Raw genomic sequence first — 44556 nt, 5'->3', positions numbered from 1 at the left:
TGGAGGTAGGAGTTGATCTGCTCCTGGAAGGTGTTGTGGTCCTTCGTGTTCACGTCGACCGTGACGCCGGACTGCTTCTTGAACGCGGCGTAGATCTCGGCGAAGGCCTTCTTCGGCACCGCGTCCGAGGCGTTGGAGCCGAGAGTGACCGTCTTGGGGTCGGCCGCGCTGCCGCTGTCACCGCAGGCGCTGAGCAGGGGTATGCCCGCGCCGAGCGCTGCCGCGCCGCCGATTCCTCGAAGCAGCGTACGGCGGCTGGGAGTCGGGGCGGACGGACCCGGGAGATGAAGGTGCATGACGGCTCCTGTGGGCAGGGTTCGGTCAGGGCGGACGACCGGCCCGGAGGCCGGAAAATCGATCAAAAACCAACTCGACCGAACAACGTGGGCGTAATGACAGCCGGATGTCACCATCGTCGTCAAGACCCCGCACCTCACGTGCCCGAAACGTGACCGACATACCGCGACGTCAACCACTGGAACGGTCAAGGAAGTTGTCGACCTCCCCAACGAAGGTGACCATAAGTCAACAGCGGCAAACGGGAATTGGACACAGCCGGGCGCCGGGCCGGACACGCCGGTGGCTACCCGGCGGTCACCCGCGCCGAGCCACCGACCCGCCCCCACGGCCGTCGGCGACCGGTCACCGACGGCCTCACGCTCACCAGCACAGACAGAAACACCCCGATCGGTCACAAACCACGCATATTCACGCGAGGGCGGAGGTCCGTGACCCCCGAGGGGGCCTCGTCCCCGGATCATGGCGCGAGGTGACCATACTGGGAAGGCACACCACACCCCACCAGCAAAGTGACTCATGCCGAAGTCCTCCCCAGACCGCCCCATCGCGCCGGACACCGTCTGGCTGGCCGCCGGGCGCCACACCGGCCCCGCCCCGCAGAACGCTGTCCGCGAGCAGCTGCGGCAACTGAAGAACAGCGAGCGGATCCAGGACTTCCTGGAGACGGAGAGCGCCTCGACACCGGGCGGTCACGTCTTCGAGGCCCGCTGGTTCGTCGCCGACGGCGTCACGGTGCGGGCACGTCTCGTCACCGACGGGCGCGAGGAGGTGGACGGCGACCGGCACTGGACGCTGGCGGCCGAGGCGGAACAGCCCTGGGACCTGGCGTGGGCCTCCCCCGCCGACGTGTTCTGGCCCGCCGGGAGCGACATCGCCTGGGACCGGGACGCCGCGGCCGGACTCCGTCTGCTGGACATCAACCCGCTGCCGAAGGACGACGCGGCGTTGCGCCGGCTGGTCAAGGACAGCGGGCGGCACAGCTGGAGCATCAACGTCGTCGTGCACGAGGCCATGACGCCCGACCGCGACGGACTGCTCCCCCTGGTCCGCCGGCTGCCGCCGGGGCTGCGGCACCGTGTGGTGGAGCACCGCGCCACGCCGGAGCAGTACCACGCGGTCAACTGGGCCCTCGGTGACCTCGACACGTCCGTGCCGCGCGGCGGAGCCGTCATCCTGTCGGGCACACCGGCCCGGCTCGGCTACGACCAGGAGGAATTCAGCGTACGGAGCGTCTTCCTCGACGGCTCCGAACCGACGGAGCTGCTGGACAAGGTGCTGCGCTTCGCCGCGCTGCCCTGGCCGCTGCCGGACGACGCGGCGGCCGCCCTCACCGAGCTCCGTGAGGACTGGCGCCTGCTGACGCTGGAGGAGGAGCTGGCCAAGGCGCGCGCACAGGCGGCCTCCTACGCCGAGGCCCTCGACGCCATGACCAGATCACGCGACCTGTACCGCGAGGCGACCGAACTGGCCCACGCGGCGCTCGGCGAGATGGAGGAGTTCCGTGACGCGGCGTCCGCCGTCCGCGCGGCCGCCGAGGGGCAGGAGAAGAACCCCCTGACGAAGACCCTGCAGCGGGTCTCCGACACGCTGCGCGCCCGGCGTGCGCCCAGGGTCGAGGCGCACCTGCAGGAAGCGCGAGAGAGCGTACGGCGGGCCCGCGAGTCCGGCTGACCGGCCCGACCCTCCCCGGGGGCGGGCCCGGCGCGCACGGACCCCTCAGCCTCGCCGGAGCCCCTCAGCCGCGCCAGATGTTGGCGAACGCCGCCTTCTCGATGGACCGGCGCTGACGGACGGCCTCCAGTTCCATCACCGCGTCGTGCACGGCGACCAGCACGGTCGTGACGCCCTCGTCGACCACGGCCGGGGTGTCCTCGGTCTGCTCGACGGGAATCCCGACGACCTCCGCGAGGGCGAGGAGCACGGGTTCGTCGGCGGCCCAACGGTGCAGGGCACGGGTGCGGGCCGGCGAGTCCACCAGCTCCATGCGCTCCCCCTTGAGCGACAGCCGGCCCCGCTTCTGCCGGACGAGCTGACCCGACTGTTCGAGGTCGCTCTGATAGGCCGCCGCCAGATCCCGGCCGCGGCGCCACAGCCAGTCCTCGACCCGCTCGTACGGCGCGTCACGGCCGAGCTTCGCCGCCGCCTCGTCCAGCAGACGGTCGTCCGTCGCCGAACCCGGCCTCGGCACCATCAGGTCGCCCTCCAGCACGAGAGCCCCGGCGCCGACGAGATCGATCACCTCGGCCCCGGCGAGGGCGAGCGACAGGTCACCCTGCCCCACCGGACGGTCCGACTCCCTGTCCATCGTGATGACGAACAAGTCCCTGGCCGTGGTCACGAACGGCTCCCCTCGGAGTTCTGCGCCCGGCGCGACCCTCACGCATCGGTTCCAGCCACCGGCGCGCCACCGTCCGCCGGCGATCCGGTCGCCGCGGGGGAAAGGCACGTCACAGTCGTGATCGTAACGCCAGGGAGGTCCGGGATCGGTGAGCCGCGGGCCGGACGGGCAGGTCGGCGATGTGCGGTGCCGGACCGTCTTCGTGGTCGCGGCACCGGAGAGAGTGCCGGACTCGGAGCCCCGGCCGCCGATGACGGTGTTCGCCAGGGCTGACGGCCACAGAGGGGCCGCACACGCGGCCGGCCCGGCCCACGCGGATGCGTGAGCCGGGCCGGATGTGCCTCCCCCGACGCCCGTCAGCCCTGGCGGGCCTTGAGGCGCGGGTTCTTCTTGTTCACGACGAAGACCACGCCGCGCCTGCGCACCACCTGGGCGCCGGGCTTGGACTTCAGTGAGCGAAGCGAATTGCGTACCTTCATGGTCGGACTCTCCTCCTGCCGAACGCGACGGACTCCTGGACTCAGGTCCGGTTCGCCGCGGCGCGGCCGTAGCGGCGCTCGAAGCGCTCCACCCGGCCGGCGGTGTCCAGGACCCGTGAGGTCCCGGTGTAGAACGGGTGGCTCGCCGACGAGATCTCGACGTCGACGACGGGGTAGACCGCGCCGTCCTCCCACTCGATCGTCCTGGCCGACTCCGCGGTCGAGCGCGTCAGGAACGCGACGTCCGCGGCACGGTCCCGGAAGACGACGGGACGGGATGCGGGATGAATGTCGGGCCTCATGGGGTTCCCTCCTCGGTTGCGGCAGGTACGTCGGCGGGGACGTCGGCCACCCCTGCCGGGCGTGGCCGGCGTACGGTCAGCGCTCCTCGCGGAACGCGACGTGCTTGCCCGCCTGCGGGTCGTACTTGCGCAGGACGAGCCGGTCGGGGTCGTTCCCGCGGTTCTTGCGCGTCACGTACGTGGCGCCGGTGCCGGCCGTCGACTTCAACGTGACGACGGGGCGTGCGGTGCTGCGTGCCATGAGGTCCTCCTTCGCCCACCATGCACAAGCCTTGACTCGCGCATGCCAATCAGTTACATGAGCTGTAACAGCGCACCCCCCGTCCGCATTCCCGGTGCGCGTCGATGCTCCCGGTACGGGCGGGACGGGTGCCCCGGGCGCACGCGATCGCCCGGCACCGCCCGCTCAGGCGTCGCGCAGGACCCCGCCTACGACCGAGTTCACCATCCGGCGGACGGCCGCCGGGTCGGGCGTCGCGTCGTCCCGGCCCGCGAAGAGGAGGTGGCCGGTCCCGATCAGCGTGAGCGCGAGCGTGTCGGTGTCCGCGTGGGGCGCGACACGGCCCAGGTCGCGCTCGGCGCGCAGGTAGGAGGCGATCATGGCCCCGGCCTCCGTCAGGACGGGCAGCCCCACGGGGGTGGTGAGCCGCAGCCGGGCGCGCAGCGCGTCCCGGGCGACGACGAGGCCGAGCATGCCGAGAGCGAGGGGACCGAACACCTCGGCCAGCGCGGCGGTGAGGCGGTCGGGGACGGTGCCGGTTCCGGCGGTGGCGCGCAGGGCGCCGCCCTGTTCACCGATGAGGGCGATCCGGTCCCGTACGAGCTCGGCGAGGAAGTCGTCGAAGTCGGCGAAGTGCCGGTGCAGGACGCCCTTGGCACAGCCCGCCTCGGCGGTCACGGCCCGGCTGGTCAGCGCGTTCGGCCCGTCGCGCAGCAGGATCCGCTCGGCGGCGGCGAAGAGCTGCTCGCGGGCATCACGCAGGGCCACTCCGGTCGGCATGAACGGTTCCACCTTCCTGCCGGGCGCGTACGCCCGCTCCACCTCGACACCGGCACCGTCGCCCGCGCGGTCGGCGTCCGGGGAGGACCGGCACCCCCTCCGCACACCGGGCGCGTCCACCCGGCGCCCCAACTCGACCGTTGACGAGTGGGCACGCGCCCACTCATAGTGGGCACATGCCCACTGTACCGGCGGAAGGGCCGCTCCCCTCACCGCGAGAACCTCATGAGCACCGGCGGACGGCGGAGTCCTTCGGGGCCGACGCCGAGCGTTACGACCGGGCCCGGCCCGGCTATCCCGAGGACCTGGTGCGGCGGATCGTCGCGGGCAGCCCCGGTCCCGACGTGCTCGACGTGGGATGCGGCACCGGGATCGCCGCCCGGCAGTTCCGTGCCGCGGGATGCGCCGTCCTCGGGGTCGAGCCGGACGGGCGGATGGCCGAGGTGGCCCGTCGGCTCGGCACGGAGGTCGAGGTGTCGACGTTCGAGGCGTGGGAGCCCGCCGGGCGGGAGTTCGACGCCGTCGTCGCCGCGCAGTCCTGGCACTGGGTCGATCCGGTCGCCGGAGCGGCCGGGACGGCGCGGGTGCTGCGGCCCGGGGGCCGGTTCGCCGCGTTCTGGCATGTGTTCGGTCCGCCGGCCGAGGTGGCGGAGGCGACCGCGGCGGCCTGCCGGAGGGCGATGCCGGACGCGCCCTTCGACTTCGCGGCGATGGCCCGGCCGTCCTCGGACCCCTACCGCTCCGTGCTCGACAGGACCCGGGAAGGGCTCCACGAGGTGGGCGGGTTCGGTGAACCGGAGGAGTGGAGCTTCGCCTGGGAGCGGTCGTACACGCGGGACGCGTGGCTGGACGTCCTCCCGACGCAGGGCGCGCTGACCCGGCTCGCGGCGGACGCGTTGGCGGGCGTCCTGGCCGAGGTGGGCACCGCGATCGACGCGATGGGAGGCCACTTCACCCTCGCGTACACGACGGTGGCCATATCGGCGGTACGGGCGGACAGCTCGGTGAGCTGACCGCCGTCCCGGGCCGCGGCGGGGCTGGGCGGCCGGCGCGCGGCCAGGCTATAAAGGACCGTTGCGCGGTGCGACCATCGGGGGCGGGATGGAGCAGCTCAAGGCGTTGGAACCACAGCTCATCGGGACGGTCTTCCGTCCGTACCGTCCCGCCGATCTCGAAGCGGCACTCGACCGGCTGCACAGCCCGCCCTGGCGTCCCGTCCGGCGGCAACTCGGTCCGCTGGTGCGGCTGTGGTTCCGGGTCCTGCGGACGGTCACGGCGAAGACACGGATCCTGCTGATCAGCCTGGCGTCCGCCGTCACCCTGCTCGGTCTCGCCGAGGCGGGCGGGGTCCTGGGCTCTCCCGACTCCTCCGAGCGACGCTGGGCCCTCGACTACCTGATCTCGGGCGACACCGAGTTGAGCGGCGTGAGCCTGTCCCTGCTCCAGGACCTGGCCGGCCTCGTCGTGCTCGCCGTCGTCTTCGTCACCCCCGTCTTCTGCTGCCAGCAGGTGCAGGCCATCGGGGACTTCGTCCAGATGAACGTGCGCAACGGCGGCGGCGAGGACCTGTCCGAGGGGGAGGTCGGCCAACTCAACGCGTTGACCGAACGCATCAACGGGTGGTTCCGGCTGGTCGGCCGCTGGTACGTCTCCCTCGCCATCGCCGCGGTCATGGCGGTGAGTACGGTCCTGCTCTACGCGTTCGTCAACACCCATGGCCTGATGGGAACCTGGAACCCCACCGACCTCCCCGACGCGGTCTGGCGCTCCGAGGTCTACGAGGGCTGGTGGGCGAACCAGCACACCCATCCCGAGCTCGCCACGGCACTGTGCGTGGCGGGCACCTACGCCTTCTACTTCCTGGCCAAGCAGTTGGTGATGGGCGTCGTCTTCACGGCGTACCTCTACCAGTCGGACAAGCTCCACTTCGGGGTCACTCCGAACATGACGTTCGACAGTGACGGTTTCCAAGGGCTGCGGTCACTGCGGCAGTTCATGCTCTGGACGTACGGGTCCGCACTGGCACATCTGATCGGGCTGCTGGTGCTGTTCACGGTGTGGCTGCCCGCGGCGGCCTGGATGGTGTTCATCGTCTTCTTCGTGATGCTGGTGGACATGCTCGTGATCGTCTACCCCTCGTCGATCGGCTACCACTCCGCCCTCGCCGTCAAGAAGAAGCACGTGAAAGCCCTCCGCGAGCGTCTCGGCGACGAATCCGGCACGGCGATCGCGCAGGTGTGGGCCGAGCCGGTGCTGCCGGTCACCACCCGCAAGGCCATGACCGGCATCGTCCTGTACCTCCTCGCACCGGCGGTACCCGCCTTGATCCCGGTCCTGTTCCAACGCTTCTGAAACGCGAGGACCGCACACCGCCGCCGCCCGGACGTGCGGCGGCGAGGGCATGTGTGGGCGTGTGCGGTCAGGAGGGCTTGGCGGCCGTGACGGCGGTGGCGGTCACCGTGTCGTCGCATTCGGCCACCACGCCGTCGTCCAGGGCCACTTGGTGCGCGCCGGCTCCGGGAAGGCCCACCACGAGGGTCGGATAGGTGGCGGGGTCGGCCCCGGAGGCGCAGTATCCGTCGCCCTCGCCCTGGACCTGTGTGAACGTCAGCTTGACCCAGGCCTTCCCGCCGGGCGCGAGGACCACCCGGGCCGCCGAACCGGTCGGGGTCACCCTGAGCGGACGGCCCTTGTCCGGGGAGCCGTTGGCCGCGCCCGCCACGGTCGGATGCCCCTGGAGGGCGCACGACGCGCCGGACGTGTTGGTGAACTCGACGACCGCCGCGCCCGTTCCGGTCCCGTCCGGCCGGACATCGGCCTGACGCATGGACGTCCCCAGCGCCTCCGCGGCGCAGGGGGAGGTCGCGGGGGCCGAGGACGTGCCGCCCGAACCCGGCTTCCCCGAGGGGGGCTTCGTCGACGGACCGCCCGACGATCCCGTACCGCCCGTGGGCGCCGAGGAAGCCGCCGACGGCGCGGAGCCCGTCCCGTCGTCGCCCGGCTGGCAGGCCGTCATGAGAAGTGCGGCGGCCGACACGCCCGCCGTCGCCAGAGCGGCCCTGCGGGCAGCCGACCCGTACCGCGACCCGTACCGCGTCCCGTTGCGCATGGAGTCCCCCGATGAGTTGGTCGAGCGCCGGTCACTCACCGGCGCTCGTCGTTACAGAGCGCACAGAGGCCGCCGGAGGTTCGCGTCCGGACGGGGCTGTGACGTGACGGTGACGAGGCGGGCACGGGTGCGGGTACAGGTGCGGGTGCGGGCATCGGTCGGACGAGGGCGCCCGAGCGGTCGCGCACCCGCACGCCGGTGCACCCCTGCCCCGAGCACGCGCCCACCCGGCACGGCGCCCCCGGCATCCACGCCGACCGCCTCACGAGGCCGTTCCGTCGAACTGGAGGCGGAACGCGATCAGGCCGTCGGTGCTGCCGCCCTCCGCCGTGAGCGACGCGGAGGAGCGGTCGAGTCGCCCTGTGAACGTCGCACCCGAGGCCAGCGCGTGCGGGTGGCCACCGGGCAACTCGCCGAGGTCGGAGCGGCAGGCGACCACCGGGCTGGGCCAGTTGAGGAGGTTGAGGGCGATCGCCTGCCGGGTGTGCGGATCGGTGAGCCGGGCGTCGAGTTCGCCGTTGGTCCAGTCGATGTCCCAGTAGGTGAGCAGAAGATGCGGGTCCCGTGGGTTGCCGGCGAGGTCCTGGGAGGACGTCGCGCTGACGGCCGAGGACCAGAAGGACACCGCGCCCGCCCGGGACGGATCGCCCGCCGCGAACAACATCGAGAACGGGTTGGCCTCGGTCTCGTCCCCACCGATCCGCGGACCGCTCAGGTTCAGCGTGCTGTCCATGGAGTACCTCCTGCTGCCGGCGAGCCTCCGGGCGCCGCCGGTGCCGCAGTAGTCGTAGACGTCGACGGAGATGTCGGCGGTGCCGCTGTACGCCGCGCCCCACAGCGCCGACGCGTCGGACGCGTCGGCCGCCACGGTCTCGTCCTCCGAGGACTCCGTGACCGGCTCCTCCGTCGGCGTCGGCGTGTCCGTCGGCTCATCGGCCGAGGGCGGCGGATCGGCCGTCGCGGCGGCGGCGGACGTCGGCGGACCGGACGTTGAGCCGCTCACGGAGACCGTCGAGGCGGCGGCCGCCGGATCGTCGTCGCTCCCGCACCCGGACAGCGTCGCGCACAGGATCCCCAGACACAGCGCCGAGATCTGTCGCGCCCTGAATCTCCGGCGCGTTCCCGGTTCATGCGCCATGGCAGCCATGACCTTCCCTCCCCCACACACCGGGACACTCCCCCACGAACGCCCCGGACGGCGGACATTACGCCGCGCGATCGGTCGCTTACGCCGGAGACAGGTCGTTCGTTACCGATGCGTGCCTGGCGTCCGCGATCGGCCCCCACCCTCGCACCGGGGCGCACCGGAGCACCGCCCGGCGTCGGCCGGCGGACATCTCCGCGACACCGCGTCGACGGGCACCTGGCGCGGCACGGTGACCGCGCTCGCGACGGTGGCGGCGGGGCCCTGGGGAGTGGGCCGGCGCGACGGCTGGTGCACCATGGTCGGCGACCGGGCCGGACGGCGGCCGGTCGGCGGGCCGGGAGGGTGGCGATGGGGCGAGATCGGGGCCGGGTCCTCGTCGTCGACGACGACGCGGCGATACGGCGTTCACTGGAACGCGGTCTGCGACTGGGCGGGTTCACCGTGGACCTCGCCGACGGCGGCAGGCCCGCGCTGGAGGTGGCCCGGCGGACTCCGCCGGACGCGATCGTGCTGGACATCTCGATGCCGGACCTCGGCGGCATCGACGTCTGCCGGACGCTGCGCGGTGAGGACAACGACGTACCGGTCCTGATGCTCTCCGCGCTCGACGAGACCGCCGACCGGATCGCGGGGCTGCAGGCGGGCGGCGACGACTACCTGGTGAAACCGTTCGCCCTCCAGGAACTGGTGCTGCGCCTGGAGGCGCTCCTGCGGCGCAGACCACCGAGGGACACCGAGACCGTACGGGTCGGCGGTCTGTCACTGGATCCCGCGGCCCGGGAGGTGAGCCTCGACGGACGTCGACTCGACCTGACCCGGCGGGAGTTCGAGCTGCTGCACGTCCTCGCGATCAACACCGGCATCGTGTTGGGCCGGGACCAGCTGCTCGAACGGGTCTGGGGCTACGACTTCGACGTGCGCACCGACGCGGTGGACACGTTCGTGAGCTATCTGCGCCGCAAACTGGAGGCGGCGGGCCGCGCCCGCATCATCCACACCGTACGAGGCGTGGGGTTCGTGCTGCGCGACGACGGACCGGAGGCCGGACGATGAGACTGTCCACCCGCATCGCGCTGGCCGTCGGCGTGACCGTGCCGCTCCTGGTGCTGGCCACCGGCTGGCTGCTGCTGCGGCTCGTCGCGACGGATCTGCACCACCAGCAGGACACCCACCTGAGGCAGAGCGCGGCGGCCGTCGCGAAGGACGCCCGCGGACTGCTGCGCGCGAGTGCCGCCGACCGGTCGGCGGCGGTCGAACGGGCCCGTGAACGGCGACTGTTCACGTCGGCCCTGGATGTCGGCGTCCGGCTGGTCGGCCCCGAGGAGACGTTCACCGGCGGGCCGCAGCCGGACCAGGCGGCACCTCTGCCCGCGAGCGCGCCGGCGCCGGTCACCCTGCGGGCCGGCGGGGACACCTGGCGGATCCTGTCGACGCGGGTGGCCGCCGGCCGGGCCGGAGCACGCGGAACCCTCTGGCTGTTCGCACCCGACACCGCGAGCGACACCCAACTCCGCCTGGTGCGCCGGCGTGTGGTGACCGTGGCGCTGCTCGCCGCGCCGCTGTCCGGGCTGCTGGCCGGGGCGGTGGCCGGGCGGGCGAGCCGTCCGCTGCGGCGGCTTCGGGACGGCGCGAACGGCCTTGACCCGCGGACCAGCACGGCCCGCCTGGACCACACGCCGACGCGGATCGTGGAGGTCGACGACCTGGCGCACACCCTCCAGACGGTCCTCAGCCGCTACGACGAACAGGCCGCTCGTACGGCGGAGGCGCTGGCCACAGCGCGTTCGTTCGCGTCCGCCGCCGCGCACGAACTGCGCACCCCGCTGATGAGCATGCAGACCAACCTGGAGATCCTGAGCGAGCACCCGCACCTTCCCGGGCCCGACCGCGACGAGGTCCTGGACGACCTGCGTCGTGAACACGCCCGGCTGCTCGGGCTGTTGGTCATGCTGCGCGAGCTGGGCCGCGGGGACCTGGTCGAGGCGGACGCCTTCGGGCCGGTCGACCTCGCGGACGTCGTCGAGGCGAGCGCGCGGGAGCAGCGGCACCGCCACCCGCTCGTCCACCTCTCCGGCGACTGGCCGCCGGGGCTGCGCGTGTACGGATGGGAGCCGGGGCTGCGGACGGTGGTCGACAACCTGCTCGCCAACGCGCTGGTGCACGGCCGTGTGGACGGGCGGCCCGCGCGGGTCGACGTGACGCTGCGCGCGAGCGGCGGCGACGCCGTCCTCGTCGTCACCGACCAGGGCCCCGGCATCGCGCCGGAACGCCGGGCCGAGGTGTTCGAGCGGTTCAGGCGCCGCCCGGACAGCCCGGGTTCGGGCCTCGGCCTCACCCTCGTGGCCCAGCAGATCGACCTGCACCGCGGCCGTGTCCGTATCGTCGAGCCGCCCGGCGGCGCGGGTACCCGGATCGAGGTGGTCCTGCCCCTCGTCGACGGCACGGCGGAGACGGAGGCGACGCTCCCTCTCCAGCGGAACTGGATGATCACGACCGCCGGTGACCGGCCACAAGGATTCCACAAAGAGGACTCCTAGCGTGCCCGGGGTGCGGGCAACCGTCCCGGAAGGAAGAGGAGTTCAGCATGGCGAAGACACCGAAGACACCGAAGACACCGAAGACACCGAGGACGCCGAAGGCATCGAGGACCAGGACGACCGTCGTCTCACTGATGGCCGTCGGAGCGCTGCTCGGCGCGGCGGGCGCCGCGTCGGCCGACGACTCGGGGAAGAAGCCGTCCGGCGCACCGACCGGTGACGGCGCCCACGCGCTCTGCAAGCGCGCACCGAAGATCGACAAGCGGATCGACCGGATCCTCGACCGGCTGAACGGGGACGTCACGGAGCGCGGCTCGATCACCCGACTGGAGAAGCGGGTCGCCAACGCGAAGTCGGCGGGGCACACGGAGATAGAGAAGTATCTCGACAAGCGGCTCACCCACCGCCGCTCGCTCGTGCCGACCCTGGAGAGCCGCCAGAAGGATCTGGCGTCCGTGGTGAAGTGGTGCAAGGCCAACAAGAACGGAGCCGACGCCTGATGCGGGCCCGGCACCTCGCCCTGGCCGTCGCCACCGCGGCGCTGCTGCTGACCGGGTGCGGCGGCCACGCGGACACCTCGGACAACCCCGCACCGGCCTCCTCCCCCACGGATCTCGCGCACCTGCGGAAGCTGGTCGACGGCGCGGAGTCGGCGGCGAGTTCCGCGGAGTCGGACATGGCCAAGGGCTGACGGGACCGATCGGGAGGTACTTCGGCCGATCGGGAGTCGGCCGCCGCCCTGAACCGCCCCGCCCGCCTGCCGCGCCCCTTGCTCAGTAGCCCTGGGCAAGGGGTGCTGTGCGTGGTGCGCGGACGGCTGCCGACGCGCCCCGCTCTGGACGAGGTCCTACATTGGAAGAATCGGTGCTCGGTGGACCGATGAGCACACGGTTCGCGACATGACCTCCTCCGGTGAGAATCAGCCGCCGAATCCCTCCCCCGACGCGGAGGTGCGCAGCCGGACCCACAGCAGAGGTGATTCCGGTGACTGGTGAGGCTCCGCTGATCGTCGTCGACGGCGCCGGTGTCGTCGTCGACTGGAGCCCCAGGGCGAGGGAACTCTGGCAGCGACCGGCGTCCGAGGCCGTGGGAAGGACAGCCCTGGACATGGTCATGCCCGATGGCGAGGACCCCGACGACCCGGCGGAGCCCGGTTCCGGGGCATCCGGTGTCCGCGACCACGAGGGCAACCCCGTCGACCTGCGCGTCCGCCCGGTGCCGCTGCCCGACGGAGGCGCGGCCTGGGGAGTCTTCGAAGCGGTCGGTGAGACCCCTGCCTCCGGCCCGCGGGGCGAGACGCCCGACACCAGGAACGCCGTCTTCGACGCGTTGCGCGCGAACACCCTGGAGGCGTTCTTCGTCCTCGACGCGGAGCTGCGGGTCCTCAACCTCAACAACCCGGCCGTCGCGCTGTGCGGCGTCACGGCGGACGAGGCCCGTGGCAGGCCGGTCGGCGAGGTGTGCCGGCCCTCCCGTCCGCAGGAGTTCGAGAGCATCCTGCGGGAGGTCGTCACCTCCGACACGCCCGTCACGGACTACGTCGTACGCCTCGATCCCACGGGCGGTAACGGAGCGGAGCGGTTCGTGCGGGTCTCCGCCTTTCCGCTCAAGGACGGGCGCGGAGCGGTCGTCTCCCTGACCGAGGTCACCGAGCACATGCGCACCGAGCGGCGGATCGAGACGCTCGCCTCGGTGCGGGAACGGGTCGGGCGGAGCCTCGACGTCGTCGCCACCTGCGAGGAACTGGTGGACGCCCTGGTGCCGGGGTTCGCCGACATCGCGGTGGTGGAGGTGGTCGACGCGGTGGTGCGGGGCGAGGATCCGCCGCTCAGTCCGCTGGGCCGCGAGGTCCCGCTGCGCCGGGCCGCGTTCCGCAACGGCGGCCCCGACCGGGCGGCGCAGGCCCATCCGCTGGGTGACGTCCGTGCGCTGCCGTCGCCGACGCCGTACTCACAGGTACTGAGCGACCTCAAACCGCGGGCCGTCACCCTCGACGAGGACACCCCCTGGCTCGTCGCCGATCCGCAGCGGGCCCGCGCCATCCGCGCCTCCGGCGCCCGCATGCTGCTCACCGCCCCGCTCGCCGTGCGCGGCTCCGTCCTCGGGCTGCTGAGCCTGTACCGGGTACGGCCGAGCGACGCCTTCGACGCGAACGACGTGGCCCTCGCGCACGAGCTGGCCACCCACACGGCGCTCAGTCTCGACAACGCGCGCCGCTACACCCACGAACACACCATCGCGGCGGCGCTGCAACGCCATCTGCTGCCCCCGGACCCGCCCTCGCAGACGGCCATGGAGTTCGCGCAGCTGCACCTGCCGGCCGACGCGGGCGCGGGCACCTGGTTCGACGCCTTCAGCCTCCCGGGCGCCCGCACCGCGCTGGCCGTGGGCGAGGTCGGCGGGAGCGGCATCGACGCCGCGACCACCATGGGGCAGCTGCGGACGGTCGTCCGCTCGCTCGCCGCGCTCGACCTGGAGCCCGACGAGCTGCTCGCCCGCCTCAACGACACCGTCGTACGTCTCGCCTACGAACGGCAGGCGCTGCCGTCGGGTGACCCGCTGCATCAGGAGCCGCTCAGGGCCAGCTGTGTGTACGTGGTGCACGATCCGCTGCGCGGGGTCTGCGCCATGGCCTCCGCCGGACACCCCGCGCCGGTCGTCGCGCATCCCAGCGGGGTGATCCATGTTCCGGAACTTCCGATGGGCCCGCTGCTCGGCAGCCGGGACGGGCCGCCCTTCGCCACGGCGTCCGTGCCGATGCCCGAAGGCAGTGTTCTCGCCCTGTGGACGACGTCCTTCCCGGCCTCCGACACCGCGGGCGGACGCCCGTCGAAGCTGCTGCGCGAGGCGCTGACCCGGCTGGACCGGCCCCTGTCCGAGTTGCGCGACGACATCCTGTACCGGCTGCGCGGCACTCCGGGCACGCACGACGTGCTGCTCCTGCTCGCCCGCACCCGGGCGTTCCCCCCGGACCAGGTGGCTACGTGGCCGCTGGATTCCGTCGCGGCGGCCGCCGCGACGGCACGGCACCACACTCAGCACCGGCTCAGGCTGTGGCGGGTGGACGAGGAGACCGCGTTCTCGACGGAACTGATCGTCAGCGAGCTGGTGACCAACGCCGTGCGCTACGGGGCGGCGCCGGTCCAGCTCCGGCTCATCAAGGACTCGACGCTCACCTGCGAGGTCAGCGACGGCGGGGCTGCGGCCCCCCGGATCCGGCACGCCCGCACGGTCGACGAGGGCGGGCGCGGTCTGTTCATCTGCCAGGAGATGAGCCACAACTGGGGCATCCGCTACTCCGGGAACGGCAAGACGATCTGGACGGAGCAGACGCTCCCCTAGCCCTGTCCGGCCGGCCGTCCCCCGCCACGGGAAGCCGCGTGGATCACTGCCTCGCGGGTACGCCGGCGCCCACGCAGTCGACGTCCGCCCAGACCGTGTGCCCCCCGTCGGTCGGGACGTCCCCCCAGCTCGCGGCGAGGGTGTCCACGATCAGCAGCCCCCGGCCCCCTTCGGCCAGGGAGAACGACGGATGCCGCCAGGTCGCGCGCACGAGACCGGTGTTCAGTCCGGTACCGGCGTCGGCGACCTCGATGTGCACGAGGCGGCCCTCCATCGTGCGGCTCTGGGTGAAGACCACCCGGACCGGCGGCGTGCCGTGGTCGAGGGCGTTGGCGAGCAGCTCACCGGTGACGAGAAGGATGTCCTCGCAGGCGGTGCGCCCCAGACCCCAGGCGGCCAGCTTGCGGCGGAGAGCGCCGCGCTGCCCACGCAGGACGGCCGGTCCCACCGACGGGACCACACATTGCATGTAAGTAGATTTCATGATGTTTCATCCCTTTTTCCCTCAAGGGAGATCCGTAGCCACCGCGCCCGCGGATGGGCCGGAACCCGCGAGGTCACCGAACGTGACGACGCCCGGACGCCTCGGGCCGCTCCTCACAGCCGTCCGGCGAGGTCCCGCGCGACCTCGCGTGCGGCGCGCGCCCCGGACGCGAGGGCGCCCTGCACCGAGCCCGTGGCCCGATGGTCCCCGCACACGTAGCGGCCGACGGACACCCGGGCGGTGCGGGTGAGCGGCTGGGGCGGGGGCATCGCGGGCAGGGCGTCGGGAATCGTCCGGACGGTCAGCGGTTCCCAGTCGGCGGTGTCCGTGCCGTACGCCTCGGCGAGCGCGTCGCGCAGCCACACCTCCTGCCCCTCCTGGTCCGGGCCGAGGACCGAGGTGGCGATCAACGACGTCCCGGGGGGCGCGTAGCCGGGAACCACCTCGCTGAGGACACAGGTGTTGAGGAAGCGCCGGCGGGTGTCCGTCATCAGCGTGGCCTCGGCCAGCGGCGTGCGGGACGCGGCGTGGTAGTACGTCGTCACGACGCGGTAGGCCGGGAGGTCCAGGCCGGGCAGCAGACGGCCTGCGGGACCCGGGCCCGTCGCCACCACCACGGCGCGCGCGGCGAGTTCGGACCCGGCGTCCAGCTCCACTCCGTCGTCGGTGAGGCGCGCGACCGGCGTGTCGAGGCGCACGGTGTCCGGGGGAAGCGCGTCGGCCAGCAGGCGCGGCACCGCCCCGATGCCCGCGCCGGGCAGGCACAACGTGCCGCGGAGCATGCTGCGCCAGACGAGGTGGAACACCTTGCCGGAGGTCTCCAGTTGGTCCTCCAGGAAGACTCCGGACAGGAAGGGCCGGAAGAACCGTTCCACGAACTCCTCGGAGAACCCCGCCGAGGCCAGCGCGGTGCGGGTGGTGCGGTCCTCACCGCGCTTCAGGGTGCGCGCGGGGGCGAGCATGTCCCTGCCGGACAGGGCCGCCAGCGCGATCAGGTCGCGGATTCCCGCGAGCCGCCCCGGGCGCAGGTCGCCCAGGTGCCGGGGGCCGCGGGTCGGGTCGCTGAAGCGCAGCGGGCCGTCCGGGGTGTGGACCAGGACGCCGGGAGTGAAGGGCCGCAGCCGCAGATCGCGCAGCGGGAGCCGGCGCCGGACCTGCGGATAGGACGTGTTGAAGACCTGGAAGCCGCGGTCGATGGTGAATCCGTCGTGCGTGTCGGAACGCATCCGGCCGCCCACCCCGTCCGACGCCTCCAGCAACCGGACGTCGAAGCCGTTCCCGGCGAGATCACGGGCGCACGCCAGACCGGCGAGTCCGCCGCCGACGACCAGGACATCGGGCACACCGCGCTTGGCGGTCATGGGCATCATCCTCCGAGCAGCCGGTCCGTCCGCGCGCCGGTGGCCGCGGTGTGGTCCGGGCGCGCTCCGGCGTCCGTACGGCGACGGCCGCGCCCTCCTCGACCGATCTTCCCGTCGGGTCCGCCCGGCGGATGCGGGGCCACGCCGGGGCGGCCGCATCGGCCCCGGACACGGAGGACGCCGGTGTCACCCGTTTCGGGGGCGGCACCGGCGCTCGTGTTCGCGTCAGTGACCGGATCCGTAGTGGCCGCCGAGCTGGTCGCGGTAGTGCGGATCGCCGAGATGCTTCTCCTTGTCGAACTCCGGTGCCGACTTGATCTCGTCCTTGCTCCGCGCGACCTGGATGGTCTTGTCCTCGTGGCTGATCGACGTGATCGTCCCGGCGGGCAGCAGGACCTCCTTACCGAAGATCCAGACGCCGGTGTCGACGACGATGTACTGAGAACCGACCTCGTCGGAGTGCTTGTCGACCTTTCCGATGTGGCCGTCCGTTGCCTCCACCTTGTAGCCGGTGAGGTCCGCGTCGGGCGTGTGACCGGCGGTCGGGCCGTAACCCCAAAGGTTCTCGTTCACGAAGAATTCCTCCAACTCCTGTGCGGGTGTACGCGCTTCGGTCTCGCGCGGCGCACCCCCGGTGACCGGGGTCCGGTCACCTCTTCTCAGCGTGTTGTCCCGCTGGAGAGGACCGGGTGTCCCGTTCCCGGAGGCCGACACCCCTTGTCCGGCGATTTCTCCATTGCGCCACACGGACGCCGGGCCGCTCCCCGCTGACACGCGTGTTCGCGGGTTTCGCGGGCATCCGGATGCCCTTGGGCCATGAGCCTCCCGGAGGAGAGCTGTCATGTATCTGGCACGTATGCACGGTGGTGGGGCAGCCGACGGGCAGGCGTGGCTGTGGGCACTGGGAGCTCTCGCGCTCTACTGCCTGATCAGTTACGGACTTCAGTACCGGACGCGGTCCCGGCGCGGCTCCCGCCGTCCGGCCCGGGACGCACTGCACGACCTCAAGGACCGGGAGGAGCCGCAGTCCCCCGGCCAGCACTTCACCAGCCGCATGATCATGCTGGGGGGCGCCGCCCTGGTCGGGCTGGTCGCCTTCCTGACGTCCGGGGGGCTGCGCGTCGCCGCCGTGGCGGTGACCGCGGTGGTGGTCGTGACGGCCTGGGCCTACTACGACCACCGCGCGGAGTCCCGCTCGCTGGAGCACGGCTGACGGGACCGGCCGCCTCCGCGCTCGGTAGCGAAAGCGGAGGCGGAACCAGGGAGGCCAACGATTGCGGCCCCGCCGCGCGTCCAGGGGGGGTGGGACGGCGGGCGGGGCCGGGGCTCGGGGCCGCCGGGGGGAGGCGTCCACGAGCTGACGTTCTAGTGCCCTCCCCCTCCCGCTTCATGCACGGGAATTTCCGGTCGCGTTCGAAGCGTCCGCCGACAGGTGCCCGACCGGCCGGAACGCCACACTCTGGCCGGATTCGCCGCGACGTCAGAGCCTTCGGCGAGCCCGGCACGACCGGCCCGGCACACGGTATCCGCCAATAGCGACGGTCCGGCCGGACCGGCAGGCCTTCGGCGGCCGCTCCCGCCGGCCGGTTCCCCGTCACCCGGTCACCCGGTCACCGCAGGGGATCGCACGGAAACGGCAGCCCCGCACAGCGCCTCCACACCAAGCGCACCGGTCGTCCACTTCAGGCCGCCACTCACACTCCGTGTCCGCTCGGGGGCAGACGGTGCCTCCGCCGCCTGCCTAGCCTCCGGGGCCATGCGATCAACACAGCTGAGACGCCTCGGTCTCGCCTCCGTCCTCGCCCTCCTCGTCGCCCTGTTCGGCCTGGCTCCCACCGCGAGCGCGGCCGACCCCGCCCCGGCCGACCTGACGTTCACCAGCGACAGCGCCACGACCACCCCCGGCGGCACGGTCAACCTCTCGATGACGATCACCAACCACCGGACGTACGACGTGTGGTTCGTCTACCAGACGATCGAACCGACCTGGCTGACCACCCAGCGTCCCGATCTGAAGTACACCTTCAGCGGCTGCAACCTCGCCACGGCGACCGGCAGCGTTCCGTGCTCGGGCACCGGGCCCACCAACCTCGGCCCGAACTACGGGTCCACCATCCCGCCCGGCCAGAGTCGCACCGTCACGCTGACCCTCCAGGTCGCCGCCGACTCCGGCTGCAACGGGAACATCGGCTTCTACTCGTACTACTACGCCGAGTTCAGCGACAGCACGAGCACCAGCGGCGGGCCGGCGTACACGCCCGAGACCCGCGTGCTCTGCGCCTGAGCCGTCACCGCCAGGGGCGGCCGGTGCGCGCGCGTCGCGCGGACCGGCCACCTCTCGGCGTCGGTTCGCCCTCGGGAGCGGTTGCTCCCGAGGGCGGCTCGCTCTCAGGAGCAGGTGAGGGGTGACCTAAAACCGATCACTCGCCCTGATGACCGTGGTGGTCTGGACCACTGGCACCGCTCTCGGGCGGACTCCGGTGTTCCAGATCCGCCACTCCTCAAGGCGGGCCAGCGCAGGCGCCTCCCGCCCGCTCCCCACCGCGTCCGCCCCGGCGGCCAATGCACCCTCAACTGGCCTTCTCGTAACGTCTGTTGGATACCTGCTCTTTTCCGTCATGTTTCGCAGCAGGCGCACGAAAGCTACACAGAGACCTCACTATGTGACGCGACGAGAGCGTTGACGACCGACGTCTGAGGGGGGCGGTGGCGTCACGCCAGGGGGTGGTCCGCTCCATGGGAGCAGTACTCACCCCTGCCCGGGGAGGGGACTTCACCGCATGAAGCGGACCATTCGCACGACCGCGCTCACGGTCGGCGCGCTCATTGCCTCGCTCGGCTTACCCGCCGGCACGGCACACGCCGATCCGGTCGCACCCCGCATCGATCTGCGGGTGCTGATCGTGAGCGACGGCGGACCCGCGACCGACGCCATCGCCGCCGAACTGGACGCCGCCGGAACGCCGTACACCGAGGTCGACCTGGCACGGTCGGGCCGGCCGGTCATCGACGCCGGGTTCCTCGCGGACACGGTCGACGGCATCCCGCGCGCCAGGTTCCAGGCGGTCGTGCTGCCCAACGACAACCCGTTCCCGGCGAACTCCGCCGAGATGGCGGCCCTCGCGGCGTACGAGCAGACGTACGCGATCCCGCAGGTCGACGCCTACACCTACGCCCGCCCCGAGGCCGGGCTCCAGTACCCGGTCACCGGCGGCTACTCGGGCAGCCTCGACGGGGTGCGCGCACAGGTCACGTCCGCCGGAAAGGCCGGCCCCTTCGGCTATCTGGACGGGGCGGTGCCGTTCGAGGACAACTCGCCGGACGTGGGCGAGAGTTACGCCTACCTGTCGACACCCGCGGCGGGGGCCGACTTCACCCCGTACGTCGACGCGCCGATCCCCGGAGGGTCCTCGCGCGGCTCCCTCGTGGGCGAGTACCGGCACGACGGACGCCGCGAGCTGGTCGTCACGTTCGTGTACAACCAGTACCAGCAGCAGTTCCGGCTGCTGGCACGCGGCATCGTGGAATGGATGACCCAGGGCGTGCACCTCGGCGCCTCGCGCAACTACTTCGCCGTACACGTCGACGACGTCTTCGCCGGTGACGACCGCTGGGACACGACGCTCGACTGCACCCCGGGCGACATCGACTGCCCGCAGGGCGAGGGCGTGGCCAACCCGATCCGGATGACCCCGGCGGACGTCGACCACGCCGTCGACTGGCAGACGAGACAGAACTTCACCCTCGACCTCGCGTACAACGGCGCCGGCAGCGTCGACCAGCGCGAGGACGACAACGGCGCCGATCCGCTCGCCGACAAGCTCATCGCCGACCGCGACCGGTTCCGCTGGATCAACCACACCTTCACCCACGCGTTCCTCGGCTGCGAGCAGGACGTCAGCGTGCTGCCCTGGAGATGCGCCACCAACGCCGACGGCAGCACCAAGTGGGTCTCGCGCACCGCCGTCTCCGACGAGATCGCCGCCAACCGCGCCTGGGGACAGACGGCCGGACTGCCGCTGGACAGCCAGGAGTTGATCACCGGGGAGCACTCCGGCCTCAAGCTCTCGCCGCAGCAGCCCGCCGACAACCCCAACCTGGCGCCGGCACTCGCCGACAACGGCGTCACCTGGCTCGGCTCCGACAACTCCCGTGAGACCGGACAGCGTCAGGTCGGCCCCGCCACCACCGTCCCGCGCTACCCGATGAACGTCTTCTACAACGCGGGCAAGGCGGCCGAGCAGGTCGACGAGTACAACTGGATCTACACCAGCCGCGCCCAGGGCGGCAGCGGCATCTGCGAGGACCACCCGGACACCTCGACCTGCCTGGCGGCGCCGCTGAGCACCAGCACGGGCTACGCCGACCACATCGTGCCGCTGGAGACCCGCATCGACCTCGGTCACGTGCTCTCCAACGACCCGAAGCCGCACTTCATCCACCAGTCGAACCTCGCCGAGGAGCGCATCGCCTACCCGGTGCTCGACGGGGTCCTCGACGGCTACAAGGACCTGTTCGCGGACGACACCCCGGTGGTGAACCTGCGGATGAAGGACATCGGCGTCGAACTGCGGCGCCGCGCCGCGTGGAAGACGGCCGTGGACTCCGGTCAGGTGACCGCCTACCGCGTCGGGGACACCGTCACCGTGCAGGCCCCCAACGGCGTCGCGATCACCGCCACCATGCCCACCGGCACCACCTCGGGCACCGCGGGCTTCGGGGCCGCGTACGCGGGCGCGGTCTCGGGATGGACGGCCCCGGCCGCCGGCTCCCCCGTCAGGCTCGGCCTGCCGCCGGGCACGCCCGCCCTGTCCGCGCCCGTCCACGCGAAGCGGCAGCCCGCGACCAGCGGCACCCCGCGCACCCGCGTACCGGCGGGCGTGAGCGAACAGGTCCCCTTCGCCCCGGACAACTGAGCGGCGCACCGACCGAAGGTCCCGGCCGCACCCTGGGCGGCCGGGACGGGCACGACCACCCCACACCTCGGCCGTGGAGCACACCGATGCACGTTCCCCGCGGCGCGCGCGATCCCAACGCGACGCGCGTCACCCTGCTCACCGAAGGCACCTACCCGCACAGTCACGGCGGCGTCAGCGTCTGGTGCGACCAACTCGTCTGCGGCATGCCCGACATCGACTTCGACGTCGTCGCCGTCACCGGCACCGGCCGCGAGCCCGTCGTGTGGGACATCCCCGCGCACGTGGCAAGCGTCGTGTCGGTCCCCATGTGGGGGCCCGCACCCGACGGCCGCCCACCGCGAGGTCGCCGTCGCAACCAACTCGCCGCCGCCTACGAACAGTTCCTGACCTCCCTGCTCGACCCGTGCGCGGAGGAACGGTTCCCCGCGGCGCTGTACGCGATGGCGCGGGCCGCGGCGGACGGGATGCTGAGTCCCTTCCTGCGGGGCGACCACGCGATCCGCGTGCTGACCGGCGTGTGGACCCGTCCGGGTCTCGCCGTACGGGAGGCCCGGCCGACCCTGCACGACGCCCTGACCGCGACCGCCCTGCTGGAGCACGCGCTGCGCCCGCTGGCCGCGCCGCTGCCCGAGCACGGAGTGGCCCACGCGGTCAGCGGCGGCGTCGCCGCGCTGCCCGGCCTCGCCGCCCTCGAACGGCACGGCGTACCGCTGCTGTTGACCGAGCACGGCGTCTATCTGCGGGAGCGCTATCTCGGCTATCGCACCGGGCCGTACCGCTGGCCGGTGAAGGCCGTCGTCCTCGGCTTCTTCCGGCTGCTGGCGGAGGAGACGTACCGGCGCGCCGCGCTGATCACCCCCGGCAACCGGTACAACCGGCTGTGGGAGGAGCAGGGTGGTGCCGCGCCCGAGGCGATTCGCACGGTGTACAACGGCGTGGACCCCGCTGCCTTCCCGCCCGCGGGTCCGGAGCCGCAGTCTCCCACCCTCAGCTGGGCCGGCCGGGTCGACCCGATCAAGGACCTGGAGACGCTGATCCGCGCGTTCGCCCTCGTCCGCGAGCAACTCCCGGGCGCCCGTCTGCGGTTGTTCGGGGGCACACCGCGCGGCGGTGAGGCGTACCGGGAACGGTGCGAGGCGCTGGCCGCCGGACTCGGACACGCGGACGCCGTCACCTTCGAGGGCCGCGTCGACGACATCAAGGACGCGTACGCCGCGGGCAACGTCGTGATGCTCTCCAGCATCAGCGAGGGCTTCCCGTTCACCCTGATCGAGGCCATGTCGTGCGGGCGGGCGACGGTGTCCACCGACGTGGGCGGGGTGCGCGAGGCCGTCGGCGACAGCGGTCTCGTCGTACCGCCGCGGGATCCGGCCGCCATGGCGGCCGCCGCGCTGGAGCTGCTCGGCGACCCCGCCCGCCGGCACGCGATGGGCGAGGCGGCCCGGCTGCGCGTCATCGAGCAGTTCACGCTGCGCCAGACCGTCGACACCTTCCGGTCCATCTATCTGGAGCTGTCGGCACTCGGCCGGTACGTCCCGGGTGTTCCCGGGACGGCCGGAGCCCCGCTCACGGCGGCCGACGCCGAGGTGGTCCCGTCGAGACCGAGGAGCCTGGCCGGATGAGCGGACCGATGGCCCTCGGACCCGGCAGCGTCCAGGACACCCTGTCCTTACGGATCGCCGGTGACCGCCCCGCCCCCCGCGCGCCGGAGGAGGGCAGCCGCCAGGACGCGGTCGACCTGCTCGCGGCCGAACTGGCCGACGGCATCGGGCCGGCCGTCCACCCGTACGAGGTGGCCGCTCTGCTGGAGTCGGAGGGACTGACCGCCGAGGTCATCCAGGAGCGGTACGGACACCCGAACCTCTTCTCCCTCGCCTCGGCCCTCTACGAGCGGGTGCCGCGCACGTTCCCGGAGCCGGCCGGGCCCGCCGACCCCTGGCGACCCGATCATGTGCGCTGCGCGCTGCGCGGGGCGCTGTTCGCCCTGCCGGGCCTCGCCTATCTGCTCACGGGGCCGCTGTGGCACGCGGGCCGCGACCTCGATGTCCTGGTGGTGGCCGGCCTGGTCTCCTGGGCCTGGGGCCAGGCGCTCGGGCACCGCGCCTACCTGCGGATGACCACGGGCCGCCGCGAGGCGGGCCGCACCCTGCTCAAGGGGGCGCCGCTCGGCGCGCTCGCCGCGACCGCGGCCGGATCGCTGATCGCCGGATCCGGCACGGCGGTCGCGGTGGCGGCGGCCCAGTCCGTGTATCTCGCGGCGGCCGGGGCGCTGCTGGTACTGGGCGGGGAGCGGCTGCTGCTGGCCGCGCTCGGCCCGCTCGTGGCCGGCGCACTCGCCCTGCCCTGGTGGGAACCGGGAGACGCGCTGCGGCTCTCGCTCCCGCTGCTGTCCGTGTTCGGCGCGGTCGCCGCGGCGGGCTGGGCTCTGCGGGCCGTGCTGACCACGGACCCGGCCCCCGGCGGCACCCGCCCCGCACTCCTGCGTTCCCTGCCGTACGGCCTGTTCGGGCTCTCGGCCGGGATCCTGGTCCTGCTGGAGGGGCGGCAGCATCCGTACGCCGTGATCGTGCTGACGGTCAGCATGGGACCGGCGGAGTGGCTGCTGTACCGGTACCGGGGGATGTCGGTCGCGGCGTTGCGGGCGACGGCGACCCCGGCCGCCTTCCTGCTGCGCTCGGCGGGCGTCCTCGGGCTCTGCCTGCTCCTCTACGTGCTGCCCCTGCTCCCCGCCGCCCTGCTCACGGGCGCGGAACCGGCTCCGCTGCTGCTGCTCGCGGCCACCCTGTGGACCGCGCTGCTGCTCCAGGCCTTCGGGGTGGCCTGGCCCCCGGCCGCGGTCTGTCTCGCGGCGGCCGGCGGGGCCGCCGCGGCCGAGGTGCTCCACTCCCCGCCGACCGCCCTCGCCCTCTCCCTGTTCTGCGGCACGGCCGCCCTGTGTCTGACGGCCTGTGCCGTACGGCTGCTGGGGCGGCCCGCCCCGCACGCCTGACCACCGGCCCGCGGGACGCCCGGACCACGGCTTCCACGGAACGCCGCACGCACCGGAAACACCTCCGCATCACCCGAGCAACCGACCGGAAGGAAACACGAGTTGACCTCCGCACCGCTCGCCGCCGTCACCGGAGCCGAGGGTTTCATCGGCTCCCACCTCACCGAGGCACTGGTCGCCTCCGGGCACCGGGTGAGGGCGATGGCCCAGTACAACTCCTTCTCCTCGTACGGCTGGCTGGAGACCCTGAGCCCCGACGTCCTGGAGCACGTCGAGATCGTCCTCGGCGACGTCCGTGACCCGGGCTCGGTCCGGGGGCTCGCCGACGGCGCGGACTGCGTCTACCACCTGGCCGCGCTGATCGCGATCCCGTACTCCTACCAGGCGCCGCACAGTTACGTGGACACCAACGTGACCGGCACCCTCAACGTGCTGGAGGCGGTCCGCGCGCTCGGCACGCCCCGGCTGGTGCACACCTCCACCAGCGAGACCTACGGCACCGCGCAGACCGTGCCGATCACCGAGGACCACCCCATCAACACGCAGTCTCCGTACGCCGCTTCGAAGGCGGGCGGGGACCGGCTCGCGGACAGCTACCACGCGAGCTTCGGCACACCGGTGGTCACGCTGCGGCCGTTCAACACCTTCGGCCCGCGTCAGTCGATGCGCGCGGTCATCCCGACCGTCATCGGCCAGGTGGCCGCGGGCGAACGCACCATCACGCTCGGCGACCTGCGTCCGACGCGCGACTTCACGTTCGTGCGGGACACCGCGCAGGCGTTCCTCGCGGTGGGCACGGCGCCCGCCGAGCAGGTCGTCGGCCGCACCTTCAACGCCGGTACGGGCGGGGAGATCTCGGTCGGCGACCTGGTCGCCCTGATCGGCAAGGTGATGGACACCGCCCTCGACGTGCGCGAGGACGCACAGCGCGTCCGGCCGGCCAACTCCGAGGTCATGCGCCTGGTCGCCGACGCGACCCGGCTCACCGGGGCGACCGGCTGGAGCCCGGCCCACCAGCTCGAACAGGGGCTCGAGCACACCGTGGAGTTCTTCCGCGACCCGGCGAACCTCGCCCGCTACAAGACCGGCATCTACAACATCTGACCCGTCCGGCACGACCACGAAGGAGGAGCCCCATGCACGCTGTGATTCTCGCGGGAGGCAAGGGCGTCCGGCTGCGGCCCTACACGACCGCACTGCCCAAGCCGCTCGTGCCCATCGGCGACCAGCACGCGATCCTGGAGATCGTGCTCCGCCAGCTCGCCTCGGCCGGGTTCACCGGCTGCACCATCGCGATAGGCCATCTCGGCGAGATCATCCGCGCCTACGTCGGCAACGGCTCCCAGTGGGGCCTGGCCGTCGACTACGCCACGGAGGACAGTCCCCTCGGCACCATGGGGCCGCTGCTCACCATGCGGGAACGGCTCCCGGAGTCGTTCCTCGTGATGAACGGCGACGTGCTCACCGACCTCGACTTCGCCGACGTCCTCGTCCGGCACCGGAGTTCGGGGGCGCCGCTGACCATCGCGACGTACGCGCGCAAGGTGCACATCGACTTCGGTGTACTGACCACCGCCGACAGCAAGGTGGTGGCCTTCACGGAGAAGCCGAGCATGGACTACCGCGTCTCGATGGGCGTGTACGGTCTGTCCCGGTCCACGCTCGACGGGTACACGCCGGGACTGCCTTTGGGTTTCGACGAGTTGGTCCTCGACCTGCTGCGGAGCCGGAACGAGCCGCACGCCTACGACTTCGACGGGTACTGGCTCGACATCGGCCGCCCGGACGACTACGACCGGGCGAACGCCGAGTTCACCACCCGCAAGTCGCTGCTGCTCAAGGGAGCCTGACCGCCGTATGCGCATTCTCGTCCTGGGCCTCACCGGCTATCTGGGCGGCCATGTCGTCGAGCACCTGCGCGCCCTGCCGGGCGTGCGGGTGTTCGGCGGCGGCCGCTCGCCCGGCGCGGAGTTCGGCGTCGACCTCGCCACCGACGGCCGGGAGCGGCTGGCGTCGACGCTGGCCGAGGCAGCACCCGACGCCGTGATCAACTGCGCCGGGGCCACCGGCGGTGACACCGTGACCCTCGCCGAGGTCAACTCCCGTGGCCCCGCCGTACTCTGCGCGGCGCTGCGCGAGGCGGCGCCGGCCGCACGGCTCGTCCATCTGGGCTCGGCCGCCGAGTACGGTCCCGGCGTCCGTGGCACCGCCGTCACCGAGTCGGCGGCGACCCACCCCCTCACCCCCTACGGAGCCACCAAGCTCGCCGGGACGGTCACCGTCAGCACGTCCGGGCTGGACGCGGTCGTGCTGCGGGTGGGCAACCCGGTGGGACCCGGCGCTCCCCCGGCCGGCCTTCCGGGCAGGATCGCCGGACTGCTGCGCGCGGCCGGCACGGACCCGGACGCGATGATCCGGCTGGGCGACCTGTCGGCGTACCGCGACTTCGTGGACGTACGCGATGTGGCGCGGGCGGCGGTGGCCGCGGCGAAGGCACCCGGGCCGCTGCCCCGGATCCTCAACATCGGCGCGGGCAGGGCCGTTCCGGTGCGGGACCTGGTGGGCGGGCTGGCCCGCGCGTCCGGGTTCCGAGGGCGGATCGAGGAGAACGGCGGCGGGTCCGACCGTTCCGGCGCGGTGTCGTGGCAGTGCTCCGACATCACGGCCGCCGGTGAATCCCTCGGCTGGCGCCCCTCGTTGACCCTGGACGACTCACTGACCGCGCTCTGGGCATCCGTCTCGGAGGCCGCACAGGTCGGGCGGCCGGAAGGCGACCGGGTGCGATGAGCCTGTTGATCCCCCTGTATGTGCATCCGAGTGAGGACCCCGGCGCCTGGCACCGTCTGATCACGTCGGCCGACCGCACCTACGGTGTCGTGATCAACCCGGCGGACGGGCCGGGCACGGGCCCTGACCCGGCGTTCACGGCCGCGACCGGCGCGCTGCGGGAGGCGGGCGCCCGGCTGCTCGGCTATGTCGACACGGACTACGGCGCGCGCGATCCGGACGAGATCGCGGACGAGGTGCTGCGGCACGGCGACTGGTACGGCACCCAGGGCTGTTTCCTCGACCGGGTGGCGTCGACCTCCGAAGCGCTGCCCGTCTTCAGGCGGCTGGTGCGGAGCATCCGCCGACTGGGCGCGGAGACCGTGGTCTTGAACCCGGGCGTCCACCCGGCCCCGGGGTACGCGCGTCTGGCGGACCTGCTCGTCACGTTCGAGGGCCACTGGTCCACGTACGTCGCGGCGTTCAGCAGACCCGAGTGGACCGCCCGGCACCCGCCCGAGCGGTTCTGCCATCTCGTCTACGGCGTCCCGGAAGCGCTGGTCCCGCTCGCCGTACGCACCGCCCGCGACCGCGGAGTGGCGGTGACCGGCCCCGTCACGGGCGAACTCCCCAACCCCTGGTCCCGATTGACCCCGGCCCTGAGCACACCGGAGTCCTGAGGGATCCGACGGACGCGCCGGATCCGGTGGCGGACGCTCCGCTGGAGCAGGCCCGGGTCCGGGCATTCGCATGATTCACCGAACCCTCTCCTTTCCCGTCCCTTGATGGCATGTCTCGGTCAAATCTGCCACGCTTCCGGGAGCCGTCGTCCTGACCCCAGGGCGGCGGGACGGACATCTCACCAAGCGATCGCGCGCACCCGCGCGCGGCCCGCGGCCGTCCACCCGGCGCACCCCAGTCGTCGCGGGCGGCCACCGAGCAGGCCGGAATCCGGCCGCCTCAAAGGAGTTTCGTGTGAGACCAACCCCCCGCAAGGCCATCGTGGCACGCGTCCTCGCCGTCGCCGCCCTGGCCGCCGTCTGTCTCCCCAGCACCCCCGTGGCGGCCGCGCCGCAGGCGGCCCCGTCGGCGGCAGCAGCCTGCACCCCGGCCCAGGTCGTCACCAACGGCGGCTTCGAGAGCGGCACTTCGCCCTGGACGCAGTCGTCGACGAGCGTGATCACCAGCCGCTCGGGGCAGACCGCCCACGGCGGCAGCAGCTTCGCCTGGCTGGACGGCGTCGGCAGCACCCACACGGACACGCTCTCGCAGAGCGTGACGATCCCGTCCGGGTGCAGCAGCGCCAGCCTGACCTTCTGGCTGCACATCGACACGGCCGAGACGACCTCGTCGACCGCGTACGACAAGCTGACCGCCAAGATAGGCAGCACCACGCTGGCGACGTACTCGAACCTCAACAAGGCCACGGGGTACGCGCAGAAGTCGTTCGACGTGTCGGCGTTCGCCGGCCAGACCGTGACCGTCGCGTTCACGGGCACCGAGGACTCCAGCCTGCAGACCAGCTTCGTCCTCGACGACGTCGCTCTCACCACCTCAGGTGACACGACCCCGCCGGCCGACTCCGCCCGCACTCCCGCGGCGCCCGCGTACACGGTCAGCCTGAGCAGCAACACCGCCGGCACCGTCTGGACCGGTCACGAGAGCGCGACCTTCACCAACGCCTCCTCCACCGCGCTCAGCGAGGTGTACCTGAGGCTGTGGGACAACTACCACGGCACGTGCACCGCGCCGCCCATCACCGTCAGCAACGTCACCGGGGGTACCGCGGGTGCCCTCTCGGTCGCCTGCACCGCCCAGAAGATCACGCTGGCGTCGCCGCTGGCCCAGGGGCAGAGCACGACGATCGGCTTCGACCTGGGCATCACCGTGCCGAGTGGCGCCGACCGCTTCGGCTACGACGGGGCGTTCAGCTTCATCGGCAACGCCCTGCCGGTGCTCGCGGTGAAGGACGGCGCGGGCTGGCACCTCGACCCGTACACGAACAACGGCGAGTCCTTCTACTCGCTGGCCGCCGACTTCAAGGTCACCCTGGACCACCCGACGAGCCTGCTCGTCCCGGCGACCGGCACCTCGGTCGACACCCCCGGCTCCAGCGGACGCACCGTCACCACGGCCACCGCGTCCAAGGTGCGTGACTTCGCCTGGGCGGCGGGCCCCTTCACCAAGATCTCGGGCACCTCCCCCGCCGGCACGGCCGTCAACGTCTACTCCGTCTCGGGCATCAGCTCCGCCAACGCCCAGTCGATGCTGACCACGGCCAAGTCCGCCGTGGACGCCCACGCGGCGCGCTTCGGCGCCTACCCGTACGGCGAGCTGGACGCGGTGATCGACAACAACTTCTGGTTCGGCGGCATGGAGTACCCCGGGTTCGTCCTCGACCTGGTGAGCACCACGGCGCTGACGCACGAGATCGGTCACCAGTGGTTCTACGGGATCGTCGGCGACGACGAGTACAACAGCCCGTGGCTGGACGAGGCGTTCACGGACTACGCGACCGACCTCGCGCAGAACAAGACCGGGGCCAGTTGCTGGAACAGCGTCTCCTGGGCCTCGTCCGCGGAGAAGATCACCAACTCGATGGCGTACTGGGACGCGCACTCGTCCCGCTACTCCACCGTCATCTACGGCTACGGCAAGTGCGCCCTGCACGACCTGCGGCGACTCCTCGGTGACACCGCCATGGCCAAACTCCTCAAGGACTACGCCACTTCGCACTGGTACGGAGTCTCGACCACGGCCGAGTTCAAGGCCGCCGCGCAGGCCGCGACGACCACGGACCTGACGTCCTTCTGGACGACCCACCGCATCGAGGGCTGACCCTCGCGCCGATCCGCCGTGGTGTCACCCCCGGGTGTCGCCGCGGCGGATCGGCGTTTCCGTCAACCCGCGCCCGTCACCTGGGCGTTGCTCAGGATCTTTCCGGCCAGGGCCGTGACCTGGGTGCGCTCGGCGGCGGTCAGTGACGCCGTCAGGGTGACGATCTCGCGGTCCATCTCCGTGGTGCAGCGGCCCGCGAGTTCCCGGCCCGCGTCCGTCAGTTCGACCAGAACGGCGCGGCCGTCGTCGGGTGACGGGATCCGCCGGACCAGGCCGCGCTTCTCGGCGCGGGAGACCAGGCCGGTCATCGAGGACTTGTCCAGGCCCAGCAGCCGGGCGAGTTCGAGCATGCCCGGCCTGCGGTCGCGCAGGATGCCGAGCAGGCGGACCTGGATCAGGGACAGGTCGTGCTCGGACGCCATGCGCGCCAGCACGCCCTGCACCAGGAACGACAACTGGACCAGGGCGTCGACGGCGTCCCGCAGTCCGTCGACCTCCGGCTCGTGGGCCGGTTCCCGGGTGTGACTGACGGGCATGGCGGTTTCCCCTCCTGGTCCGGGCGCGGCGTGCCGGTGCGGCGTTCAGGACGGTGTCCCGGGCCGGGCGCCAGTGACGACCCTCGCGGAGCCGACCGCTCCCCTCAAGTACGTGGCCCAAACTACCTTGACTTAGTACGTGCCGCAAACTACCGTCGAAGTAGTACGTGACGCAAACCAAATGGCCGAGTCCTCTCGCGCCGGTCTGCCCTCGTTCACGATGTCCCGGCCCGGCCCAGGAGGCACCCCATGCACGCCGCTGTCGTCCGCTCGTTCGACGCTCCGCCCCGTTTCGACGTCTTCGACACCCCCGAGCCCCACGGTGAGCACGAGGTGCTCGTCGACGTCCTCGCCGCCGGTCTCCACCCCCGCGTCCGCTCCGCCGCCGACGGCTCCCACTACACCTCGGACGGCGTGCTGCCCCTCGTCCCGGGTGTGGACGGCGTCGGCCGCACCGACCGGGGGGACCTGCTCTACTTCGTCGCCGGCGACGACGCGCCGGGCACCATGGCCGAGCGCGCCGTGGTCGACCGCCGTCGCGCCATCGCCCTGCCGGACGGCACCGACCCGGTCGCCGTGGCCGCCGCCATGAACCCGGCCATGTCCTCCTGGATCGCCCTGCGCCGCCGCGTCGCACTCCGGCCGGGCGCCGGTGTCCTGGTGCTGGGCGCGACCGGCAACGCGGGACAGCTCGCCGTCCAGATCGCACGCCACCTCGGCGCGGGGCACGTCGTCGCCGCCGGACGGGACGGCGAGCGGCTGGACCTGGTGTCCCGGCTCGGAGCGGACGACATCGTCTCCCTGCTGGGCGAACCCAAGGAGGTCGCCGACCGGCTCGCCGCGAGCGCCGCCGACGTGGACGTCGTCGTCGACTACCTGTGGGGACCGGCCGCCGAACAGGCCATGCCCGCCCTTCTCACCGCGCGCGCGGAGCGCGGCAGGGCGCTGGCCTGGATCCAGATCGGGTCCATGGCCGGCGCGGAGATCACCCTGCCGTCCTTCCTGCTGCGGGCCGCCAACCTCCAGATCATGGGCAGCGGTCAGGGCTCGGTCACCACCGCGGGGATCGTCGCCGAACTCCCCTCCCTCGCCGCGGAGATCGCGTCGGGAACCTTCGCCGTCGACCCCCTCGTCCTCCCGCTCTCCGAGGTGGAGCGCGCGTGGAGCGCACCGACCGCCCCCGGACAGCGCATCGTGCTGGCCCCGCACTGACCTCACCCGACGCCCCTCACCCTTCCCGGGAGGCGCCTGACGGGCATGGGCCGCCCCGTCGGGGGCAGGTTCCGCCACACGGCGGCTCCCGGTCCGGGGGCAGGGCGCCGATCATGGTCGAACGAGCCGCCGGGCTCAGCACGAGGAGACGTCATGCTGCTGGTACCGCCCCCGTTCGACCCCGACCTCGCGGCCGCGCTCGCCGCGGTCGGCCCGTCGATGCCGTCCGGGCTGAGCCTGGAGGACATCACCGCCCTGCACGCCGGACCGGACATCGCGGTGCCCGCGTTCGACCTCACCGAGGACGGCGCCTTCGTGACCACCGACCGGACGGCGCCGGGTCCCGAAGGCGCCCCCGACGTCTCACTGTTCGTGGTCACGCCCGCCGCACCTCCGCGGGAGGGGCCGCGTCCGGTGATCTACCACGCCCACGGCGGCGGCATGATCCTCGGCAACAACCGGGCCGGGGTGGAGATCGTCCTGGAGTGGGCGAGGGAGCTGGACGCGATCGTGGTGTCCGTGGAGTACCGGCTGGCGCCCGAACACCCGTACCCGGCAGGGGTGGAGGACGTCTACGCCGGTCTGCTGTGGACGGCGCGGCACGCGGCGGAGTTCGGCGGCGATCCGGAGCGGATCGTCGTCGCGGGCGCCAGCGCGGGCGGCGGCCTGACGGCTGCGCTCGCCCTGCTCAGCCGGGATCGCGGGGGCCCGCGGCCGATCGGCCAGGTCCTGATGTACCCGATGCTCGACGACCGCAACGACACTCCGTCCGCGTACCAGATGGCGGGCGTCGGCGCCTGGGACCGTACGGCGAACGAGACCGCCTGGACCGCCGTGCTGGGCGACGCCCGAGGCGGCCCCGACGTCCCCGCGTACGCCGCTCCCGCCCGGGCCACCGACCTCTCCGGGCTGCCGCCGGCCTTCCTCGACGTCGGCTCCGCTGAGACCTTCCGGGACGAGGTCGTCGACTACGCCTCACGGATCTGGCAGGCCGGCGGCGTCGCCGAACTGCACGTGTGGCCCGGCGGTTTCCACGGCTTCGACTCCTTCGCCCCGCACACCCCGCTCTCTCGCACCGCCCGCGCAGCGCGCGTCACCTGGCTCCGCAGGCTGCTCGCCCCCTGACCGGCGGGCCGGTGTCCAAGCGGGCCGGCTCAGACGGGCAGGAGGCGGCCGATCAGGGCACTGAGCTGCTGGGCGTTGCGGCACTCGTGCATCTCGACGAGTTCGGCGTAGGCGGGGGCCACGGAGTCACCCGTGCCCCACTGCGAACGCGCCTCGGGATTCAGCCAGTAGACACGGCGGGCCTGCCGGGTGAGCCGGCGGACCGCGGGCAGGTTCGGGTCGCTGTTGTTCGTCCGGGCGTCCCCGAGCACGAAGACGGTCGTCCGGGCGCCGACCGCGCCGGAGTACCGCTCGGTGAACTCGCCGAACGGCACTCCGTAGTCGCTGCTGTCGTGCCAGCCGGTGAGGGTGGCCTCCGCGCCGATCCGGGCGCTCAGCCCGTCCGGGTCGGCGGCGCCGTGCACGAGCAGCCCCGTGACCTCGTCGACCCGGTTGACGAAGGCGAACACCCGCACCTTGCTGAACTGGTCGTGCAAGGCCTGCACCAACAACATCGTGAAGTCGGAGAACCCCGAGACCGAGCCCGACACATCGCACAGCAGGACCAGTTCGGGCCGCACCGGTCGGCGTCGGCGCAGCACCGGACGCATCGGCACCCCGCCCGTGGACAGCGACCCGCGCAGGGTCCGCCGCAGGTCGATGGTGCCGCGCCGGGCCCTGCGGCGGCGCGCGGCGAGCCGGGTGGCCAGTTTGCGCGCGAGCGGCTGGACGACCCTGCGCAGTTCGGCGAGGCGGTCGCGGCCCGCGAACAGGAAGTCGACGCGGTCGGCGGTCGTGGCCACCGCGCGCCGGGCGATCTCGTCACGGTCGCGCCGCTCGGCGACCCGGCGGCGCGCCTCCGACGCCACCAGCCGGCGGAACGCCTCGATGCGCCCCCTGATCTCGTCCTCCAGCAGCCGGTCGGTGAACCCCGGCGCCCCGCCGTCCGCGCGGACCGTGTCCCGGACCCGAGCCATCAGCGTCTGTGGCCGGAGGCGGTCGAGCGTCTGGTACGACGACCAGCCGTCCGTGGCCGTCGTACCGCCGTATCCGCCGAAGCCGTCGACCGCCTCCATGGCCAGCCGGGCCATGAGGGCGCGGTCGTCGGCGGCCAGCGCGGCAGCGAGCCGGTCCCGCAGGTCGTCCCGGTCCGCGGGCGCGGTGGCGTCGGGCGCTCCGACGCCCCGGGGGAAGTAGACGTCGAAGACGGGGTCGAACACCCGCCGCTGTCCCGGGTTGTGCAGGAGCGTGGCCGCGAGGCCCTCCCGCAGCAGGTCGCGGTCCGTGAGACCGAGCGCCTCGACCGCCTGCGCGGCGTCCACGGTCTCCCCGGTGCCGATCCGCACGCCGTGCGAGCGGAGCGCGCCGACCAGTCCGGTCAGCCGGTCCGCGACACCGGCCGCCGGGTCGGCGGCGGTCACACGGCACCCAGGTCGAGCTTGGCCGCCGCCTTCAGGATGTCGTCCTGGTGCTTGAGGATGACGCCGAGGCTGTCGCGCACGACGTCCTCGTCGAGGGTGTCGGCGCCGAGCGCGAGCAACGTGCGGGCCCAGTCGATGGTTTCGGCGACGGACGGGACCTTGCGCAGGTCCATCTCGCGCAGCGCGCCCACGACCCGCACCACCGACTCCGTGAGCGCCCGGTCGAGGCCGGGCACCTTCAGGCGCACGATGCGACGCTCCAACTCCTCGTCGGGGAAACCGATGTGGAGGAACAGACAGCGGCGGCGCAGGGCCTCGGACAGTTCACGGCTCGCGTTCGAGGTGAGCACCACGAAGGGCCGGCTGGTGGCGGCGATGGTGCCCAGCTCCGGGACGGTGACCTGGAAGTCGCTGAGGACTTCGAGGAGCAGTCCCTCGACCTCGACGTCGGCCTTGTCCGTCTCGTCGATCAGCAGGACCTTCGGATCGTCCCCGCGGATGGCGGTCAGCAGGGGACGCGGCAGCAGGAACTCCTCGCTGAAGATGTCCGTCCGCGTCTCGTCCCAGCTCTCGTCACGCCCCGCGCTGATGCGCAGCAGCTGCTTGGCGTGGTTCCACTCGTACAGCGCCCGGGACTCGTCGACGCCCTCGTAGCACTGGAGGCGCACCAGCCGGGCCCCGGCCACCTGGGCGACGGCCTTGGCGAGTTCCGTCTTGCCGACCCCGGCGGGGCCCTCCACGAGGAGGGGCTTGCCGAGACGGTCGGCCAGGAAGACCGTCGTGGCGACGGCGGGCGAGGCGAGATAGCCGGTGCCGGCGAGGCGCGCGGAGACGTCGTCGACGGATGTGAACAGCAACGGTGCCTCCAGCGCGCGGACGAGCTCGGACTCACTATCTAAGCGCTTGTTCAGGTCACCTGTCACGTGTGACGACGCCCACGGCTCCGTGCACCCCGGCCCTCGTGGAGGAGTGCGCGGCGGCGACGATTCGAGCACCGTCGAATCGTGTGGCGTCCGGGCGGACTCGTATGTCATCAAGGAGCCAGGGCCGCGGCGGCCCCACCCGAGGCGAACGGCGCCGAGGGACGCCCGTCCCGTCTCCCGGGGGAGATCTGTATGCGTATGCGCAAGCGTGGGATCGCCGCGGTGTTCGTCGCCGCGGCCGCCTTCACCGCCGTCGGCCCGCAGGCCGTAGCGGTCCCGATGCCCTGGGAGACGAGCCGGGTTCCGGCCGTCGCACCGCAGGGCGACCAGCCGGCGGCCGGCGTCGGCGGAAGCAGCAGGGTCACACCGCTGTGCGGTAGCCCCTGTTACCAGTAGCGGCGCACGACGCCGCTGCCCGGAACCAGCTCACCTCGCCCCATCGGCGGGTGACGCGGGCCGGCGCAGAGGTCTGGCCCGTCACCACGGGGGGAGTGACGGGCCAGACCCTGCGTCCACGGTGCCATGCGCGACGGGTCTCGCGCAGTCCCTTCGACAAGTCCCGTGCCGGACGGTCGCCCTTCGTCCGCGCCGTGGCGCTGTGAGCTGCCGGGTCCTCCGCGCGGTCCGCGGTGATCGCCTGCGACAATCGGCGGTAGCGCTGGTGTTCGGCAGACCGTGCCGCGACCGTTGGAGGAGCCTGTGCCCCTGCCCTCACGTCCCTTGCGGAAGCTGGGCTTCCTGACCATCGGGCTGTTCGACGGGAACGATCCCGGGCGTGGCCACGAGTCGACGCTGGAGATCATCGAACTGGGCGAACGGCTCGGCTTCGACAGCGCCTGGCTGCGGCACCGCCACCTCCAGTACGGCATCTCCTCGCCCGTCGCCGTCCTCGCCGCCGCCTCGCAGCGCACCCGCCGTATCGAGCTGGGGACGGCTGTCACCCCGGTGGGCTGGGAGAACCCGCTGCGGCTGGCCGAGGACCTGGCGACCGTGGACGTGCTGTCCGGGGGCCGCCTCAACCCGGGTGTCAGCGTCGGCCCGCCCATGCACTACGAGCAGGTGAAGCACGCGCTCCACCCCGACACCGCCGAGTCGGAGGACTTCGGCTACGCGCGGGTGGAGCGGCTGCTGGACTTCGTGCGGGGCAAGCCGGCCACCGACTTCAGCGGGGTGGAGGGCTTCGAGGTGTTCTCCGACCGCGTGCAGCCGCACTCCCCCGGCCTGGGCAGCCGAATGTGGTACGGCGGAGGCAGCCTGCGGTCCGCACGGTGGGCGGGCGAACACGGCATGAACTTCCTGACCAGCAGTGTCGTGAAGGCCGAGGAGTCCGAGGACTTCGCCGAGGTCCAGCTCAGCCACGTCCGGGCGTTCCGCTCCGCGCACCCGGACGGCGACCGGGCCCGTGTCTCCCAGGGCCTCGTCGTGATCCCGACGGACAGCGCCACACCCGCGCAGCGGGCGACGTACGAGGAGTACGCCCGCAAGCGGCTGCCGCGCACGACGACGCCGCAGGGCCCGGCCCGCATGATGTTCGCGCCGGACCTCGTCGGAACGTCCGAGCAGATCGCCGAACAGCTCTACGCCCAGGCCGCGTTCCAGGAGATCGACGAGGTCGCGTTCGCTCTGCCGTTCACCCTCGCCCACGAGGACTACGTGCAGATCCTCACCGACATCGCCACGAAGCTCGGCCCCGCGCTCGGCTGGCGTCCGGCGGCCTGACCCGGCGCGGAGCGGCGACCCCTGGTCCGGGTGCGCGGAAGATCGGTTGTTACCGTGCACCCGTGGCTCACTCTTCACGCGACACGGCAGAAGGCGCAGGCTGGGGAAACGCTCAACTCGGGACGTACAAGGGGCTGATGCCCGCCCGGGTGGAGAAGCTCTCCTGGCTCGATCCGAGGACGCTGTGGCCCGCTCGCAACGGCGTGCTGGCCTCGTGGTTCGGGGACCCCACGGGCCGGACCCGGGGGCGCTGGGTGGAGCAGCGGGTGGCCGCCGGCGCGCCCGCCGACGCGGTCGTCCGCCGCACGGATTCCGACCACTTCTCGTTCATGGTCATCGGCGACACCGGTGAGGGTGACGACCCGCAATACGCTGTCGTTCCTGGCTTCCTGAGGGCCAGTCAGGGGACGGACTTCGCCGTTCTCGCCAGTGACGTGATCTATCCGGTGGGCAGCGGCGAAGACTACGGCACGAAGTTCTTCCGCCCCTACCGTGACTACCCGGCGCCCATCTACGCGATACCGGGCAACCACGACTGGTACGAGGACCTGCAAGGCTTCATGCGCGTCTTCTGCGAGGCACCGCCGCTGGCGCCGGAGGCGCGGCCACGCCCGCTGACCCGGGCCTGGTTCAGGTCGCTGCTCTGGCACGCGCCGGGCCCTGCCGACGAGCAACGCCTCCTCGAGGCACAGGTGTTGCGTTCCGAACCGTCCCAACAGGCCGCCCAACCGGGCCCGTACTGGGCCATCGACGCCGGACCGGTGCGGATCATCGGCATCGACACGGGCCTGCTGGGGACCATCGACGCCGAGCAGGGGCGCTGGCTGCGCGAGGTGTCGCGGGGCGACCGGCCCAAGATCCTGGTGACCGGGTCGCCGCTGTACGTGGACGGTGAGCATCACCCGTGCGCCATCGAGGGCGGCGGCACGGTCGACGCCATCGTGCGCGACCCGGAGCACCACTACGTCGCCGCGATCGGCGGCGACATCCACAACTACCAGCGCTATCCGGTACGGGTGGACGGCGGACGGACGATCCAGTACGTCGTCGCCGGTGGCGGCGGGGCGTTCATGCACGCCACGCACACGGTCCCCCGGGTCTCCGTCGCCGACGTCACCGAGGACGAGTTCCGCTGCTACCCGCTGCGCGGCGACTCCCTGGCCTTCTACAGCAGGCTGTACGGACGCCGGCTGCGGATGCCCCGTTTCTTCACGCTCACCGAGGCCGAGGCCACGGCGGTGATCTCCGAGCGGCTCGGCATCCCGCCGACCCGCACGCAGGGAGAGCCCGTTCGCCTCACCCGCCGCATCCGCCTCGTCGCCAGTCTGCTCGGCGCCGGACGGCGCCCCGACCGGAACTCGCACTTCCGGCTCCCGGTCCGCAAGACGTACACGCAGTTGTTCTCGCCGGGCTCGGCGACGTACAGCCCGCCGTTCTTCAAGTGCTTCCTGCGGCTGGACGTCACGCCGTCCTCGGTGCATCTGCGCTGCCACTCCGCGACCGGCACCCTCGACCACGAGATCGATCCGCCCGTCGAGGACGAGGTGACCATCCCGTTGCGCTGACACCGCTCCGCGGAACGGGTCCGGCCGTCACACGACCGGACCCGTTCCGTCCCGGTGCGATCAGTCCCGGAGGCGGTCGATCTGGCGGATCTTGTTGGTCGCGTCCAGTGCGGCGACCTTGTAGGACTCGGCGAGGGTCGGGTAGTTGAACACCGCGTCGACCAGATAGTCGACCGTGCCGCCGCAGCCCATCACCGACTGGCCGATGTGGATCAGTTCGGTCGCTCCGGTGCCGAAGCAGTGGACGCCGAGCAGCTTGCGGTCGTCGGGCGAGACCAGCAGCTTCAGCATGCCGTGCGAGTCGCCGATGATCTGCCCGCGGGCCAGCTCCCGGTACCGGGACACGCCCACCTCGAAGGGCACGCACTCCTCGGTGAGCTGGTCCTCCGTCTTCCCGATGAAGCTGATCTCGGGAATGGTGTAGATGCCGATCGGCTGAAGGTCGTGCATCCGGTTCACCGGCTCACCGCAGGCGTGGTAGGCCGCCGTCCGGCCCTGCTCCATCGAGGTCGCCGCGAGGGCCGGGAAGCCGATGACGTCGCCGACGGCGTAGATGTGCGGGACCTCGGTGCGGTAGTGCTCGTCGACGGTGATCCTGCCGCGCCGGTCCGCGGACAACCCCGCCTTGTCCAGGTCGAGTTCGTCGGTGAGGCCCTGCCGGCCCGCCGAGTACATGACGGCGTCGGCGGGTATCTTCTTGCCGCTCTCCAGGACCGTGAGCGTGCCCCGGGCGTGCCGTTCGACGGCGGCGACGGTCTCCCCGAACCGGAAGGTGACGGCGAGATCCCGCAGGTGGTACTTGAGCGACTCGATCACCTCGACGTCACAGAAGTCGAGCATCCCGGAGCGCTTCTCGACGACCGTGACCTTGGATCCGAGGGCGGCGAACATGGAGGCGTACTCCATGCCGATCACACCGGCTCCGACGATGACCATGGAGCGCGGTACCTGCTCCAGGTTCAGCACGTTGTCCGAGTCCATGATCGTCCGCCCGTCGAACTCGACGGTGTCGGGGCGCGCCGGACGCGTGCCCGTGGCGATGACGATGTGGTCGGCGCTCAACAGCCTCTCGTTGCCGTTGACTTCGACCAGGGCGACGGTGTGGTCGTCCACGAAGCGGCCGGTGCCGGCGAAGAGGGCGACGTGGTTGCGGGAGAGCTGGCTGCGGATGACGTCGACCTCACGACTCACCACGTGCTCGGTGCGCGCGGTCAGGTCGGCGACGGTGATGTCCTCCTTGAGCCGGTAGCTCTGGCCGTACAGGTCCCGCTGGCTGAGGCCGCTGAGGTAGAGGACCGCCTCACGCAGCGTCTTGGAGGGGATCGTTCCGGTGTGGATGGAGACCCCACCGACCATGTCGGGGCGATCGATGACAGCGACCCGACGGCCGAGCTTGGCTGCGGCGATGGCAGCCTTCTGGCCGCCCGGGCCGGATCCGATGACGAGCATGTCGAAGTCTGGCACCTCCGGAGTCTGTCAGTCGGAGGCCTCTCCTCGAAAGGGCGAACGGAGGATAGTTCGACGGAACCCGGACACCGGGACCGGCGCCGGGGTCTCCCGGGGACGCCGTCGACCACTCGGGTCACTCCCGGCTCCGTCCCGCCCCCGACGGCGTACCGGGCACGCCCGCCCGGAGCGCGCCATCATGGGCGGCGGGGCCGGGACCCACTCGTGGAGGCTTGGATGCCGAGGAACGCGTTGCCGTACGTCGACGACCACACGACCGTCGTCGCGGCGGCGCCCGACGTCCTCTGGCGGGCGCTGGGCGAGGTCCTCGACCGTTCCGGCGCCCGCCCCGGCGCCACCGGGTACGCACGCCTGGTCGGCTGTACCGACCGCGCGGCAACGGGTCCACGCCCCTTCGCGACGGGCTCCGCACTCCCCGGCTTCCATGTGGTCTCGGCGCTCCCGGAGCGCGAACTCGTGCTGGAGGGTGGTCATCGGTTCTCGTCCTACGCCCTGGTCTTCCGCATCGAGCGGACCGACCGGGGCTGTTCGGTGTTGACGGCGGAGACCCGGGCCGCGTTCCCCGGCGCCGCCGGCGGCGTCTACCGCCGGCTCGTCGTGGGAACGGGAGCGCACGCGTGGGCGACGCGGCGCCTGCTGGCGTCCGTCCGCCGCCGGGCCGAACGCGGCACGGGCCCCGCGACGGCGTGACGTCCGTCCCCCCGATCCCGCCGGGCGCAAGGCCCTCTCCGGCCGCCCTTCGCCGAAAAGAGGCCGCGCGGAGAAGGAATTCGGAGTGACCGCGGCACGGCTGCCGGAACGGGGCCCGGCCGTCGCCCCGGTGGGCTACATTCGGGAACCCTCGACATCGGCACCTCCGGGGGTGAGGTCCTGTCGAGGAGAATCCCGGAGCGGCGAATGCACCAGTCCCACCTTTCTCCAGCGCCGGCCGCACACCTGCAGGGGGGACTCGCCGACAGCCTCTACGCCGCGGCGCGGGACACCCCTGACCTTCCGCAGCTGGCCCGCCGGCCCGAAGGCCGCTCGACGGTCTGGACCCAGGTGACGGCCGCCGAGCTCTGGGACGAAGTCGTCGGCGTGGCACGGGGGTTCGTGCGCTCCGGCATCCGGCCCGGGGACCGGGTGGCCATCATGTCGCGCACCCGCTACGAGTGGACGGTCTTCGGCTACGCCCTGTGGTCGGTGGGCGCCGAGATCGTGCCGGTCTACCCGACGTCGTCGCACGACCAGGTCGCGTGGATCCTCCAGGACGCGCACTGCGTCGGCGTGGTGGTCGAGGACGAGCAGGGGGTCATGACCGTCGGCTCCGCGTGTGCGGCGCTGCCCTTCCTGCGCCACGTCTGGCAGTTCGACGCCGGAGCACTCGACCAGCTCGTGGAGCGCGGACGGGCGATCCCCCTGACGGCCGTCGACTCGCTGCGCAGAATCGTGCTGCCCGACTCCACCGCGGTCGTCGCCTACACCTCCGGCACGACCGGACCGCCCAAGGGCTGCGCCCTCACCCACCGCAGCCTCGCCAGTCCCTGCGACACCGTCCTCGAAGGCTGGGGACACACCGCGGCACCCCCGGGGGAGCAGCCTGCCGTCCTCGCGTTCCTGCCCTTCTCGCACGCGTACGGACTGATGGTCCAGGGCGTCTGCCTGCGCGGCGGCCTCCTGATGGGACACGAGCCCGACCTGCGGGAGGAGGCACTGTCCGAGGCCATGCTCTCCTTCCGGCCGACGTATCTGTACGCCGTCCCGTTCGTCTTCGAGAAGATCTACAAGAACTTCCTCCGCGCGTCCCAACGGGCGGGTCGCGGGGCGCTGTTCGAGCGGGCCGCACGGACGGCGCAGGACTTCGCGCTGGCCGAGGAACGGCTGCGGCTGGGCACCGGTCCCGGTCCCGCCCTCGATCTGAAGCTCCAGCACTCGCTCTACGAGAGGACGGTCTACCGGCGGCTGCGCGGCGCGCTCGGTGGCCGGGTGTGCGGCGCGGTGTCGGGCGGCTCGCCGCTCAACCGTGAACTCGCCCTGTTCTTCGCCGGAATCGGCATCCTCGTGCACGACGGGTACGGGCTCACCGAGACCAGCGGCGGGATCACCGCCCAGCCGGTCGGGCGGGAGAAGTTCGGCACGGTCGGGCGCTCGCATCCGGGCACCCAGATCCGGGTGGACGACGACGGCGAGATCCTGGTGTGGGGGCCCTCCGTGTTCCAGGGTTACGTCAACAACGCCGAGGCGACACGGGCGGCGTTCCGGAGCGGCTGGCTGGCGACCGGGGACGTGGGCCGCATCGACAGCGAGGGCTATCTGACCATCACCGGTCGCAAGAAGGACATCATCATCACGAGCGGGGGGAAGAGCGTGGCTCCCGCGGCCCTGGAGGAGCGGCTGCGCGCCCACCCGCTGATCCACCAGGCCGCCGTCGTGGGCGACAACCGGCCCTGCGTGGGGGCCCTCATCACGCTGGACCCGGAGTTCGTGACGCACTGGCGCGCGTCCCGGGCCGGCAGGGACACAGCGGCCCGGGACGCGCGGGAGGAGAACGAACTGCGCGAGGAGGTCAGACGCGCGGTCGCCGGGGCCAACAGCACGGTGTCCCGCGCCGAGGCCATCCGGGTCTTCCGTGTCCTGGCCGAGCCGTTCGACCTGGCCAACGGACTGCTGACGCCCTCGCTCAAGCTCCGTCGGGACGCGATCGCCCAGCGGTACGCGGCCGAGATCGAGGCGATGTATCAGACGTCGTCGCGGATCCCGCGGGAGTTCGCGCTCACCGAGCCGTCGATCTGGGAGGAGTCGGACGACGTCTTCCGGTGAAAGGGGCGGGCCGTGGGGCGACCCGGGGTGTAGGTGCCTCCCAGGAGGGACCTCAGTGGCGTGACACGGCTCCTGGTCGCCGGCTGGTGCGTGCTGTTCATGCGTCCACTGTGCGCCGGGGCCCGTGGCACAACCAGATCCCTCCTGTGCGGAGGACCACCGGTCCTGGTACCGACTGCACCACCCTGACCGGGAATAGACCCGCCGTCCCTCCGCCAGGACCCGCCGACGGGACGCGCGGACAGACCCGGGCAGGCGCCCCGTACCGTACGACACCCGTGCCCGTCGGCGTCAACCGCCGGTGCCGGTGCGCACCGCCGCGGGCCGGTCGGCGGTCGGCCGGGAGGCGACCCAGGCGAGCAGGGCCACCGAGCCGACGGCGGCGAACGCGCACCAGGTGGAGACGAACTCCAGCTCCCACAAGGCCCAGCAGATCACCGCGCCCCCTCCCATGAGCACGCCGATCAACAGCAGGCCGCGGTCACCGGAGAGCAACAGCGCGCCCACCGTGGCGAACAGATAGCCCGCGATGACGAGTTCGGGCCGACCCAGCCGGACGGCGTACCCCATGGTGTGGCCGCGGATCTCGGCCGTCACGGGATGGGCGACGAGAGCGTACGCGAGCGCGGCCGCGGTCGCGACGCCGGAGGCGAGCGGAAGGAGGAGGCGGCGCCGGGCACGGGGCTGTGCCGCGCACACCACGCCGACCGGCACGTACAGCGCCAGCAGGGGCAGGGCGATCACGGCCCAGGCGACGGTGGCCGGACCCGTCCCACCGCCCGCGTCCCAGACCCGGGACTCGACGATCTGGTGCGCTCCGAGCAGCAACGGCAGCGCGGCGAGCGGAAGATCCGCCCTCCTGCGCACCCGGGCCACGCAGGCCGCCCCGACCGCGGCGATCCCGGCACCGGCCACCAGATCGGCCGTCGCACTCCAGCACATCGCCAACATCTCCGAGTCCGCCGTCGCATGATCCCGTCCGGGGCCCACGCTAACCCGGCTCCCTCCTGGCATGCTGCCTCCATGCCGACACCCACGCAGCCGAGTCCGCCCGTCGCCGAGGACGGGTCGGCCCCGCCGGTCGACGGTCTGCGCGTACGGGCGCGTCGGATCTCCCAGGAGGTGCGCGGCGCCGGGCGCGTCCTCGACGACGTGTCGTTCGACGTGGCACCGGGGCGGCTGACCGTGATCGCCGGAAGCAGTGGCGCGGGCAAGACGATTCTGCTCCAGACGCTGGCGGGGCTGCTTCCGCCCACCGTGGGCGAGGTGCTGCACGACGGTGCCCGGCCCGGGCCGCCCGGACCGGACTTCGGCTTCGTGCCGCAGGAGGACATCGTCCACCGCGAGCTGCCACTGCGCCGCACGCTCGGGTACGCGGCAGGGCTGCGGATGCCCCCGGGCACCTCGGCCGGGACCGTCGCCGCGAACGTGGACCGGGTCCTGGAGACGCTGGGGCTGACCCACCGGGCGGCGACGCCGGTACGCGCGCTGAGCGGCGGTGAGCGCAAACGGGCCTCCATCGCCGTCGAGTTGCTCACCCGGCCGCGAGTCCTCTTCCTCGACGAACCGACCTCGGGACTCGACCCGGTCACCGGGGCGGCGCTGCTGCGGACCCTGCGCGCGCTGGCCGAGGACGGCACCACCGTCGTGCTGACCACGCACGTCCTCGCCGACCTGCTCCGCTGCGACCAGGTCGTGTTCCTCGCGCCGGGCGGACAGGTCGCGTACGCCGGTGAACCGGCCGCCCTGCGCGAGGCGTTCGGGGCCGGCACGGTCGAGGAGGTGTACGAGGCGGTGGCCGACGGCGTGCGCGTGGAGGACGCCGCCCCGGAGGAGACCCCGCGAACCGAGCCGCCCTCGACTCCCCTACGCAGCGCGCGCGTCGGGGCCCTGCGGCAG

General features: G+C 72.4%; 41 protein-coding genes and 1 pseudogene (1 of these 42 cut by a window edge). 26 read left to right on the top strand and 16 right to left on the bottom strand.

Annotated features, from left to right (window positions below):
* Window positions 1–296: pseudogene (locus AB0C62_RS14435) on the bottom strand (carbohydrate ABC transporter substrate-binding protein); the annotation flags it as partial.
* A gap of 520 nt (window positions 297–816) precedes the next feature.
* On the opposite strand from AB0C62_RS14435, the gene AB0C62_RS14430 reads away from it, so the two are divergent.
* Window positions 817–1971: a hypothetical protein gene (locus AB0C62_RS14430; protein WP_362972882.1), complete on the top strand. Its 1155-nt coding sequence runs from the start codon at window positions 817–819 to the stop codon at window positions 1969–1971.
* 64 nt (window positions 1972–2035) lie between these two features.
* Here the strand turns inward: AB0C62_RS14430 and AB0C62_RS14425 are convergent, their stop codons facing one another.
* The 5 genes from AB0C62_RS14425 to AB0C62_RS14405 form a co-directional block, all read right to left on the bottom strand.
* Entirely contained in the window at window positions 2036–2638 is a 603-nt protein-coding gene (locus tag AB0C62_RS14425; protein ID WP_362972880.1) for a GPP34 family phosphoprotein, read from the bottom strand.
* Between the two features lie 356 nt (window positions 2639–2994).
* Complete coding sequence (gene ykgO / locus AB0C62_RS14420) at window positions 2995–3117, bottom strand: type B 50S ribosomal protein L36 (protein WP_081220789.1); 123 nt, start codon at window positions 3115–3117, stop codon at window positions 2995–2997.
* A 41-nt stretch (window positions 3118–3158) separates the two neighbouring features.
* Window positions 3159–3419, bottom strand: a complete 261-nt coding sequence (locus AB0C62_RS14415) for a type B 50S ribosomal protein L31 (protein WP_362972878.1) — start codon at window positions 3417–3419, stop codon at window positions 3159–3161.
* 76 nt (window positions 3420–3495) lie between these two features.
* Window positions 3496–3660, bottom strand: a complete 165-nt coding sequence (gene rpmG / locus AB0C62_RS14410; RefSeq protein WP_362972876.1) for a 50S ribosomal protein L33 — start codon at window positions 3658–3660, stop codon at window positions 3496–3498.
* A gap of 165 nt (window positions 3661–3825) precedes the next feature.
* Window positions 3826–4419 (bottom strand): TetR/AcrR family transcriptional regulator, encoded by a 594-nt coding sequence (locus AB0C62_RS14405; protein ID WP_362972874.1) that lies wholly within the window; start codon window positions 4417–4419, stop codon window positions 3826–3828.
* A 176-nt stretch (window positions 4420–4595) separates the two neighbouring features.
* Here AB0C62_RS14405 and AB0C62_RS14400 point away from each other — a divergent pair, with 176 nt between their 5' ends.
* A complete protein-coding gene (locus AB0C62_RS14400) occupies window positions 4596–5432 on the top strand; it encodes a class I SAM-dependent methyltransferase (protein ID WP_362972871.1) in 837 nt (278 codons plus the stop codon).
* Between the two features lie 61 nt (window positions 5433–5493).
* Window positions 5494–6771, top strand: a complete 1278-nt coding sequence (locus AB0C62_RS14395; RefSeq protein WP_362972869.1) for a hypothetical protein — start codon at window positions 5494–5496, stop codon at window positions 6769–6771.
* 67 nt (window positions 6772–6838) lie between these two features.
* Here the strand turns inward: AB0C62_RS14395 and AB0C62_RS14390 are convergent, their stop codons facing one another.
* On the bottom strand, window positions 6839–7435 hold the full coding sequence (locus AB0C62_RS14390; RefSeq protein WP_362972905.1) for a DUF4232 domain-containing protein: 597 nt from the start codon (window positions 7433–7435) through the stop codon (window positions 6839–6841).
* 355 nt (window positions 7436–7790) lie between these two features.
* The gene (locus AB0C62_RS14385; RefSeq protein ID WP_362972867.1) at window positions 7791–8666 is read right to left on the bottom strand and encodes a hypothetical protein; all 876 of its coding nucleotides are present in this window, start codon (window positions 8664–8666) and stop codon (window positions 7791–7793) included.
* A 357-nt stretch (window positions 8667–9023) separates the two neighbouring features.
* On the opposite strand from AB0C62_RS14385, the gene AB0C62_RS14380 reads away from it, so the two are divergent.
* The 5 genes from AB0C62_RS14380 to AB0C62_RS14360 all read left to right on the top strand — a co-directional run bounded on the left by AB0C62_RS14380 (window position 9024) and on the right by AB0C62_RS14360 (window position 14554).
* Window positions 9024–9728 carry a response regulator transcription factor gene (locus AB0C62_RS14380; protein WP_362972865.1) on the top strand — a complete coding sequence of 235 codons (705 nt, stop codon included), beginning with the start codon at window positions 9024–9026 and terminating at the stop codon, window positions 9726–9728.
* Window positions 9725–11212: a HAMP domain-containing sensor histidine kinase gene (locus AB0C62_RS14375; protein ID WP_362972863.1), complete on the top strand. Its 1488-nt coding sequence runs from the start codon at window positions 9725–9727 to the stop codon at window positions 11210–11212. The genes AB0C62_RS14380 and AB0C62_RS14375 overlap by 4 nt, the downstream gene beginning before the upstream one ends.
* Window positions 11213–11259: 47 nt before the next feature.
* On the top strand, window positions 11260–11712 hold the full coding sequence (locus AB0C62_RS14370; protein ID WP_362972861.1) for a hypothetical protein: 453 nt from the start codon (window positions 11260–11262) through the stop codon (window positions 11710–11712).
* Entirely contained in the window at window positions 11712–11903 is a 192-nt protein-coding gene (locus tag AB0C62_RS14365; protein WP_362972859.1) for a hypothetical protein, read from the top strand. Before AB0C62_RS14370 ends, AB0C62_RS14365 begins: the two co-directional genes overlap by 1 nt.
* 293 nt (window positions 11904–12196) lie before the next feature.
* A complete protein-coding gene (locus AB0C62_RS14360; RefSeq protein ID WP_362972857.1) occupies window positions 12197–14554 on the top strand; it encodes a SpoIIE family protein phosphatase in 2358 nt (785 codons plus the stop codon).
* Between the two features lie 43 nt (window positions 14555–14597).
* Here AB0C62_RS14360 and AB0C62_RS14355 read toward each other — a convergent pair whose 3' ends face one another.
* From AB0C62_RS14355 to AB0C62_RS14345, 3 genes are all read right to left on the bottom strand, one after another.
* Window positions 14598–15038: an ATP-binding protein gene (locus tag AB0C62_RS14355; RefSeq protein ID WP_362972855.1), complete on the bottom strand. Its 441-nt coding sequence runs from the start codon at window positions 15036–15038 to the stop codon at window positions 14598–14600.
* Window positions 15039–15151: 113 nt separating this feature from the next.
* Window positions 15152–16408 (bottom strand): NAD(P)/FAD-dependent oxidoreductase, encoded by a 1257-nt coding sequence (locus tag AB0C62_RS14350; RefSeq protein ID WP_362972853.1) that lies wholly within the window; start codon window positions 16406–16408, stop codon window positions 15152–15154.
* A gap of 216 nt (window positions 16409–16624) precedes the next feature.
* Window positions 16625–16972 (bottom strand): PRC-barrel domain containing protein, encoded by a 348-nt coding sequence (locus AB0C62_RS14345; RefSeq protein ID WP_362972851.1) that lies wholly within the window; start codon window positions 16970–16972, stop codon window positions 16625–16627.
* A 268-nt stretch (window positions 16973–17240) separates the two neighbouring features.
* On the opposite strand from AB0C62_RS14345, the gene AB0C62_RS14340 reads away from it, so the two are divergent.
* From AB0C62_RS14340 to AB0C62_RS14295, 10 genes are all read left to right on the top strand, one after another.
* On the top strand, window positions 17241–17612 hold the full coding sequence (locus AB0C62_RS14340; RefSeq protein WP_362972850.1) for a hypothetical protein: 372 nt from the start codon (window positions 17241–17243) through the stop codon (window positions 17610–17612).
* 543 nt (window positions 17613–18155) lie between these two features.
* On the top strand, window positions 18156–18683 hold the full coding sequence (locus AB0C62_RS14335) for a hypothetical protein (RefSeq protein WP_362972848.1): 528 nt from the start codon (window positions 18156–18158) through the stop codon (window positions 18681–18683).
* A gap of 496 nt (window positions 18684–19179) precedes the next feature.
* Entirely contained in the window at window positions 19180–21315 is a 2136-nt protein-coding gene (locus tag AB0C62_RS14330) for a hypothetical protein (protein ID WP_362972846.1), read from the top strand.
* A gap of 86 nt (window positions 21316–21401) precedes the next feature.
* Window positions 21402–22940 (top strand): GT4 family glycosyltransferase PelF, encoded by a 1539-nt coding sequence (gene pelF / locus AB0C62_RS14325; RefSeq protein WP_362972845.1) that lies wholly within the window; start codon window positions 21402–21404, stop codon window positions 22938–22940.
* Window positions 22937–24307, top strand: coding sequence for a hypothetical protein (locus AB0C62_RS14320; protein WP_362972843.1), 1371 nt, complete (start codon window positions 22937–22939; stop codon window positions 24305–24307). Before pelF ends, AB0C62_RS14320 begins: the two co-directional genes overlap by 4 nt.
* Before the next feature lie 102 nt (window positions 24308–24409).
* The gene (locus tag AB0C62_RS14315; protein ID WP_362972841.1) at window positions 24410–25411 is read left to right on the top strand and encodes a GDP-mannose 4,6-dehydratase; all 1002 of its coding nucleotides are present in this window, start codon (window positions 24410–24412) and stop codon (window positions 25409–25411) included.
* Between the two features lie 32 nt (window positions 25412–25443).
* On the top strand, window positions 25444–26157 hold the full coding sequence (locus AB0C62_RS14310; protein ID WP_362972839.1) for a sugar phosphate nucleotidyltransferase: 714 nt from the start codon (window positions 25444–25446) through the stop codon (window positions 26155–26157).
* A 7-nt stretch (window positions 26158–26164) separates the two neighbouring features.
* Window positions 26165–27094: an NAD(P)-dependent oxidoreductase gene (locus AB0C62_RS14305; RefSeq protein WP_362972837.1), complete on the top strand. Its 930-nt coding sequence runs from the start codon at window positions 26165–26167 to the stop codon at window positions 27092–27094.
* Window positions 27091–27753, top strand: a complete 663-nt coding sequence (locus AB0C62_RS14300) for a spherulation-specific family 4 protein (protein WP_362972835.1) — start codon at window positions 27091–27093, stop codon at window positions 27751–27753. The genes AB0C62_RS14305 and AB0C62_RS14300 overlap by 4 nt, the downstream gene beginning before the upstream one ends.
* A gap of 295 nt (window positions 27754–28048) precedes the next feature.
* Window positions 28049–29911, top strand: a complete 1863-nt coding sequence (locus AB0C62_RS14295) for a M1 family aminopeptidase (RefSeq protein WP_362972833.1) — start codon at window positions 28049–28051, stop codon at window positions 29909–29911.
* Window positions 29912–29973: 62 nt separating this feature from the next.
* On the opposite strand, the gene AB0C62_RS14290 is transcribed toward AB0C62_RS14295, so the two are convergent.
* Window positions 29974–30447, bottom strand: coding sequence for a MarR family transcriptional regulator (locus tag AB0C62_RS14290; protein ID WP_362972831.1), 474 nt, complete (start codon window positions 30445–30447; stop codon window positions 29974–29976).
* Window positions 30448–30696: 249 nt separating this feature from the next.
* Here AB0C62_RS14290 and AB0C62_RS14285 point away from each other — a divergent pair, with 249 nt between their 5' ends.
* Both AB0C62_RS14285 and AB0C62_RS14280 read left to right on the top strand, forming a co-directional pair.
* Window positions 30697–31659 (top strand): zinc-binding alcohol dehydrogenase family protein, encoded by a 963-nt coding sequence (locus tag AB0C62_RS14285; protein ID WP_362972829.1) that lies wholly within the window; start codon window positions 30697–30699, stop codon window positions 31657–31659.
* Between the two features lie 153 nt (window positions 31660–31812).
* On the top strand, window positions 31813–32784 hold the full coding sequence (locus AB0C62_RS14280) for an alpha/beta hydrolase (RefSeq protein WP_362972828.1): 972 nt from the start codon (window positions 31813–31815) through the stop codon (window positions 32782–32784).
* 29 nt (window positions 32785–32813) lie between these two features.
* On the opposite strand, the gene AB0C62_RS14275 is transcribed toward AB0C62_RS14280, so the two are convergent.
* Window positions 32814–34184, bottom strand: a complete 1371-nt coding sequence (locus tag AB0C62_RS14275) for a VWA domain-containing protein (protein ID WP_362972826.1) — start codon at window positions 34182–34184, stop codon at window positions 32814–32816.
* Window positions 34181–35038: a MoxR family ATPase gene (locus AB0C62_RS14270; protein WP_362972903.1), complete on the bottom strand. Its 858-nt coding sequence runs from the start codon at window positions 35036–35038 to the stop codon at window positions 34181–34183. Before AB0C62_RS14270 ends, AB0C62_RS14275 begins: the two co-directional genes overlap by 4 nt.
* 267 nt (window positions 35039–35305) lie before the next feature.
* On the opposite strand from AB0C62_RS14270, the gene AB0C62_RS14265 reads away from it, so the two are divergent.
* The 3 genes from AB0C62_RS14265 to AB0C62_RS14255 all read left to right on the top strand — a co-directional run bounded on the left by AB0C62_RS14265 (window position 35306) and on the right by AB0C62_RS14255 (window position 38391).
* A complete protein-coding gene (locus AB0C62_RS14265; RefSeq protein WP_362972824.1) occupies window positions 35306–35503 on the top strand; it encodes a hypothetical protein in 198 nt (65 codons plus the stop codon).
* 303 nt (window positions 35504–35806) lie between these two features.
* Window positions 35807–36826, top strand: a complete 1020-nt coding sequence (locus AB0C62_RS14260) for an LLM class flavin-dependent oxidoreductase (protein WP_362972822.1) — start codon at window positions 35807–35809, stop codon at window positions 36824–36826.
* Window positions 36827–36888: 62 nt separating this feature from the next.
* Complete coding sequence (locus AB0C62_RS14255; RefSeq protein WP_362972820.1) at window positions 36889–38391, top strand: metallophosphoesterase; 1503 nt, start codon at window positions 36889–36891, stop codon at window positions 38389–38391.
* Window positions 38392–38451: 60 nt separating this feature from the next.
* On the opposite strand, the gene sthA is transcribed toward AB0C62_RS14255, so the two are convergent.
* A complete protein-coding gene (sthA, locus tag AB0C62_RS14250; protein WP_362972818.1) occupies window positions 38452–39855 on the bottom strand; it encodes a Si-specific NAD(P)(+) transhydrogenase in 1404 nt (467 codons plus the stop codon).
* Window positions 39856–40074: 219 nt separating this feature from the next.
* Here sthA and AB0C62_RS14245 point away from each other — a divergent pair, with 219 nt between their 5' ends.
* Together AB0C62_RS14245 and AB0C62_RS14240 are read left to right on the top strand one after the other, a co-directional pair.
* Window positions 40075–40548, top strand: a complete 474-nt coding sequence (locus AB0C62_RS14245) for a hypothetical protein (RefSeq protein WP_362972816.1) — start codon at window positions 40075–40077, stop codon at window positions 40546–40548.
* A 207-nt stretch (window positions 40549–40755) separates the two neighbouring features.
* A complete protein-coding gene (locus AB0C62_RS14240) occupies window positions 40756–42657 on the top strand; it encodes an AMP-dependent synthetase/ligase (protein WP_362972814.1) in 1902 nt (633 codons plus the stop codon).
* A 291-nt stretch (window positions 42658–42948) separates the two neighbouring features.
* Here AB0C62_RS14240 and AB0C62_RS14235 read toward each other — a convergent pair whose 3' ends face one another.
* A complete protein-coding gene (locus AB0C62_RS14235) occupies window positions 42949–43599 on the bottom strand; it encodes a DUF6629 family protein (protein WP_362972812.1) in 651 nt (216 codons plus the stop codon).
* Between the two features lie 81 nt (window positions 43600–43680).
* Here AB0C62_RS14235 and AB0C62_RS14230 point away from each other — a divergent pair, with 81 nt between their 5' ends.
* A protein-coding gene (locus tag AB0C62_RS14230) for an ATP-binding cassette domain-containing protein (protein WP_362972810.1) crosses the window boundary here: on the top strand, window positions 43681–44556 show its 5' portion. It continues 834 nt past the right edge of the window; 876 of the gene's 1710 nt are visible here — the first part of the coding sequence; the start codon lies at window positions 43681–43683; the stop codon falls past the right edge of the window.

The organism is Streptomyces sp. NPDC048643 (genome assembly GCF_040650615.1).
Classification (GTDB): Bacteria; Actinomycetota; Actinomycetes; order Streptomycetales; family Streptomycetaceae; genus Streptomyces.
The sequence above is the reverse complement of the archived record's forward strand: the minus strand, read 5'-3'. Positions and strand labels throughout refer to the sequence as shown.

Coding starts and splice junctions, on each gene's coding strand:
- AB0C62_RS14430 (WP_362972882.1), top strand. CDS start 817: ATGCCGAAGTCCTCCCCAGACCGCCCCATCGCGCCGGACACCGTCTGG.
- ykgO (WP_081220789.1), bottom strand. CDS start 3,117: ATGAAGGTACGCAATTCGCTTCGCTCACTGAAGTCCAAGCCCGGCGCC.
- AB0C62_RS14415 (WP_362972878.1), bottom strand. CDS start 3,419: ATGAGGCCCGACATTCATCCCGCATCCCGTCCCGTCGTCTTCCGGGAC.
- rpmG (WP_362972876.1), bottom strand. CDS start 3,660: ATGGCACGCAGCACCGCACGCCCCGTCGTCACGTTGAAGTCGACGGCC.
- AB0C62_RS14405 (WP_362972874.1), bottom strand. CDS start 4,419: ATGCCGACCGGAGTGGCCCTGCGTGATGCCCGCGAGCAGCTCTTCGCC.
- AB0C62_RS14400 (WP_362972871.1), top strand. CDS start 4,596: ATGCCCACTGTACCGGCGGAAGGGCCGCTCCCCTCACCGCGAGAACCT.
- AB0C62_RS14390 (WP_362972905.1), bottom strand. CDS start 7,435: ATGACGGCCTGCCAGCCGGGCGACGACGGGACGGGCTCCGCGCCGTCG.
- AB0C62_RS14385 (WP_362972867.1), bottom strand. CDS start 8,666: ATGGCGCATGAACCGGGAACGCGCCGGAGATTCAGGGCGCGACAGATC.
- AB0C62_RS14380 (WP_362972865.1), top strand. CDS start 9,024: ATGGGGCGAGATCGGGGCCGGGTCCTCGTCGTCGACGACGACGCGGCG.
- AB0C62_RS14375 (WP_362972863.1), top strand. CDS start 9,725: ATGAGACTGTCCACCCGCATCGCGCTGGCCGTCGGCGTGACCGTGCCG.
- AB0C62_RS14370 (WP_362972861.1), top strand. CDS start 11,260: ATGGCGAAGACACCGAAGACACCGAAGACACCGAAGACACCGAGGACG.
- AB0C62_RS14365 (WP_362972859.1), top strand. CDS start 11,712: ATGCGGGCCCGGCACCTCGCCCTGGCCGTCGCCACCGCGGCGCTGCTG.
- AB0C62_RS14355 (WP_362972855.1), bottom strand. CDS start 15,038: ATGAAATCTACTTACATGCAATGTGTGGTCCCGTCGGTGGGACCGGCC.
- AB0C62_RS14350 (WP_362972853.1), bottom strand. CDS start 16,408: ATGATGCCCATGACCGCCAAGCGCGGTGTGCCCGATGTCCTGGTCGTC.
- AB0C62_RS14340 (WP_362972850.1), top strand. CDS start 17,241: ATGTATCTGGCACGTATGCACGGTGGTGGGGCAGCCGACGGGCAGGCG.
- AB0C62_RS14335 (WP_362972848.1), top strand. CDS start 18,156: ATGCGATCAACACAGCTGAGACGCCTCGGTCTCGCCTCCGTCCTCGCC.
- AB0C62_RS14330 (WP_362972846.1), top strand. CDS start 19,180: ATGAAGCGGACCATTCGCACGACCGCGCTCACGGTCGGCGCGCTCATT.
- pelF (WP_362972845.1), top strand. CDS start 21,402: ATGCACGTTCCCCGCGGCGCGCGCGATCCCAACGCGACGCGCGTCACC.
- AB0C62_RS14320 (WP_362972843.1), top strand. CDS start 22,937: ATGAGCGGACCGATGGCCCTCGGACCCGGCAGCGTCCAGGACACCCTG.
- AB0C62_RS14310 (WP_362972839.1), top strand. CDS start 25,444: ATGCACGCTGTGATTCTCGCGGGAGGCAAGGGCGTCCGGCTGCGGCCC.
- AB0C62_RS14305 (WP_362972837.1), top strand. CDS start 26,165: ATGCGCATTCTCGTCCTGGGCCTCACCGGCTATCTGGGCGGCCATGTC.
- AB0C62_RS14300 (WP_362972835.1), top strand. CDS start 27,091: ATGAGCCTGTTGATCCCCCTGTATGTGCATCCGAGTGAGGACCCCGGC.
- AB0C62_RS14290 (WP_362972831.1), bottom strand. CDS start 30,447: ATGCCCGTCAGTCACACCCGGGAACCGGCCCACGAGCCGGAGGTCGAC.
- AB0C62_RS14285 (WP_362972829.1), top strand. CDS start 30,697: ATGCACGCCGCTGTCGTCCGCTCGTTCGACGCTCCGCCCCGTTTCGAC.
- AB0C62_RS14280 (WP_362972828.1), top strand. CDS start 31,813: ATGCTGCTGGTACCGCCCCCGTTCGACCCCGACCTCGCGGCCGCGCTC.
- AB0C62_RS14265 (WP_362972824.1), top strand. CDS start 35,306: ATGCGCAAGCGTGGGATCGCCGCGGTGTTCGTCGCCGCGGCCGCCTTC.
- AB0C62_RS14245 (WP_362972816.1), top strand. CDS start 40,075: ATGCCGAGGAACGCGTTGCCGTACGTCGACGACCACACGACCGTCGTC.
- AB0C62_RS14240 (WP_362972814.1), top strand. CDS start 40,756: ATGCACCAGTCCCACCTTTCTCCAGCGCCGGCCGCACACCTGCAGGGG.
- AB0C62_RS14235 (WP_362972812.1), bottom strand. CDS start 43,599: ATGTGCTGGAGTGCGACGGCCGATCTGGTGGCCGGTGCCGGGATCGCC.